The organism is Streptosporangium sp. NPDC001559, from assembly GCF_042893955.1.
Lineage (GTDB): Bacteria > Actinomycetota > Actinomycetes > Streptosporangiales > Streptosporangiaceae > Streptosporangium.
Map to the genome: position 1 here is coordinate 304,375 of NZ_JBIAVG010000004.1, position 55,331 is coordinate 359,705.

Annotated in this window: 52 protein-coding genes, 1 tRNA gene and 2 CRISPR repeat arrays (1 of these 55 running past the window's edge); of the genes, 19 read left to right on the top strand and 34 right to left on the bottom strand. The window is 71.0% G+C overall.

Features of this window, described 5'->3' with window-relative positions:
• The 4 genes in view from cas7e to cas3 are tightly spaced (at most 2 nt apart) and all read right to left on the bottom strand, a layout consistent with a single transcriptional unit that may run on beyond the window.
• Positions 1–486: the 5' end (the start) of a type I-E CRISPR-associated protein Cas7/Cse4/CasC gene (cas7e, locus tag ACFYY8_RS11435; RefSeq protein ID WP_390039641.1), read on the bottom strand. 705 nt of this gene lie to the left of the window's left edge; only the first 486 of its 1,191 coding nucleotides appear in the window; its start codon is at positions 484–486; its stop codon lies off the left edge, out of view.
• The gene (gene casB, locus ACFYY8_RS11440) at positions 483–1,112 is read right to left on the bottom strand and encodes a type I-E CRISPR-associated protein Cse2/CasB (RefSeq protein WP_390039643.1); all 630 of its coding nucleotides are present in this window, start codon (positions 1,110–1,112) and stop codon (positions 483–485) included. Before casB ends, cas7e begins: the two co-directional genes overlap by 4 nt.
• Positions 1,113–1,114: 2 nt before the next feature.
• The gene (gene casA, locus ACFYY8_RS11445; protein WP_390039645.1) at positions 1,115–2,815 is read right to left on the bottom strand and encodes a type I-E CRISPR-associated protein Cse1/CasA; all 1,701 of its coding nucleotides are present in this window, start codon (positions 2,813–2,815) and stop codon (positions 1,115–1,117) included.
• The gene (gene cas3, locus ACFYY8_RS11450; RefSeq protein ID WP_390039647.1) at positions 2,805–5,675 is read right to left on the bottom strand and encodes a CRISPR-associated helicase Cas3'; all 2,871 of its coding nucleotides are present in this window, start codon (positions 5,673–5,675) and stop codon (positions 2,805–2,807) included. The genes casA and cas3 overlap by 11 nt, the downstream gene beginning before the upstream one ends.
• A gap of 219 nt (positions 5,676–5,894) precedes the next feature.
• Positions 5,895–6,533: direct repeats of the CRISPR family, unit length 29 nt; unit sequence GGGACCATCCCCGCGTGCGCGGGGAGCAC.
• Between the two features lie 310 nt (positions 6,534–6,843).
• A CRISPR array of direct repeats spans positions 6,844–7,666; the repeat unit is 29 nt; unit sequence GTGCTCCCCGCGCACGCGGGGATGGTCCC.
• A 118-nt stretch (positions 7,667–7,784) separates the two neighbouring features.
• Here cas3 and ACFYY8_RS11455 point away from each other — a divergent pair.
• Positions 7,785–8,408, top strand: coding sequence for a TetR/AcrR family transcriptional regulator (locus ACFYY8_RS11455; protein ID WP_390039650.1), 624 nt, complete (start codon positions 7,785–7,787; stop codon positions 8,406–8,408).
• Between the two features lie 2 nt (positions 8,409–8,410).
• Positions 8,411–8,794, top strand: a complete 384-nt coding sequence (locus ACFYY8_RS11460; RefSeq protein ID WP_390039653.1) for a hypothetical protein — start codon at positions 8,411–8,413, stop codon at positions 8,792–8,794.
• 7 nt (positions 8,795–8,801) lie between these two features.
• On the opposite strand, the gene ACFYY8_RS11465 is transcribed toward ACFYY8_RS11460, so the two are convergent.
• Positions 8,802–10,265, bottom strand: coding sequence for an alpha/beta fold hydrolase (locus ACFYY8_RS11465; protein WP_390039655.1), 1,464 nt, complete (start codon positions 10,263–10,265; stop codon positions 8,802–8,804).
• 216 nt (positions 10,266–10,481) lie between these two features.
• On the opposite strand from ACFYY8_RS11465, the gene ACFYY8_RS11470 reads away from it, so the two are divergent.
• The 3 genes from ACFYY8_RS11470 (at position 10,482) to ACFYY8_RS11480 (ending at position 12,516) form a co-directional block, all read left to right on the top strand.
• Entirely contained in the window at positions 10,482–11,102 is a 621-nt protein-coding gene (locus ACFYY8_RS11470) for a DJ-1/PfpI family protein (RefSeq protein WP_390039657.1), read from the top strand.
• Positions 11,103–11,347: 245 nt separating this feature from the next.
• A complete protein-coding gene (locus tag ACFYY8_RS11475) occupies positions 11,348–12,394 on the top strand; it encodes a hypothetical protein (protein WP_390039659.1) in 1,047 nt (348 codons plus the stop codon).
• Positions 12,367–12,516, top strand: a complete 150-nt coding sequence (locus tag ACFYY8_RS11480; protein WP_390039661.1) for a hypothetical protein — start codon at positions 12,367–12,369, stop codon at positions 12,514–12,516. The genes ACFYY8_RS11475 and ACFYY8_RS11480 overlap by 28 nt, the downstream gene beginning before the upstream one ends.
• Here the strand turns inward: ACFYY8_RS11480 and ACFYY8_RS11485 are convergent.
• Entirely contained in the window at positions 12,483–13,190 is a 708-nt protein-coding gene (locus ACFYY8_RS11485) for an SDR family NAD(P)-dependent oxidoreductase (protein ID WP_390039663.1), read from the bottom strand. The genes ACFYY8_RS11480 and ACFYY8_RS11485 overlap by 34 nt on opposite strands.
• Positions 13,191–13,359: 169 nt before the next feature.
• On the opposite strand from ACFYY8_RS11485, the gene ACFYY8_RS11490 reads away from it, so the two are divergent.
• Positions 13,360–13,719, top strand: a complete 360-nt coding sequence (locus ACFYY8_RS11490) for an STAS domain-containing protein (protein WP_390039665.1) — start codon at positions 13,360–13,362, stop codon at positions 13,717–13,719.
• On the opposite strand, the gene ACFYY8_RS11495 is transcribed toward ACFYY8_RS11490, so the two are convergent.
• From ACFYY8_RS11495 to ACFYY8_RS11525, 7 genes are all read right to left on the bottom strand, one after another.
• A complete protein-coding gene (locus ACFYY8_RS11495) occupies positions 13,716–14,687 on the bottom strand; it encodes an anti-sigma factor RsbA family regulatory protein (RefSeq protein WP_390039667.1) in 972 nt (323 codons plus the stop codon). The two genes, ACFYY8_RS11490 and ACFYY8_RS11495, sit on opposite strands and share 4 nt — an antisense overlap.
• On the bottom strand, positions 14,684–15,505 hold the full coding sequence (locus ACFYY8_RS11500) for an MEDS domain-containing protein (protein ID WP_390039669.1): 822 nt from the start codon (positions 15,503–15,505) through the stop codon (positions 14,684–14,686). Before ACFYY8_RS11500 ends, ACFYY8_RS11495 begins: the two co-directional genes overlap by 4 nt.
• A gap of 232 nt (positions 15,506–15,737) precedes the next feature.
• Positions 15,738–16,376 (bottom strand): lipoyl(octanoyl) transferase LipB, encoded by a 639-nt coding sequence (lipB, locus tag ACFYY8_RS11505; RefSeq protein ID WP_390039671.1) that lies wholly within the window; start codon positions 16,374–16,376, stop codon positions 15,738–15,740.
• A 16-nt stretch (positions 16,377–16,392) separates the two neighbouring features.
• Positions 16,393–16,578 (bottom strand): PspC domain-containing protein, encoded by a 186-nt coding sequence (locus tag ACFYY8_RS11510; RefSeq protein WP_352010746.1) that lies wholly within the window; start codon positions 16,576–16,578, stop codon positions 16,393–16,395.
• Positions 16,579–16,868: 290 nt separating this feature from the next.
• Positions 16,869–17,843, bottom strand: a complete 975-nt coding sequence (locus ACFYY8_RS11515) for an alpha/beta hydrolase (RefSeq protein ID WP_390039674.1) — start codon at positions 17,841–17,843, stop codon at positions 16,869–16,871.
• Between the two features lie 185 nt (positions 17,844–18,028).
• Positions 18,029–19,132, bottom strand: coding sequence for a hypothetical protein (locus tag ACFYY8_RS11520; RefSeq protein ID WP_390039676.1), 1,104 nt, complete (start codon positions 19,130–19,132; stop codon positions 18,029–18,031).
• Entirely contained in the window at positions 19,129–19,620 is a 492-nt protein-coding gene (locus ACFYY8_RS11525) for a SigE family RNA polymerase sigma factor (RefSeq protein WP_390039678.1), read from the bottom strand. Before ACFYY8_RS11525 ends, ACFYY8_RS11520 begins: the two co-directional genes overlap by 4 nt.
• A gap of 149 nt (positions 19,621–19,769) precedes the next feature.
• On the opposite strand from ACFYY8_RS11525, the gene ACFYY8_RS11530 reads away from it, so the two are divergent.
• The 5 genes from ACFYY8_RS11530 to ACFYY8_RS11550 all read left to right on the top strand — a co-directional run bounded on the left by ACFYY8_RS11530 (position 19,770) and on the right by ACFYY8_RS11550 (position 25,899).
• Positions 19,770–20,609 (top strand): undecaprenyl-diphosphate phosphatase, encoded by an 840-nt coding sequence (locus ACFYY8_RS11530; protein ID WP_390039680.1) that lies wholly within the window; start codon positions 19,770–19,772, stop codon positions 20,607–20,609.
• 84 nt (positions 20,610–20,693) lie between these two features.
• Positions 20,694–23,192, top strand: a complete 2,499-nt coding sequence (gene hrpB / locus ACFYY8_RS11535) for an ATP-dependent helicase HrpB (RefSeq protein WP_390039682.1) — start codon at positions 20,694–20,696, stop codon at positions 23,190–23,192.
• A gap of 205 nt (positions 23,193–23,397) precedes the next feature.
• On the top strand, positions 23,398–24,249 hold the full coding sequence (locus ACFYY8_RS11540; RefSeq protein WP_390039684.1) for an SPFH domain-containing protein: 852 nt from the start codon (positions 23,398–23,400) through the stop codon (positions 24,247–24,249).
• Entirely contained in the window at positions 24,242–24,439 is a 198-nt protein-coding gene (locus ACFYY8_RS11545) for a hypothetical protein (protein WP_352010753.1), read from the top strand. Before ACFYY8_RS11540 ends, ACFYY8_RS11545 begins: the two co-directional genes overlap by 8 nt.
• Positions 24,440–24,486: 47 nt before the next feature.
• Positions 24,487–25,899, top strand: a complete 1,413-nt coding sequence (locus tag ACFYY8_RS11550; RefSeq protein ID WP_390039686.1) for an amidase — start codon at positions 24,487–24,489, stop codon at positions 25,897–25,899.
• A 45-nt stretch (positions 25,900–25,944) separates the two neighbouring features.
• Here the strand turns inward: ACFYY8_RS11550 and ACFYY8_RS11555 are convergent, their stop codons facing one another.
• The 5 genes from ACFYY8_RS11555 to ACFYY8_RS11575 form a co-directional block, all read right to left on the bottom strand.
• Complete coding sequence (locus ACFYY8_RS11555; protein ID WP_390039688.1) at positions 25,945–26,817, bottom strand: aldehyde dehydrogenase family protein; 873 nt, start codon at positions 26,815–26,817, stop codon at positions 25,945–25,947.
• Positions 26,810–27,007, bottom strand: a complete 198-nt coding sequence (locus tag ACFYY8_RS11560; RefSeq protein ID WP_362912722.1) for a hypothetical protein — start codon at positions 27,005–27,007, stop codon at positions 26,810–26,812. Before ACFYY8_RS11560 ends, ACFYY8_RS11555 begins: the two co-directional genes overlap by 8 nt.
• Complete coding sequence (locus ACFYY8_RS11565; RefSeq protein ID WP_390039691.1) at positions 27,000–28,427, bottom strand: aldehyde dehydrogenase family protein; 1,428 nt, start codon at positions 28,425–28,427, stop codon at positions 27,000–27,002. Before ACFYY8_RS11565 ends, ACFYY8_RS11560 begins: the two co-directional genes overlap by 8 nt.
• A gap of 3 nt (positions 28,428–28,430) precedes the next feature.
• Positions 28,431–29,369 carry a deoxyribose-phosphate aldolase gene (deoC, locus tag ACFYY8_RS11570; protein WP_390039693.1) on the bottom strand — a complete coding sequence of 313 codons (939 nt, stop codon included), beginning with the start codon at positions 29,367–29,369 and terminating at the stop codon, positions 28,431–28,433.
• 167 nt (positions 29,370–29,536) lie between these two features.
• Positions 29,537–31,075 (bottom strand): M4 family metallopeptidase, encoded by a 1,539-nt coding sequence (locus ACFYY8_RS11575; RefSeq protein ID WP_390039695.1) that lies wholly within the window; start codon positions 31,073–31,075, stop codon positions 29,537–29,539.
• 230 nt (positions 31,076–31,305) lie between these two features.
• Between ACFYY8_RS11575 and ACFYY8_RS11580 the strand changes: the two genes are divergently transcribed.
• The 4 genes from ACFYY8_RS11580 to ACFYY8_RS11595 all read left to right on the top strand — a co-directional run bounded on the left by ACFYY8_RS11580 (position 31,306) and on the right by ACFYY8_RS11595 (position 36,507).
• Positions 31,306–32,448 carry an FAD-dependent monooxygenase gene (locus ACFYY8_RS11580; RefSeq protein WP_390039697.1) on the top strand — a complete coding sequence of 381 codons (1,143 nt, stop codon included), beginning with the start codon at positions 31,306–31,308 and terminating at the stop codon, positions 32,446–32,448.
• Between the two features lie 188 nt (positions 32,449–32,636).
• Positions 32,637–32,810, top strand: a complete 174-nt coding sequence (locus ACFYY8_RS11585) for a hypothetical protein (protein WP_390039699.1) — start codon at positions 32,637–32,639, stop codon at positions 32,808–32,810.
• A gap of 116 nt (positions 32,811–32,926) precedes the next feature.
• A complete protein-coding gene (locus tag ACFYY8_RS11590; RefSeq protein WP_390039701.1) occupies positions 32,927–35,821 on the top strand; it encodes an AAA family ATPase in 2,895 nt (964 codons plus the stop codon).
• Positions 35,822–35,868: 47 nt separating this feature from the next.
• The gene (locus ACFYY8_RS11595; protein ID WP_390039703.1) at positions 35,869–36,507 is read left to right on the top strand and encodes a helix-turn-helix domain-containing protein; all 639 of its coding nucleotides are present in this window, start codon (positions 35,869–35,871) and stop codon (positions 36,505–36,507) included.
• Positions 36,508–36,514: 7 nt separating this feature from the next.
• On the opposite strand, the gene ACFYY8_RS11600 is transcribed toward ACFYY8_RS11595, so the two are convergent.
• Both ACFYY8_RS11600 and ACFYY8_RS11605 read right to left on the bottom strand, forming a co-directional pair.
• Positions 36,515–37,762, bottom strand: coding sequence for an MFS transporter (locus tag ACFYY8_RS11600; protein WP_390039705.1), 1,248 nt, complete (start codon positions 37,760–37,762; stop codon positions 36,515–36,517).
• 109 nt (positions 37,763–37,871) lie between these two features.
• Positions 37,872–38,276, bottom strand: coding sequence for a RidA family protein (locus ACFYY8_RS11605; RefSeq protein ID WP_390039707.1), 405 nt, complete (start codon positions 38,274–38,276; stop codon positions 37,872–37,874).
• A gap of 172 nt (positions 38,277–38,448) precedes the next feature.
• On the opposite strand from ACFYY8_RS11605, the gene ACFYY8_RS11610 reads away from it, so the two are divergent.
• Positions 38,449–39,063 carry a hypothetical protein gene (locus ACFYY8_RS11610; RefSeq protein ID WP_390039709.1) on the top strand — a complete coding sequence of 205 codons (615 nt, stop codon included), beginning with the start codon at positions 38,449–38,451 and terminating at the stop codon, positions 39,061–39,063.
• A 169-nt stretch (positions 39,064–39,232) separates the two neighbouring features.
• Positions 39,233–39,859 (top strand): hypothetical protein, encoded by a 627-nt coding sequence (locus ACFYY8_RS11615; RefSeq protein ID WP_390039711.1) that lies wholly within the window; start codon positions 39,233–39,235, stop codon positions 39,857–39,859.
• Between the two features lie 141 nt (positions 39,860–40,000).
• On the opposite strand, the gene ACFYY8_RS11620 is transcribed toward ACFYY8_RS11615, so the two are convergent.
• Together ACFYY8_RS11620 and ACFYY8_RS11625 are read right to left on the bottom strand one after the other, a co-directional pair.
• Complete coding sequence (locus ACFYY8_RS11620) at positions 40,001–40,441, bottom strand: MarR family winged helix-turn-helix transcriptional regulator (RefSeq protein WP_390039713.1); 441 nt, start codon at positions 40,439–40,441, stop codon at positions 40,001–40,003.
• 3 nt (positions 40,442–40,444) lie between these two features.
• The gene (locus ACFYY8_RS11625) at positions 40,445–40,864 is read right to left on the bottom strand and encodes an SRPBCC family protein (RefSeq protein ID WP_390039715.1); all 420 of its coding nucleotides are present in this window, start codon (positions 40,862–40,864) and stop codon (positions 40,445–40,447) included.
• A 169-nt stretch (positions 40,865–41,033) separates the two neighbouring features.
• Here ACFYY8_RS11625 and ACFYY8_RS11630 point away from each other — a divergent pair, with 169 nt between their 5' ends.
• Complete coding sequence (locus tag ACFYY8_RS11630) at positions 41,034–42,716, top strand: hypothetical protein (protein ID WP_390039717.1); 1,683 nt, start codon at positions 41,034–41,036, stop codon at positions 42,714–42,716.
• A gap of 21 nt (positions 42,717–42,737) precedes the next feature.
• Here the strand turns inward: ACFYY8_RS11630 and ACFYY8_RS11635 are convergent, their stop codons facing one another.
• From ACFYY8_RS11635 to ACFYY8_RS11655, 5 genes are read right to left on the bottom strand one after another with little or no spacing between them, the layout of a single operon-like run.
• Entirely contained in the window at positions 42,738–44,504 is a 1,767-nt protein-coding gene (locus tag ACFYY8_RS11635) for an ABC transporter ATP-binding protein (protein ID WP_390039719.1), read from the bottom strand.
• A gap of 1 nt (position 44,505) precedes the next feature.
• The gene (locus ACFYY8_RS11640) at positions 44,506–45,393 is read right to left on the bottom strand and encodes an ABC transporter permease (RefSeq protein WP_390039721.1); all 888 of its coding nucleotides are present in this window, start codon (positions 45,391–45,393) and stop codon (positions 44,506–44,508) included.
• A complete protein-coding gene (locus ACFYY8_RS11645) occupies positions 45,390–46,469 on the bottom strand; it encodes an ABC transporter permease (protein WP_390039724.1) in 1,080 nt (359 codons plus the stop codon). Before ACFYY8_RS11645 ends, ACFYY8_RS11640 begins: the two co-directional genes overlap by 4 nt.
• Positions 46,469–48,385 carry an alpha/beta hydrolase family protein gene (locus ACFYY8_RS11650; protein WP_390039726.1) on the bottom strand — a complete coding sequence of 639 codons (1,917 nt, stop codon included), beginning with the start codon at positions 48,383–48,385 and terminating at the stop codon, positions 46,469–46,471. The genes ACFYY8_RS11645 and ACFYY8_RS11650 overlap by 1 nt, the downstream gene beginning before the upstream one ends.
• Entirely contained in the window at positions 48,382–50,007 is a 1,626-nt protein-coding gene (locus ACFYY8_RS11655) for an ABC transporter substrate-binding protein (protein ID WP_390039728.1), read from the bottom strand. Before ACFYY8_RS11655 ends, ACFYY8_RS11650 begins: the two co-directional genes overlap by 4 nt.
• Positions 50,008–50,133: 126 nt before the next feature.
• Between ACFYY8_RS11655 and ACFYY8_RS11660 the strand changes: the two genes are divergently transcribed.
• Positions 50,134–50,400 carry a glutaredoxin domain-containing protein gene (locus ACFYY8_RS11660; RefSeq protein WP_362780639.1) on the top strand — a complete coding sequence of 89 codons (267 nt, stop codon included), beginning with the start codon at positions 50,134–50,136 and terminating at the stop codon, positions 50,398–50,400.
• 70 nt (positions 50,401–50,470) lie between these two features.
• Here the strand turns inward: ACFYY8_RS11660 and ACFYY8_RS11665 are convergent, their stop codons facing one another.
• The 7 genes from ACFYY8_RS11665 to ACFYY8_RS11695 all read right to left on the bottom strand — a co-directional run bounded on the left by ACFYY8_RS11665 (position 50,471) and on the right by ACFYY8_RS11695 (position 55,189).
• On the bottom strand, positions 50,471–51,040 hold the full coding sequence (locus ACFYY8_RS11665; RefSeq protein ID WP_352010777.1) for a TMEM165/GDT1 family protein: 570 nt from the start codon (positions 51,038–51,040) through the stop codon (positions 50,471–50,473).
• 236 nt (positions 51,041–51,276) lie between these two features.
• Positions 51,277–52,326 (bottom strand): UDP-N-acetylmuramate dehydrogenase, encoded by a 1,050-nt coding sequence (locus tag ACFYY8_RS11670; RefSeq protein WP_390039731.1) that lies wholly within the window; start codon positions 52,324–52,326, stop codon positions 51,277–51,279.
• A 54-nt stretch (positions 52,327–52,380) separates the two neighbouring features.
• The gene (locus ACFYY8_RS11675) at positions 52,381–53,670 is read right to left on the bottom strand and encodes a hypothetical protein (RefSeq protein WP_390039732.1); all 1,290 of its coding nucleotides are present in this window, start codon (positions 53,668–53,670) and stop codon (positions 52,381–52,383) included.
• 102 nt (positions 53,671–53,772) lie between these two features.
• Entirely contained in the window at positions 53,773–54,201 is a 429-nt protein-coding gene (locus ACFYY8_RS11680; RefSeq protein ID WP_352010780.1) for a MaoC family dehydratase, read from the bottom strand.
• Entirely contained in the window at positions 54,201–54,647 is a 447-nt protein-coding gene (locus ACFYY8_RS11685) for a MaoC family dehydratase N-terminal domain-containing protein (RefSeq protein ID WP_352010781.1), read from the bottom strand. Before ACFYY8_RS11685 ends, ACFYY8_RS11680 begins: the two co-directional genes overlap by 1 nt.
• A 230-nt stretch (positions 54,648–54,877) precedes the next feature.
• Positions 54,878–55,042 carry a 50S ribosomal protein L33 gene (gene rpmG, locus ACFYY8_RS11690; protein ID WP_036325591.1) on the bottom strand — a complete coding sequence of 55 codons (165 nt, stop codon included), beginning with the start codon at positions 55,040–55,042 and terminating at the stop codon, positions 54,878–54,880.
• Positions 55,043–55,115: 73 nt separating this feature from the next.
• Positions 55,116–55,189, bottom strand: a tRNA-Met gene (locus tag ACFYY8_RS11695).
• Positions 55,190–55,331 lie beyond the last annotated feature (142 nt).

The following is a 55,331-nucleotide window of genomic DNA, read 5'->3' on the forward strand; positions in this document are numbered from 1 at the left end:
GGCCAGCTCCTTGGTGGCCTTGTCCTTGAAGTAGTCCTTGCCCGCCCCGTGCCCCTTGGCCGCGATCTCGGCCAGTCCGTCGAGCTGGTGCGCGCTGAGGAACAGCAGATACTTCGCCTCGGGCGCGACCGCGGCCTCCTGCCCCTCCTTGGCCTTGCGCTTGGGGGTCTCGACCTTGCTGCCGGTGGCGAGCTGGACCGTCTGCGCGGCCAGGTTCCACGCCTCCGCCTCCGCGATCGTCCCGTCGAGCCGCCCGATCCGTACGGCCAGCAGCTCGGCGATCCTGCGGGTACGGACTCCCAGCTCGGAGGGGTCGAGCAGGTTGTGGAACTCCTGCCGGGTCGCGCGCTTCCACGCCTGGCTGGAGACCCGGGCACGACGCACCCCGCCGTAGACGGCGGTCTTGGGGGTGCCGGTGTCGTCGCGGTTCAGGCAGCTCGGCGGAACGGTCTGCAACACGTGGAAGTCGAGGATGGTGCGGGTCATCGGGGGTCCTTGTCGGTGGAACCGGCGTCGCCGGAGTCGGTGGAACGGTATGCGTGGAAGCTGCGCCCCCACCTGGCACGGACCTGACGCATCCCCTCCGGGGTCTGGGCCAGGTAGAGCTGCTCGGACAGCAGGGCGTAGTCGAGCGGGATCGACTCCCTGCGCAGCAGCGAGACGATCTGACGCAGCCTTTCGGCCAGCGCCGCACGAGTCTCGGCGGCTCCGACACGCCTGAAGTGCTTCAGGATCGGCTCGTCGAGGTCACCGGGCGGCATCAACCGCCGTACGGCGGCGCCCAGCTCGGCCCCGCGCCGATGCATGCCCTGATCCGAACGTGACTGCTGGTGCAGGGCGTAGAGGGTGACCGCCAGGAAGAGCGCGGCCTCCGCCCTGATCTCCTCGGCCTCGGAGAGCCCTCCCCCGTCGTAGAGCCCTTCGGCACCGGTCAGCCCGACCAGGTCGTGCGCCTCTTCGGGAAGCTTTCCCGCGCCACCTCTGAGCTGGGCCAGAGCCGCGACGGCCCAGCTCTCGTCGTTGAGGTAGCCCCGCTGCAACGCGCCGACACGGGCACCGACGGCCTCGCTGACCCGTTTCGCCACGGGCTGCCGGATCGTTGGGGTGGTCATGCTCATGCCTCCGTATCCGGCGACTCGCCGCCATCCGGGGAATCGTCGGTTTCGTCGTCTGGGGAACCACCGGCCGGACGGCCCGTGCCGGGCAACGCCTTGCGCAGTCGGGTGCGGAACAGCAGGTCGGCCTGTGAGCTGTTCAGCCAGACCTGCTTGCCGTTCCACGTCTCGATGCGCCCCTGCCAGGCGTCCGCCCCCGCCTGTTTGACCAGGTCCTCGCCCAGGTTCCCGACGCACCGGTGCGCCTCGTCCTGCCAGGCCGCGCGGGGATCCGCAGGAGCGTCCTCGGAGCCGAGTGTGGTGAGCCAGTCGCGGAACACCCCGTAGAGAGTGGCGAAACCGAGGTTCCTGGCCGCGGCTTTGGGAGCCTCCACGTCGGCCCCTGCCGCCCTGGCGAGGTCGGCGGCCAGGTCACCCAGCAGGGCCACGGCCCTCTCCGCGTCGGCCACCGCGTCGATCGCCGTCTGGCCGAGCCTCCGGTCGTCCTGCCTCAGCAGGACGATCCGCATCGCCACGGCGTCGTCCACGATCTCGTCGATGACGGACTGCTGCGTGCCGTACACCACGCCGAACAGCCGGGCGCGGATCAGCAGGTCGGCGGGCAGGTCACCCTCGACGGTGAGGCGGGCGACCCAGTCGAGAACGCGCGGCCGGACGATGGCCGCCGCCTCGCCCCGCTGCTCGCCTCCCTCGGCGCGACCGGCGATCAGTGCCCCGAGCCCTCGCCACGCGCTGCGGCTGGGGTCGTGCTCACGAGGGAGATACACCTGCGCCTGACCCAGCTTCTTCTCCTGTGCCGGGCTGCGCCGCCAGCCCGTCATCGGCTCACGGGTGTGTTTGTTGTGCGGGGTGAGCGGATCTCCATAGGTCAGGACGATGCCGTACACGCCGTCGGTGTCGAAGGCGAGCCTGACCCGCCTGGACTGCCAGGTGTACAGGTCACGCGGCCCGTTGGGGCGGGTGCTCAACTCCAGGGGTTTGAGCTGACCCGGCTTCGACGGGTCACGCCGCCAGGCGGGCAGGTCGTCGTGTGCGTCGATCCGCAGACCGGGGGTGTCGAAGGCGACCAGGTTGAGCAGCAGCGTCTTCGCGAGGCTGTCCTCCTCGGCCAGGACACCGCCAAGGGCGCCCGCCCAGGCGACGCCTTGAGGGTAGGTCTTGCCGCCCTTGACCCGGTCGTCACCCTTGACACCGGTCTTGATGCCGGAGGTGTCAAAGGCATGGGCGTGCACCAGCCATCGGGCGGCCTCGGCGAAGCCGAGCCGATCGACACCCCTGGCCCGCATGGTGAAGAAGGGCCTGCCGTTGGGAACGTCGGCGACCAACCGGTCCAGCGCGCCGACCTCCCCGGAAACGGCGCTCAGCCCCGCCGTCTGGAAGAACGGCCGCTCCGGGTGGAGAAGGTCGAACCTGTCGCGGTGCTCGTCCAGATATTTCGTGATCCGATCGACGGGCAGGCCGTTGTCCCACAGCTCCTGCCAGTCTTCGATCTCCTTCGGACCGTCGATCGCGTCGTGCAGGATCGCCAGCAGCAGCCGCAGCAGCGCGAACTCCTGCGTCGACACGTCTCCCACGATCCGCTGCAGGTCGGCGGCCTGCACGAAGACGTCCCGCAGGGAAAGCTCGTCCGCACTGCCGTCGCGGCGCCGTACGGGCAGCCACCGCTCACGGGTCAGGTCGAAGGACAGGTCACTCGGCACGGGTCACCTTCAGGCCGTCGTCGGGGGTGTAGTGCAGGTCGTAGCCGGCCAGCCTGGCCCGGCCCTCCTCGTCGAGCACGAGCAGCAGCTCCCCGGCCAGCCAGGGGCTCTCCTTCGACTGCCAGGCCGGGAGGTAACTGGCCTCAAGCTCCTCGATCGCCTGGTCGATCACCCCGGGATACGAGAAGTGATGCGGCAGCCGCAGGCCGCACGAGGCGACGACGCGGGCGAGGCTCGGCTCGGGCGCCGTGTCCACCGGGAGTTCGAGCCCTCCCTGGTCCTTGTCCAGCCACGGCAGCGTGACCAGGGAGCCGTCCGCCCGGCGCTGGACCACCAGCACCTCCACGGAGTCGTGACCATCCCTGACCTGCGCCCGGCCCCTGGGACTGTCGTCCGCGTCGCCGACCCCCGCCTCGATCCAGCCGAGCAGCGACCGCCCCTCCCTGCCCACCCCCGCGAGCTGGAAACTCTGCGCCTTGTCGTGTTGTCCGTTCCGGCACACGTCGTGCTCCTCGCGGGCACGGGCCAGGGCCTCCTGCCAGCCGTCCGGGCCGACCGGCTCCGTGCCGTATGCCCGCTGCACGAGCGGGCTGATGTCCTGCGGCAGCCGTACGGCGTGGCCCGTCGGGGCCGTCCCGGTGAGGTACGGCTCAAGCACGGCGGCCGACCGCAGCAGCGCGTACGACCCGTAGACGGCTCGCGATCCCTTCACCGGATCGATCGGCGTCGCCGTCCAGTCGACACCGGCCACCAGGCAGCGGGCCGTACGCAACAGCTCGGGACGGTCGTCACGCACATGCCGGTGCAGGCGGCCCATACGCTGCAACAACAGGTCGATGGGGCACAGGTCGGTCACCAGCAGGTCGAAGTCGATGTCGAGGGACTGTTCGGCGACCTGGCTGGCGACCACGATGTGTGGGCCGCCGACGGGTCTGCGCCCCTCGCTGCGCCCAGGAGGGCCAAAACGGTCCAGCAGGCCGGCGTCCTTGGCGGCCCGGTCCAGGTCGACGAACCGGGCGTGCGCCACGGTGACGTTCTCCGCGCCGAACTCCTCCCGCAGGCAGCCAGCCGTCTCCAGCACCCGGTCAACGGTGTTGCGCACCACCAGCGCGCAGCCGCCCTGGGCCAGCTCCTTCGCGAGCCGCTCACGCAGTTCGTCGAGATCGTCGTCCAGCCGTTCGAGCAGAACCTCGGTCTCCCGGCCCGACGCCGCGACGGGCTCGCACGCGGGCTCGCCTCCCGGCTGGACCGTCGTCAGCAGCGGGTAGCCCTCCGCGACCTCCAGCTTCGCGAAGCTCTCGCTGCCCTTCGCCGCCCCGGCATACGCCTCGGCCAGCTCACGCCGCCGCGCGGCCGGGAGCGTCGCCGACAGCACGACGACCGGCACCCGGTAGGCGCCCAGCCACGTCAGCACCCGGTCGAGGTAGGAGTTCATGTAGGCGTCGTAGGCGTGGGCCTCGTCGATCACCACGACCTTGCCCGCCAGGGCCAGATGACGCAGCGCGAGGTGACGGCTCTTCAGCCCCATGAAGAGCAGCTGATCGATCGTCCCGGTGACGAATGACGCGAGCATCCCCTTCTTGGCGCCCCTCAGCCACCGGTGCGCGACCAGAACAGTGGAACGTTCCCCACGCCGCCGCTCGCCGTCCTGATCGATCGCACGCATCCCGCGCTTACCCGCCCGCATCAGGTCGGCGTAATCCTCGTTCAGCGCCGCCTTGGAGTGTGCCAGCAGCACCGAGCGCCGCTCGCCGGGAAGCCTGCGCAGCCACTTCAACAGCCGGGGGAACATGGCACTGCCCGTCGCCATGGTCGGCAGCGCGACGAAGCAGCCGCCCGCGCCCGACCTGGCCGCGAAGATCTCGGCGACCGCCAGCGCGGCCTCGGTCTTCCCCTCCCCCATCGGGGCCTCGATCACCATCAGACCGGGCACGTCCATCTCCCGGGCGAGCCGTACGGCCTGCTCCTGAACAGGGCGAATCTTCGCCCCGACGGGGAACTCGAACCGGGAGGCGAAAAGGTCGGCCGCCTCCCCGACGGGCTCCGCCGCCCGCCAGGGCGCGGGAAGATCCAGCCCACGCCACGCCGCCGCGACCCGCTCCTCGTCGCTCTGGTCGGCCGCGTCGGGGAAGTAGGGGAACAGGTCGGAGTTACTGGCGATCCAGTCGGCCACGATGACCAGCCCGGTCAGCAGCACCTGCGCCGGCTGGGTGAGTTTGACCTCCCGCCACGCCGTGAGCCGGTCCTCGACCTCGCACGCCCGCGCGCACCGGTCGAGGATCTCCCACTGCACGTCCCGCCACCGGTTCGCACAGCTCGGAGTACGTAACAGCTCGGGACGGTCATTCAGGTTCTTGACGTCCAAGCTGGTGGGCGGGACGCCGTGGTGCCCACCCGCGACGATCCCGAACGGCAGGGTCGTCGTCTTCGCCCAGCCGTACCGCTCGATCAGCCATTCCTGGAGCAGCACCAGCCCGGCCAGGCCGTGCGGGGCGAGACGACGGTCGGTCAGCCGCTCACGCACGGGCATCTCCAGCCCGGCCTCGCGCATCTTGTCGGCGAGCGACTCGACCTGGCAGGCGAAGGCCGGGGTGGCCTTGCCGATGTCATGGGTGGTCGCCAGCCAGATCGCCAGCCTGCGCGCGTCGGCCTCCCCCTCGGGGAGCGCCTCGGCGATCAGCCTGCGGACCTGCGCGGGAAGCCAGTGATCCCACAGCAACCCGGCGACCGCACCGCTGTCCGCCATGTGCCGCCACAACGGAAGCCACCCGTTGGCATCATGATCATGCTTGGCCCACACCTTACGACCGGCCTCGGAAAGCCCCCGGACGAAGGGGTTGTTCGACCCTGTGTTCGACACGGGAGTTAATTAAGCACACGTCCGCCGAACGTGTCTCGAAAATTTCGAATTTCCCCTGCCCCTAATATCCGGAGGGGAAAGATCACCCTATTGAGTATGAATTGCTCCCATTTGCCTCCTATATATCCCACTAAAGAGCTTCACCCTAGAAAATTACAGATGCCAGAATCCCCGCACGAGGGAGCACCAGGCGCCCCACGAGGAGGGGACCCTGGAGCGAGGACCATCCCCGCATGCGCGGGGAGCCCACGGCCAGCGGACTGACCATCAGCCCACCAGAGGGACCATCCCCGCGTGCGCGGGGAGCACGGTCACGGGGTTGGCCATGGGGGTCTCCTTCGGGGACCATCCCCGCGTGCGCGGGGAGCACCCTTGCAGGGGCCGATCCAATCTTTGTGATTCGGGACCATCCCCGCGTGCGCGGGGAGCACAAACGCGCAGGGCGTCCCCCGCAGGACCCGATGGGACCATCCCCGCGTGCGCGGGGAGCACTGTTGTCTAGATGCCAACACGCCCGTGTGTGGGGGACCATCCCCGCGTGCGCGGGGAGCACTCCGACGGTGACCCCGTGCGCCCCCTCCCTTTTGGACCATCCCCGCGTGCGCGGGGAGCACTACGCTACGCCCTCCGGGCATAGCGGTCCCTGGGGACCATCCCCGCGTGCGCGGGGAGCACATACCGGACCACCTCCTTGGGGGTCGTCAGATGGGACCATCCCCGCGTGCGCGGGGAGCACGTATCGACCGTCAGCGTCTGCCCCGCCAGCACGGGACCATCCCCGCGTGCGCGGGGAGCACGCCGGGACCGGGTTGGCTGCGCCCGTGCTCGTGGGACCATCCCCGCGTGCGCGGGGAGCACCCTCGGCGACCTGCGGGTTTATCGGCAGCAAGGGCGGAAATTCATCACTTCCATCAACTTGGACATATCAGACACACCATGAAGTTCGCCAAGACAACGTTAGCTAAAGGCTAACGTGCGAGACGGCACAAAAGGCTCTCCAATCCACAAGCACGCCCCGAGACAGGAACCCACTACGCACCAGAAAGCCATGCCGCCGCCCTTGCTTTCAAAGCCCTACACCCCATCAGGCAATATGCTCGAAATGTCCAACTCAGCGAAAGTAATGATTTTCAGCCCTCACGGCCGACAAACCCGCAGGTCGCCGAGGGTGCTCCCCGCGCACGCGGGGATGGTCCCCCCGCCATGGGGCGGAGACGCCGGGAGGCCGCGTGCTCCCCGCGCACGCGGGGATGGTCCCGGCTCAACCGCCAGAAGACCCCCCCCGGCCCCCGTGCTCCCCGCGCACGCGGGGATGGTCCCCGGGCTCATCCGGTTGATCTCGATCCCGTGAGGTGCTCCCCGCGCACGCGGGGATGGTCCTCTGCGGATCACGGTGACTCCTCGGTCAGGCGGGTGCTCCCCGCGCACGCGGGGATGGTCCCCCAGATACGCACTCCACGGAGGAGGCCGTTGCGTGCTCCCCGCGCACGCGGGGATGGTCCCCTGGGGTGCCGCTCGACGGGGAGCATCCAGGTGTGCTCCCCGCGCACGCGGGGATGGTCCCCACCACCTGCACCTCGCAGAGATTACAGACAGGTGCTCCCCGCGCACGCGGGGATGGTCCCGGGTGGGATCACGTCGGCCTCCTGCCCGCACCGTGCTCCCCGCGCACGCGGGGATGGTCCCGGCCGCACCGACGCCGCGATGGCGTCCGTCTCGTGCTCCCCGCGCACGCGGGGATGGTCCCAGTCGGCCCCTGACGTCCCAGAAGGGAGACACGTGCTCCCCGCGCACGCGGGGATGGTCCCTTCCGCACCTGGCCAACTTCCTGCGCCGCCACGTGCTCCCCGCGCACGCGGGGATGGTCCCTAGGGCGCGTACCTCGGGTGGGAGGTCGGTGAGTGCTCCCCGCACACGCAGGGATGGTCCCGGCTTCTTGAGCGGGTCGATGCGCAGGATCGTGTGCTCCCCGCGCACGCGGGGATGATCCAGCGGCCCTAGAAGGACGGTTCGTATGAACATCTGGCTGGGTGTGCCCGATGGTCTTCGGTGGAGGCTCCCCGCCCGAACCGCGTTGGTTTTTTCGACCGTGTGGTCTAACTTTGGACCATGAGGTCGAAAGAATCGGGGAGCCCTTCTCGTACGCGGCGGGCCCGGCGGGAGGATCTGATCGCCGCAGCCGTCCGGGTGATCAGCCAGGACGGTTATCCGGCCGCCTCGTTGGAGCGGATCGCGCGGGAGGCGGGGACCAGCAAGGGCACCGCGCTGTACCACTTCGCCTCGAAGGAGGAGCTCTACCAGGCGGTCGTCACGACGCTGTTCGAGGACGGGGCGGCGTTCATGGCGGAGCGGCTACGGGCCGCGGAGACCCCGACCGAGAAGCTCCGCACCTACATCGAGACCAACCTGCGCTTCATCACGCTCAACCCCGCGCACGTCGGCGCGACCCAGCGGATCATTGAGAACTCCGACGCCGTCCAGGTCGTCCAGCTTGAGGACGCCGCCGCCCCGCTTCGGCGGCTGCTGGAGTCCGGCCAGGCCAGTGGCGAGTTCGTCGCGTTCGACGCCGAGATCACCGCCCTGTCGGTCCGCGCCGTCATCGACGGGGCGGCGTTCTACTTCCTCGCGCATCCCGAGCTGGACCTCGATCGCTACATCAGCGAGATCGTCGCGCTCTTCCTGCGGTCCGTCCGGCCGGTTCCGGCCTCTCCCACCGCCGATTCGGAGAAATGACCATGCCTGTCTCCCCGTTACGCACGGCCAAGTTCCTTGTCGTCGCCTACGTCGCACTGAGTGTGCTTACCGTCGCGGCGATCGCCGTCCTCTCCTCCGTGGCCCCGTCCCTCGTCACGCCGCAGGCGTGGGTGCGCGGTGTCATCGTGGCGGCGACGTCGGTTCTCACCTTCGTGTTCGCCCGTCGCGCCCAGCAGGGGGGTGGCCGGGCGCTCCTGCGCCTGCGGATCGTGCTCGTCGTGATCCTCGTCGCGTTGGGCGGGGTCGTGCTGTTCCTGGCGCTGCCGACCTGGATGGTCGTGGAGCAGGGCGTGTGCGGGGTGTTGCTGCTGGTGGCGGCGGTGCTCGCGTTCCGCGCCTCCCCGGTTCCGGCGAACGGACCGTGAAAGGAGGTCAGCAGACCGTGTTCCGCGGGGGCGTCCTGCGGTCTGTGAGGTAGCGGTCGATGTGGTCGCGGGCGCAGGGGTTGAAGGGGTAGAGCGTGTGCCCCGGTCCCTCGTGGCGGATGGTGACGCTGCCCGGCACCTGCCGTACGACCCGGGCGGTCGCGGCGGACTCCACCCACGCGCCCGCGCCCAGCAGCGGCGGCAGACCACTCGGCAGGTGCTTCGGCGGGTTGGTCGTTTCCACCGGCCAGCCGACGCAGGCCAGCGCACCCGTCGCGAGGGTGAAGGCGGCCCCGGTGTCCGGTGCGAACCGGCGTAGCCTGGTCAGCGCCGCCGCCGTCTCCGCGCGGTCGCGGAAGCGCGGCCAGTCGAGGCATTCGGTGACGGGGGTCGTGAGGTCCGGATAGCGGGCACCCCGCGACGGGGCGAAGCCCGAGGCGTCTCCCCTGAGAGCGTCCTGGACGGCCTTGCCGAGGGCGGGCCACTGCGCCTCCCCCGCCCTGGCGAGGCCGAGCGCGAAACTCCGCAGGTCCTGGGCGTCGTAGGACGCCTCGACCCGGCGGGCCGCGATCGGCGCGCGCTCCGCCTTCGCGAGCAGTCTGCGCCAGTCGCGGGCCGCGTCGCCCAGGGGGCAGGTGTCCTTGTCGTCGCACCAGTCGAAGAAGCGCCGCATCGCCGCCTGGTTGTCGCGGGCGGATTCGCCGACCTCCTTCAGCCAGTCGGCTTCGCTGTGGTTCACGGTGCCGTCGAGCACCATCGTGCGTACCCGGGCGGGGAAGAGGCGGGCGTAGGCCTGGGCGTACAGGCCGGCGTAGGAGGCGCCGTAGAAGTTGAGTCCCGCCTCGCCGAGGGCCTGCCTGATCGCCTCCATGTCACGGGCGTGGTCGGCCGAGCTCATGTGGGCGAAGAACTCCGGGTCGCCGTGGCGGCAGGCCTGGGCGTATCCACGGTTGGTGTCGGAGAGCCTGCCGAAGTCGGCGTCGTCGGCCGGGAACTCCGGGTAGGGAACGCGGGTCCAGACGCACGGCAGGCCGTCGCTCCGGCCGCCGAACTGCTCGCCGTACCCCCGGGTGTCCCAGGTGACGACGTTCATGCGGGTACGCAGGTTCGCCCAGATCTCCGCGTGGGCCTGGGTCGTGGCGATGCCGGGGCCGCCGGGCCCACCGTACGCGATGAGGACCGAGCCCTCGGCGGTGCCGGTCGCGGGCAGGCGGCCGAGCCGTAGCGTGATCTTGCGCCCGTCGGGTTTGTCCCAGTCGAGAGGGACCGCGAGGTCGGCGCACTCCAGTTCGCTCTTCTCACCGGGGCAGGGCCGCCATTCAAGAGCGGCCCCACGCGCCGAGGCCGCCGTCGGGAGCGGCTCTGAAAGCGCCGCCGAGCCCACCGCCGGAAGCCCCGTCGAAGCCGCCGCGGGAAGTGCCGTGGCGATCGTCAGCGCGACCGTGGCGCCGGACATCCATCGTGTGATCATGCCGCCCCACGCTAGGGACGCCGTCCCACCCGGTCTGCCCGAGAAAGTGGACGTCTCCGCTAACGAAAGTTGACACTCCGGCCCTGTCATACCGCGCTTGGATTCCGGCCCGGCCCGCGCTCCCTTTCCCGCCGTACCGCGAAAAAACGATTTTTTACGGCTGCGCCGCCCGGCCCCGGGGAAATCCCCGAGCGGGTGATGGCTATGCTGCGGCGCATGGACATCGTGATCCCGCTTTTCGACGGCTTCGAGCCTCTCGACGCGATTGGACCGTATGAAATCCTCGCTTATGTGCCGGGCGCGACCGTGCGGTTCGTCACGGCGGAACCCGGGATGGTGCGGGACGTGCTGGGATCCCTCCCGGTGCACGTCCCGACCGGATACGCCGAGGTCGAGCGCTGCGACGTCCTGCTGGTCCCGGGCGGGGGCAGCTTCCAAGTCATGGTGGCCGACGCCGCCTTCCTCGACTGGGTGCGCCGGATCCACGCCGGGACCCGCTTCACCACCTCGGTCTGCACCGGCGCCCTGGTGCTCGGCGCGGCGGGCCTGCTCAACGGCCTGACCGCCACCACCCACTGGGCGGCGACCGCCGCCCTGGAGTCGTACGGCGCGACCTACACCTCCGAGCGGGTGGTCAGGCAGGGCCGGGTGATCACCTCAGCCGGGGTCTCCTCCGGCATCGACATGGCCGTACGGCTGGCCGCTCTGCTCTCCGACGAGGTGACCGCCCAGGCGATCCAGCTCTACACCGAGTACGACCCGCAGCCGCCCTTCGACACCGGTTCTGTGGCCAAGGCCCCGGCCGAGGTCCTCGAACGGGCCCGCACCCTGCGCTGACCTCTCCCTGTTTCCCGGCCCGGAAAACGTTCCCCGGGCCGGGGGAACCTTCCTTGGTCCTGAAGAAAACCCGAAGAACACCCGAAGAACACGGAAGAACGCGGAAGGGCGCCGGAAAAGCGCCGGGACAAATCCACCGTTTCGGCTTCTCGATGGATTTTCATTGATCCGGGGTGCAACTTTTCGTTTTCCTGACACGTCTATTCCGGGTGACGAAGGTATTCCGGGGGACGAAAGGAAAAGCGATGACGCCTTCCCGTGGACTCGCTCTGTTCGCTCTCACCACCGCGACAGCGGTTCCCGTCTTGACAGCGGCCCCCGTCGTCACGGCGGCTCCTGTCATGGCGTCGGCCGAGGCGACGGCGGGGGCCGTGTCCGGCGACTCGATCCGGTACGCGTGGGTCAGGGGCTGCGCGAGGAGAAATCTGACGGTGCCCTGTGGCGCGGTGACGCTGACGCTGCGCGACGGCAGGACGGTCACGCTGGCCGACGCGCGGGTCCATCCCCGCCGGGCGGACGGCAAGGTCGACAGGAACGACGCCGCTCCCCTGGCGGTCAGCGGCGACGGCCGGTACGTGAGTTACCTCAGGGGCGACCGGCTCGTCATCCGCGACGTGGACCGGGGGACGGTCCGCCCGCTGCCCGGCGGGGCCGACGTCCTGCCCAGGGGGGTCGGCCAGGACGACGTGGACGCCACGCTCTCCTCCGGCGGAACACTCGCCGTGATCGACTACGGCGGCAAGGCACCGGCCCTGATCGTCAACCTCGGCAACGGCCGGACGACCAGGGTGGCGGCGAAGACCTCCGTACTGACCATGAGCCCTGACGGACGGCACCTGCTCACGAGGCGGGACACCGAGGGCAACACCGCCGACCTCACGGTCCTCGACGCGAACGGCGGAAAGGTCAGGACCCAGAGCGTGCCCCTGGCCCTGTTCGAGGGCGCCCATGTCGCGCTGGCCGACGACGCGAACACGCTCGCGATCCTCGACACGATCATTCCGATCAAGCCCGGACTGCGCGTCTACGACATGGCGGCCGGACCCTTCGTGACGAAGGTTCCGTTCGGCTCCGCCCGTACCCTCCGCCTCCCCAAGGGGGAGAGGCCGCAGCGCCTCTCCTGGGACACGAACGGGACGCTGACGCTCTGGACGGGCCGGGGTGACAAGAGAGACGGCTCGTTCGTCTCGTTCGTGAAGCGCGCGGTCGACCCCGGGACCGCCACCACCAGGAGGCTCGACTCCTTCACCGTCAAGAAGTCCTCGTGGACCTGGCACCTGCCCGGCGAGTGACCGGAGGCGGAACCGTACGGCAGGCCGGTGACCGGGGCATCCCCGAGACCCCGGTCACCGGCCTGCCGTACGTGACACCGGAAGCGCGTCACCAGGGCAGGGGGCCGTCGCTGTCGAAGTAGCCGCCGGTCGGTCCCTCGGGACCCACCTGGGCCATGCGGACGATGATCTCGGCCCCCTCCTCGACGGTCTGGTGGCCGGTGTGCCCGTTCAGGTCGGTCGCGGTGTAGCCCGGTTCGACCGCGTTGACGCGCATCCAGGGGAACGCCTTCGCGAACTGCACAGTGATCATGTTGACCGCGGCCTTCGAGGCCGGGTAGGCGAGTCCCGGGTAGGCGTACAGCGGTGTGCCCGGGGTGGCGACGCCGGTCAGCGAGGCCAGACCGCTGCTGACGTTGACCACGACCGGGGCGGACGAACGCCGCAGTGACGGCAGGAACGCGTGGGTCACCCGCACCACGCCGAAGACGTTCGTCTCGAACACCGTCCGTGTCATGTCGCCGGTGGTGTCCGCGACGCCGACCACGCCGCCGTCCGGCAGCCGCCCTTCGACACCGGCGTTGTTGACCAGTACGTCCAGCCCGCCCTCGGCCTCGACGACCTTCGCCGCGGCCGTGACGGACGCCTCGTCGGTGACGTCGACGAGAACCGTCCGCGCGCCCAGTTCCTCCGCGGCCCGGCGTCCGCGTCCGGCGTCCCGGCTGCCGATGTAGACGGTGTGACCTGCCGCGACGAGCCGGCGTGCGGTCTCCAGGCCGAGTCCCTTGTTCGCTCCGGTGATCAGCGTTGTCGTCATGCCCCCATGCTCCGGCCGTGCCGTACGGTCGACCAGTGGACTCGTCGTCCAGGGACCGCCGATCCCGGGAAGTCGGGCTTGGGCGGGGTCTGTGGAGGCGGTGGTTCCGAATACCTGGTAGGACAGGGGGAACGTCCGCCTGTGAACAGCGGGCCTAAGAGGAGTTCCGATGTCACCGGAGAGCACGAGCGCACTGTCCGTATCGTCGGGCTCCCACGGAGACGCCGTGGTGGTCCGCGTGGTCGGCGATCTCGACTACGACTACGCGCCGGTGTTCCGGCGGCAAATCGCCGATCTCTGGGGCACGTCTCCCGTCCCCTGTCTCGTCATCGATCTCAGCGGGCTCACCTTCTGCGACTCGACCGGGCTGGCCGAGCTGTTGTGGGTGCTCCAGCGCAGCAGGGAGGCGAAGACCCGGCTCGTCCTGGCCGGCGCGAACCGTACCCTGCGCCACATGCTGGCCATCACGGGGCTGCTGACGTTCTTCGAGCTGGCCGACTCGGTCGAGGACGCCCTGGAGCGGCGCTAAGGGAGCGCCCCGGGAAGAACACCGGGGAGGGTGACGTGCAGGCGGATGATCGTGCCCGTCTCCGGGGCCGAGCGGATCTGCACCAGGTCGCAGATCTGGTGCACCAGCCACATGCCCCGGCCGCGCAGCGAACGCGGGGAGGGCGCCATGCGGCCGATCATGGGGTCGCTCATCACCCCCGCGTCACGGAACTCGCAGATCAGCGAGCCCTGCTGCACCCATGTGCGCAGAGTCCCGTGGCCGCCGCCGTGCGCGATGCTGTTGCCCGCGACCTCGGTCACCGCGACGAGGGTCTCCCGCAGCCGGTCTCCCGTCAGCCCGTGCGGCGCGGCGCAGGCGATCACCTTCTCCCTGACGGCCGCGAGGTCCCCCCTGGCGTAGGGGAACTCCTCGTACGGGTCGCAGGCGGGTTCGAGCTCCGCCCAGGAGAACGGTTCCCTGACGTAGTCGGAGGAGGGCCGGGAACCGTCGTCCGTCAGCGTGTACGGATGGCAGCGGCTGATCGCCCGCATCGTCTCGGGGTCGATCGTGGCGGTGTCGTAGGGGCACAGCAGCCACCAGGCGGGGGAACCGGTGAAGGCGAGGTTCAGCAGCCACTCGTGGTAGCGGAGTTCCTCGATCTCCGCCCCGCCCCGGGCGTGCCAGTCGGTCTCGCCGATGCCGCGCACCGGTCTGCCCTCCGCCGTCCGTTCGCCGATCCAGCGCTGCCAGGCGGGGATGAGCCTGGCGGGGTTGCGGCCTAGCGCCTCGGTGTCCATGAACACCACGCCGGGGTCGGTGCCGGGCAGTTCCTCGCGCAGCATCCGTTCGCGGTCCTCGGGTACGGAGATCAGGACGATCTCCCCCGCCGCCAGGGCGTCGTCGATGAAGGAACGGACCCCGGCGAGGAACTGCTCCTCCCCGGAGTAGGTGTAGAGCTCGTGGCGCAGGCCCGCCATGTCCATCACACCGGTGGTCTCGGTAGTCATGGCGTCAGCTCCACGCGTATCTCGCAGTTGCCGTAGCCGAGCATCTCCCAGCACGACCTCACTGTCGGGTTCGCGCCCTCGATCGTGATCCGGTGTACCGAGGTGTCGGCGGCGGCCTCGACGAGCGCGCGCATTCCGGCGGCGTCCATCAGCTCCAGCTCGTCGAGGTGGAGCCGTAACGTCGGTGAGAGCGCCGTCGCGGCGGCCAGGGCGGCACCGAACGCCGCGGCTCCGTCGGAGTCGACGACTCCGCACACGGCCCAGTCTCCGGGCCCCGAACTGAACATCCGAAACGACGGTCCTGCGCGTCCGGTACCCAGTTCGCGGGGATGCACACACGCCACATGGTCAAGGGTCGCGGCGCCGAAGCTGTCGTGGCCGTAGGCGCAGACCATGATGGCCTCGTGGTCGGCCACCAGCCGGTCGAGGCGCAGTTCGTGGTCGATCAGCGCCTCGATCCCGGTCTCGGGTGGGATGAGCTGATCCATCACGGCCAGCACACGCAGGGCTCGATATCCCTGTCGTCCCGCCATGTCGGCCTCACGCCGTACGAGACCGAGCATCGGGCCGAGGTCGGGGGTCGGGCCGTCGCCCAGGACGGAGCGGGGGTCGACGAGGGTGGCGTCCCTGGGGACCTCCGCGGAGGCGATGGGGTCGAGGGGTGAGCCGACGATGACGACCTTGTCGCCGAACAGCTCGCCGTCGGCCAGGAAGGCCGAGGTCACGGCCGCGTATCCCTGGTGGGGCTCGACGATCCAGCACACGTGCTCGCCGACGTCGACCAGGTCGAGTGTCGGCGTAGTGCCTGACTTCCGCACCGCGAACCACCCCGCTCTCGCCGCGTCACCCCGGCGTAGCCTACTGCGCCCGGATCAGCCGACTGCCCCCCGAAGCCCGCCGGAACCGTACGGCCAGGCGACCGCCCCGAAGCCCCGTGAGCCGTACGGCCAGGTGGCCGTCCCGAAGCCGGGTGGCCGTAACGGGCCAGGCGGTCGTTCCGACGCCCGGTGGGCCGTACGGCCAGGCGGTCGTGAAGGCCGGGAGAAGGGGTCAGCTCGCCTCGAAGGCCGTCGCGACCGCGGCCCTGACCCGGTCCATGACGCCCGTCGTCGAGGTGATCTCCCTGTCCAGGGAGGTCATGTCCACCTCGGGCATGCCGCAGGCCACCGCCCAGCCCCACGGGGTCAGGTCGCCGTCGACGTTGAGGGCGAAGCCGTGGCTGGTCACGCCACGGCTCTGCCGCATGCCGATCGAGACGATCTTCCGCCCGGTTCGCTTCGTCCAGACGCCGGTGAGCAGCGGCGAGCCGGGCGGGGTTTCGCGGCGCTCGGCCGGGACGTCGAGCGCGTCGAGCGCCCGCACCAGCCTGAGCTCCACCTCACGGACGTAGTCGACGATCCCCTCGTCGCCCAGCTTGACGATCAGGTAGCCGACGAGCTGTCCGGGACCGTGGTAGGTGAGCTGGCCGCCTCTGCCCGTGTTGACGACGGGAATGCCGTGGGAGGGGTCGGGCAGGTGCTGCTGCAGGGTTCGTCTGCCCGCGGTGTAGACCTGCGGGTGGCTGAGCAACCAGAGCGTGTCGGAGCGCTCGTCGCGCTGCCGCTGACCGACCAGGTCGGTCATCCGCTCCATCGCCTTCTCGTAGTCGACCAGGTCGTCCTGCAGCAGTGTCAGCGGCCGTTCCCTCATGCCCCCAGATTAGTTGTCAGTAGCGAGTCGCCGGTGCCTTGGGGAGGAAGATCCACATCAGGACGTAGGCGACCCACATGGGGCCGGGCAGCAGGGAGAGCAGCAGCCAGAGGATCCGTACGACGGTGGGTGACCAGCCGAGGCTCTCCGCGATGCCGCCGCAGACTCCAGCGATGATCTTGTGGTTTCTCGAACGGTGCACTTCTTCTCCCCGTGTCGTGGTCTGTTCGTCTGGTTCAACGAGTGGCGGGAGAACCCCCGTTCCCTCGCCGACCCTGAGAAAACCCTGACAGGGTTCGACGGACCGGCGCCCCGGACGCACCGGCGTCCCCGGCGAACCGGCGGCCAGACAGGCCGACGCCCCGGACGAAACCGACGCCCCGGACGAACCGGCGGCCCAGACGGGCCGACGGCCCAGAAGGAGCGGCGACGTGAACGGGCCGCGACCCAGGCGGGTCACGGCCCGCGTGGATCACGGCCCAGACGGGAACCTCAGCGGCCGAGGATCCTGCGTACCCAGGTGTCGCGGGTCCGCAGCGCGTCACGGCCGAGCCGGCTGTCCGGGAAGTACATCTCGAAGCCGTGGAAGCCGCCGTTCCACACGTGCAGTTCGGCCTCGCCGCCCGCCGCCCAGATACGGCTGGCGTACTCGACCGACTCGTCGCGGAACAGCTCGGCCGACCCCAGCTCGATGTACGCCGGGGGCAGGCCGGACAGGTCCGTCGCCCTGGCGGGAGCGGCGTACGGCGAGACGTCGGGACCGCCGACCCCGTCGCCGAGGACCGACTTCCAGGCGAAGAGGTTGGCGGCCCTGTCCCAGGTGCCGATCCCGTCGTACTGGTGGGTCGAGACGGACTGGTTGCGGTCGTCGAGCATGGGGACCAGCAGCAGCTGTCCGGCCAGCTTGGGACCCTTGCGGTCGCGGGCCATCAGCGACATGGCGGCGGCCAGGTTGCCTCCGGCGCTGCCGCCCATGACGATCAGGCGCTCCGGGTCGTAGCCGAGTTCCTCGGCGTGGTCGGCCGTCCAGAGCAGGCCGGCGTAGCAGTCCTCGGCGGGTCCGGTGCCGGGGTTCTCCGGGGCGAGGCGGTACTCGACGTTGACCACGACGAAGCCGAACTCGACCACCATGTCGACCAGGCGAGGGGTGTCCATGTGCCGGTCGCCCATGACCAGGCCGCCACCGTGCATGTTGTACAGGCCCGGCGCGCCCGGCACGCGCTCCTTGGGCCGCAGGATGGTGACGGCCAGGTCGGGGGCTCCCTGCCTGCCCGGGATCGTGCGTTCCTCGGCCTCGACGGGCCGGTCGCCGATGACCACCGCGGCGGGCTGGGCCATGGCCTCAAGTCCGGCCCGGGAGGCGGCCAGCGTCTCGGCGCTCAACGGCTGGGGCGGGCTGTCGCCGCGCATCGCGGCGAGCAGTTCCCCGAGCTCGGGGTCGAAGGGGACGGGGGAGGCAGTCGTCATGGGGGACCTCTGTCGTCGTGGAACGGCTGGCAGGGACAGCCTAGGTCGCCCTTTTCTCCCTCTTCACCTGGCCCCTCTTCGATATACGATTTTTATATACGATTTCCTGCTCCGGCTCCTGTCCGCTCTTGGAAGGCGGACAGGGGCCGGAGCGCCCGGCCGTCGAACGCCTACTTCGACGTCGGCTAGTCCAGCTGCTGCAGAGCGACGTGCCAGGACCCCGCCTCGGGCCTGAGCCCGGACAGCAGGCGGTCGGCCTCCTTCGAGGCGGCCTGCGGGTCGGAGCCGAAGTCACCCCCGCGCGGCAGCCGGTCGCGCCGTACGACGGCGACCGTGACCTCCGCCGAACCGTTGCCGAAGAACTCCCACATGACGGGCTTGGCGCCGCAGGGTGCGGACCTGACGAGGGCCCCGGTCCTGTCGGCCTTGTCCGCCCAGATGAGGGCGTGCAGATTCTCTCCCTGGCAGCGGACGTACACCCGGCCCTTGCCCTCCACCGTGCCCTGGAAGGCGTGCTTCTCGTTGATCTGGGTGAGGTGACCGCCCGTGACCTGGTGGCTGTTGGGCAGGCCCCCGAGGTTGAACTCGCCCTGGGTCGCGAGGCGGGCTCCGGTGTCCAGGCAGATGTCCGGCGAGCAGGAGGCGGTGGAGACCCCCTGGTCGTGGATCGCGATCTCCCACAGGGCGGGGCCACGAACGGCGTCCGCGAGCGCCCGGTCGTACCCCTTGGGAGACCGCTCCTCGGGGGACGGATCCTTGGGGGTGTCCTCGATCGTGGTGGGGACGGTGAACACCTCGACCGTGACGGGGGCCCCGGCGGTGAGCCCGTCGAGGCTGCCGAACACCGTCCACTCCTGTCCCCGCTCGTTCTCCCCGCAGGTGCCCGCGTCCACCCGGTCGCCGTAGCGCACGAACACCCGGCTCGCGTGGGCGCAGTTGACGCGGTAGGAGGTCTTTTCGCTCTTCGGGACGAACGAGAGCCGCTCCGCCTTCCCCGTCTCCTCCGAGCGGACGCCCGCCAGCCGTACTCCCTCTTCGCCCACCCGTTCGATCGGTTCGCCCACCTGGGCCATGATGCTGCCGCCGCCCCGCGTGCCGCCGGACAGCAGGGTCGGCGTCAGGACGAGCGCGGCGGCGGTCACGGCGGCGACCGTTCCCACCGCGGCCCACCTGCGCCGTCTGATCCTCCTGCCCTCGGTGAGGATCTCCTCAAGCCGGGCGCCGCCCCCGTGGCCGCCCGTGCTGCGTTCGGCGAGCAGTTCCCTCAGATCGTGCTCGGTGTGGCTCATCGCTGTGCTCCCGTCATCGTCTGAACCCCCTGGTCGACCCGCAGCCGGGCGAGTGCCCTGCCGAGCTGGCTCTTGACCGCCCCGACCGAGCAGCCGAGCACGCCGGCGACCTGGGCCAGGGTCATCTCCTCGAAGTAGTGCAGGACGACCACGGCGCGCTGACGCCCCGACAGCGTGCCGATCGCCGTCCACAGCGCGTCCCGGTCGCCGATCTCCCGGGTGAAGTCCCGTCCGTCGTCCCGGTCGGGCATCACCTCCGTCGGGACCTCGCCCCGCCAGCGTCGCCGCCACCAGGAGGCGTGGGTGTTGGCGATGATCCGGTACACGTACGGATCGGGGTCGCCGTCGATCCGGCGCCAGGCGAGCCATGCCCTGGCCAGCGCCGTCTGCACCAGGTCCTCGGCGATCGCCCAGTCTCTGGTGAGGAGGTACGCCGTTCTTCGCAACCGTTCATGACGTTGCGCGACGTACTCCGTGAACTCGGTCATCTTGTCCTCCAGAGTGACGTCCTCGTGGAGGACTACCGGTTGGCCCACGGATTCGGATGACACCGGTGTATCGGCCGAATGACCGGGTCACGTCAGGCGTCCGGCTCCGCTAGCCTCGCCTACGTCACGCACGTACTTCGGGACGGAAGGTGCCCAAGTTGATCGGCTGGTTCGAAGCGGTGGTCCTCGGCCTCGTTCAGGGGTTGACGGAGTTTCTGCCGATCTCCTCAAGCGCCCACATCAGAGTCGTCTCCGCGTTGTTCGGCTGGACCGATCCCGGCGCGGCGTTCACCGCCGTGATCCAGATCGGTACCGAGGCGGCGGTCGTCATCTACTTCCGCAAGGAGATCTGGGAGATCATCTCCACCTGGGTCAGGTCCCTGTGGACGCCTGACCTGCGCTCCCACCACGCCGCCAGGATGGGCTGGTACATCATCGTCGGCACGCTGCCGATCGTCGTGCTCGGCCTGCTGTTCAAGGACAGCATCGAGACCGTCTTCCGCGACCTGCGGCTGATCGCCACGACCCTGATCGTCTTCGCCGTGATCCTCTGGTTCGCCGACCGTACGGCCCGCAACAAGCTGACCCTGCAGCGCCACCTCAGCTTCCCGCACGCCCTGATCTACGGCTTCGCCCAGTCGCTGGCCCTCATCCCGGGCGTCTCCCGCTCCGGCGGCACGGTCAGCGCGGGTCTGCTGCTCGACTACCGCAGGGAGGAGGCCGCGAAGTACTCCTTCCTGCTGGCCATCCCCGCGGTGCTCGGCGCGGGTGTGCTGGAGCTGTTCCAGATCGGTGAGGCCGACAGCCCCGACTGGGGGCCGACGATCCTGGCCACCGTGATCTCGTTCGTCGTCGGCTACGCGGCGGTCTCGTGGTTCCTGAAGTACATCAGCACCCACAAGTTCACCGGCTTCGTGATCTACCGGATCATCCTGGGCCTGGTCATCATCGCCCTGGTGAGCACGGGCGTCCTCGACCCCATGTCCTGAGGCCCCGTGAGAACCCCGGCAGAGCCCTTCGTGAGGTTCCCTGCGGAGCCTCACGAGAGCCTCGTGAGATCCCGGTAGTTCCCCGTGCGTCCCGACTGGTCCGCCCTTCCCGTCCGGTACGCCCTGCCCGAGCTGTCCGCCGCCCTCGACGAGTACGGCACGGCCGTGCTGACCGCGCCGCCGGGGACCGGGAAGACCACGCTCGTCCCGCTCGCGCTGGCCGGGCTGGTCGGTGACCCGCCGGTCCGGCGGTTCGTCGCGGCGGAGCCGCGCAGGGTGATCGTGGCGGAGCCGCGCAGGATGGCGGTGCGGGCCGCGGCGCGGCGGATGGCGTGGCTGCTCGGGTCCGAGGTCGGCGGACGGGTCGGCTTCGCCGTACGAGGGGAGCGGCGGGCGGGGCCTGAGACGGTCGTCGAGGTCGTCACCACGGGTGTGCTGCTGCGGCGGCTCCAGCGTGACCCCGAGCTCGGCGGTGTGGACGTGGTGATGCTCGACGAGTGTCACGAACGCCACCTGGACGCCGACACCGCCCTGGCCTTCCTGCTGGACGTCAGGGCCGCGCTCAGGCCCGACCTGCGGATCGTGGCGGCCTCGGCGACGGCGGACGCGGCTCCCCTGGCGGCGCTGCTCGGCCAGGACGGGCCGCCCGCGCCGGTCGTGCGGGCCGAGGGCGTCGCGCACCCGGTCACCCCGGTCTGGGCGCCCGCCCCCGCCACGGTCGCTCCCCCACACGGCCTGCGGGTCGATCCGGCCTTCCTGGCCCATGTCGCCGCCGTCGTACGGCGGGCGCTGGCCGAGCACGAGGGGGACGTGCTGTGTTTCCTGCCGGGGGTCGGTGAGATCTCCAGGGTGGCCGCGCACCCCCTCGGGGACGTCGAGGTGCTCCAGGTACACGGCCAGGCCCCGGCCCGGGTCCAGGAGGCCGTACTCGCGCCGGGCACGCGCAGGCGGGTGGTGCTGGCCACCTCGGTCGCCGAGTCGAGTCTGACCGTTCCCGGGGTCCGGATCGTCGTGGACTCCGGGCTGGCCAGGGAGCCGAGGACCGACCACGCCAGGGGGCTCGGCTCGCTGACCACCGTGCGGCTCTCCCGGGCCTCGGCGACCCAGCGCGCGGGCCGGGCGGGTCGCGAGGCGCCGGGGGTGGTCTACCGGTGCTGGTCGCAGGTCGAGCACGAACGGCTGCCCGAACACTCCGCCCCCGAGATCGCATTGGCCGATCTGACGGGCTTCGCCCTTCAGGCGGCCTGCTGGGGGGACCCCGCCGCGAGCGGTCTGGCGCTGCTGGATCCCCCTCCTGCCGCCGCGATGGAGGCGGCCCGCCGTACCCTGCACGCGCTCGGCGCCCTCGACTCCCCCGGGGGGCGTGTCACGCCGAGGGGCCGGGAGATGGCCGGGGTCGGGGTCCATCCCCGCCTGGCCAGGGCCCTGCTGGACATGGGGCCGGAGGCGGCCGAGGTGGTGGCGTTGCTTTCTGAGCGGCTGCCGGGGGACGCGGGGGACGACCTGGTGGCGTTCTGGCGTGCCGTACGGCGGGGCGGGGACGGTTTCGCCGCCCGCTGGCGCCAGGAGGCGCGGCGGCTGGCCCGTGACGCGGGTCGCGCCTCCCCTTCGGGCATGGGGGACGACGCGGTGGCCGGGCTGGTGGTGGCGCTGGCCTATCCGGAGCGGGTGGCCAGGCGCCGGGGCGGCTCCTACCTGATGGCCTCGGGGACGGCCGCCGAGCTGCCCCCCGGGTCGCGGCTGGGGAGCGCGCCGTGGCTCGCGGTCGCGGTCGCCGACCGGCCCGCCGGATCGGCCGCCGCCCGGGTCAGACAGGCCGTGGTGATCGACGAGGAGACCGCCAGGCTGGCCGCCGCCTCCCTGTACGACCGTGCGGAGGAGGTGGTGTGGCGGGTCCCGCCGGGTGAGCGGCGCGGTGACGTCTCGGCCCGCCGGGTCGAACGCCTGGGCGCCGTCGAGCTGTCCTCGGTCCCGTTGCCCGAGGCCGACGTCAGGCCCGCCCTTCTGGACGGCCTGCGCGCCGAGGGCCTGTCGATCCTGCGCTGGACCTCCGAGGCCGTCGCCCTGCGGGAGCGGCTGGCCTTCTGCCACCGGGCGCTGGGTGAGCCGTGGCCCGCGGTGGACGACGACGCCCTGCTCGACGCGGTCGATCTGTGGCTTGAGCCCGAACTGTCGCGGGCCCGTCGCAGGGCCGACCTCGAACGGCTGGACGTGGCGGGCTCCCTGGGCCGGCTGGTTCCGTGGAGCGCGCGCCTCGACGAGACCGCCCCCGAGCGGATCGAGGTGCCCAGCGGATCGCGGATCAGGATCGACTACTCGGGTGAGCGGCCGGTGCTGGCCGTCAAGCTCCAGGAGTTGTTCGGCTGGGACGAGGCGCCCAGGATCGCGGGGATCGCGCCGGTCGTCCACCTGCTCTCCCCCGCCGGGCGGCCCGCCGCGGTCACCGACGACCTGGCCTCGTTCTGGCGCGGCGACGGCTACCGCTCGGTCAGGGCGGAGCTGCGCGGGCGCTATCCCCGGCATCCGTGGCCCGAGGACCCGCTGTCCGCGACGGCCACCCGCCGCACCAACCCCCGGCGCTGACCCCTCACCGCCGTCCCGCCACAGACCATCACCTCGGGCCCTCACCGCGAGCCCTCCACCACGGATCCTCCACCGCGAACCCTCAGCGCCGGGCGAAGAGCCCCAGGCCGCCCGCATCGTCACTGAGCGTGCCGAATTCCCGGTTCCCACATCGGCGATCACGCGCTATCTTGGTGATATCACTTCGATAGCAAAGGTGGAGCACATGGAACGACGTGCCTTCCGGATCAACGGTTTCGCCGTTCTCCTCGGACTTCTGGTCCTCCTCGCCGTCCTGGCCGGGGTCGCGTTCTCCGGCGGCGACGTCGTCAAGATCGCGGCCGGGGTCGTGGCGGTGCTGGCCCTGGTCGTCCTGGGCAGCGGCTTCGTCGTGGTCAACCCCAACGAGGCCCAGGTCGTGCAGTTCCTCGGCCGCTACGTCGGCTCGGTCAACGACGCGGGCCTGCAGTGGGTGCTTCCCTTCACCACCAGGCGCCGCATCACCCTGCGGGTGCGTAACTTCGAGACGGCCAAGCTCAAGGTGAACGACGCCGACGGCAGCCCCGTCGAGATCGCGGCCGTCGTCGTCTACCGGGTGACCGACACCGCCAAGGCGGCCTTCTCCGTGGACGACTACGAGGAGTACATCGCGATCCAGTCGGAGGCGGCCGTGCGGCACCTGGCCACCAGCCACCCCTACGACTCCCACGAGGGCAGCGGCACCAGCCTGCGCGACGGCGCCGAGGTGGCCGCCGAGCTGACCACCGAACTGGTCGACCGCACCGAACTGGCCGGGGTCGAGGTGCTTGAGGCCCGCATCACCCACCTGGCCTACGCCCCCGAGATCGCCCAGGCCATGCTGGTCCGCCAGCAGGCCGCCCAGGTGGTCGCCGCTCGCACGCACATCGTCTCCGGCGCCGTTGGTATGGTCCAGCTTGCACTCAACCGGCTGGCCGAGGAGGGCGTGGTGGAGCTCGACGAGGAGCGAAAGGCCCAGATGGTGTCCAACCTCCTGGTCGTCCTGTGCGGCGACCGGGCTACCCAGCCGGTGGTCAACGCCGGCAGCCTGTATGCCTGAGCGAAAAAAAGTCCTGCTCAGACTCGATCCGGCCGTCTACGAGGCGATCGCCAAGTGGGCGGCCGACGATCTGCGGAGCGTCAACGCCCAACTGGAGTACGCGCTGCGCCTGGCGCTCAAGGGGGCGGGCCGCGATCTGCGGCGCGCCGGGGCGGATAACGCCGATGAGCCGGACAAGTCATCTGATTGAGATGTGATGCGCTTCCCCTGGCGCACTTGCCGGATAACACTCGGTTCATGTCCTGGGTGGGAAGGTCCGCAGCCGAGATAGCCGAGGCCGTACGCCGGGGGGAGGTCACCGCCCCCTCGGTCGTCGAGGACCACCTCCGGGTGATCGCCGAACGCGACGGACGGATCGGGGCCTTCCGCAGGGTCCGCACGGAACGGGCGCTCGCCGAGGCGCGGGCCCTGCAGGAACGCGAGGACCTGGCCACGCTGCCGCTCGCGGGCGTGCCCGTCGCGATCAAGGACGTCGTCGCGGTCAGGGGCGAGTCCATGCGGAACGGCTCCGCGGCCACCTCCTCCGTCGCGGCGGCCGAGGACCACCCGGTGGTGGCCAGGCTCAGGGCGGCGGGAGCGGTGGTCGTCGGGATCACCAACGTGCCCGAACTGTGCCTGGCCGGTTTCTGCGACAGCGTCTACGCCGTCACCCGCAACCCGTGGGACTCCCGGCGCACCCCCGGAGGCTCCTCCGGCGGCAGCGCCGCGGCGGTCGCCGCCGGGATGGTCCCGCTGGCCCACGGAACCGACGGCCTCGGCTCCCTGCGCGTCCCCGCCGCCTGCTGCGGGATCGTCGCCATCAAGCCCGGCCAGAAGGTCGTCCCACCCCCCGAGCACGACTGGTACGGCATGGCGGAGAACGGCCCGCTGGCCACGACCGTGACCGACCTGGCCCTGGCGCTGGCGGTGATGGCGGGCGACATGTCCCTGGCCCTGCCCACCACCTCCCCCCGCCCGTCCGGTGACGACGGGGCGCTGTGGAGCGACGGAGGACGTGGCGCGCCGATCCCGCCGCGCCCCTCGGGGCTGCGGATCGGGGTGGCCCGCCTGCCGGTGCCGCCGGGCTTCGCGATCGACTCCGAACTACAGCGGGCGGTCGTCGACGCGGGCCACACCCTGGCCGCCGCCGGGCACACCGTGGTCGAGCACGAGACACGGCTGCCGAGCTGGCTGGGCAGCGCCACGATCGCCGCCTGGTTCGCCTGCGCCCTGCGCGAGACCCGGGGACTCGACTCCCGCAGGCTTGAGCGCCGTACCCGGGCACTGGCCAGGGCGGGCAGGCTGCTGGCCAGGATCGGCAAGGACGGTTCGCGGGGCAGGGAACGCTGGCGCGCCCGGGGCGCCGACCACTGGTTCGGCAAGGCCGACGTGCTCATCACCCCGACGCTCGCCGCCTCCCCTCCCCCCGCGGAACGCTGGGGCCGCCGGGGGCTGCTGGACAACACCCGCGTCAACCTGACCTACGCCCCGGCGACCGGCGCCTGGAACATGGCCGGCTGGCCCGCCATGAGCGTGCCGTACGGCTGGCACTCGACGGGCATGCCCATCGGCGTGCAGCTCGTCGCCCCGCCGGGAGGCGAGGCTCGCCTGCTCGGCCTGGCCCAGCAACTGGAGGCCGCCCACCCCTGGCTCCGCCACGCTCCTTCGTGAGGTCCGCCGGTCCGTGACGGAGGGTTCCGCCACGGACCGGGACGGTCACACTCCGGTCGGGTGCCAGACCGTCTTGGTCTCCAGGAAGGTGGTCATCCGCCGGGTTCCGGGGTCGGCGTACCAGTCGGTTCCGGGCACCGGGCGCAGGACCCGCTTGAGGTTCTCCGCCGCCGCCTCCTCGCACGTGACCGCCAGCTCCGCCTCCGCGACGCCGGTGAGGTCGAGGGCGTTGACGTCCATATGCGAGGCCAGCCAGGGCGCGATCTCCGCCGTCGAGCCGGTCAGCACGTTCACCACCCCGCCGGGCAGGTCGGAGGTGGCCAGCACCTCCGCCAGCGTCACGGCGGGCAGCGGCGCCCGCTCCCCGGCGACCACGACGCAGGTGTTGCCGGTGACGATCACCGGGGCGACGACCGAGACGAGGCCGAGCAGCGGGTCCTCGGGCGCGACGACCGCGACGATCCCGGTCGGCTCGGGCGTCGAGAGGTTGAAGTACGGCCCCGCGACCGGGTTGGCCGCCCCCGCCACCGCGGTGATCTTGTCGGACCATCCGGCGTACCAGACCAGCCGGTCGACGGCCGCGTCCACGTTCCTGCCCGCCTCGGCCCGGCCCGCGCCCGCCGCGACCAGCTCCGCGACGAACTGCGCCCGGCGCCCTTCGAGCATCTCGGCCACCCGGTACAGGATCTGACCCCTGTTGTACGGCGTCGCGCCCGACCAGCCGGGGAAGGCCTTGCGGGCCGCGGAGACCGCGTCCCGGGCGTCCTTGCGGGACGCCTTCGAGGCGTTGGCCAGGAAGTCGCCCTTGGAGGAGGTCACCGGATAGGACCTTCCGCTCTCCGAGCGCGGGAACGCCCCGCCGATGTACAGCTTGTAGGTCTTGCGTACGGCCAGCCGTACGGGATCGGTCTTACTCATCGCCCCGCCCTCTCCACGTGCTCTCCTGCTGCGAGAGCCGGGCGGGCACGAAGACCTGACCGCAGCGGCTCACCCCGCACCGGTGGGCGAACCAGCCGCGCAGCGCGGGACGGCCCGCCCTGGCGAAGCCGTGTCCCCTGGTCGCCTGGCCACGGCGGCGACGGCGCCTGGACTCACGGTGGTCACACATCGAGATACGCCTCCAGCCCGTGTCGTCCGCCCTCTCTGCCGTATCCCGACTCCTTGTAGCCGCCGAACGGCGAGGTCGGGTCGAACCGGTTGAAGGTGTTGGCCCACACGACGCCGGCGCGCAGCCGGTCCGCCATCCACAGGATGCGTGAGCCCTTCTCGGTCCACACCCCCGCGGACAGGCCGTAGGGGGTGTTGTTCGCCTTCTCCACGGCCTCGGCGGGCGTACGGAAGGTCAGCACGGACAGCACAGGCCCGAAGACCTCCTCTCGCGCGATCCGGTGCGACTGCGCCACCCCGGTGAAGATCGTCGGCGGGAACCAGAAACCCCGTTCCGGCAGCGGGCACACCGGGGACCAGCGCTCGGCCCCCTCGGCCTCCCCCGCGTCGGACAGCTCACGGATCCTGGCGAGCTGGGCGGCGGAGTTGATCGCGCCGATGTCGGTGTTCTTGTCCAGCGGGTCGCCCAGGCGCAGTGTGCTCAGACGCCGCTTCAGCGCCGTGAGCAGTTCCTCGGCGACCGACTCCTGGACCAGCAGGCGGGAGCCCGCGCAGCACACGTGCCCCTGGTTGAAGAAGATGCCGTTGACGACGCCCTCGACGGCCTGGTCCAGCGCGGCGTCGTCGAAGACGATGTTGGCGGCCTTGCCTCCGAGCTCAAGGGTGAGCCGTTTGCCGGAGCTCGCGGCGGACCTGGCGATGCGGCGCCCCACCTCGGTCGAGCCGGTGAAGGCGATCTTGTTCACGTCGGGGTGGTCGACCAGGGCCGCGCCGGTCTCGCCCGCGCCGGTCACGATGTTGACCACGCCCGGCGGCAGGTCGGCCTGCTGGCAGATCTCGGCGAACAGCAGCGCGGTCAGCGGGGTCGTCTCCGCGGGCTTCAGCACGACCGTGTTCCCGCAGGCCAGCGCGGGGGCGATCTTCCAGGCCAGCATGAGCAGCGGGAAGTTCCACGGGATGATCTGGCCCGCGACGCCCAGCGGCCTGGGGTCGGGACCGTAGCCCGCGTGCCCGAGCTTGTCGGCCCAGCCCGCGTAGTAGAAGAAGTGCGCCGCCACCAGCGGCAGGTCCACGTCACGGGACTCGCGGATCGGCTTGCCGTTGTCCAGCGTCTCCAGTACGGCCAGCTCACGCGAGCGTTCCTGGATGATGCGGGCGATCCTGAACAGATACTTGGCCCGCTCCGAGCCGGGCATCGCCGACCAGACGCCGAAGGCCTTGCGTGCGGCTCCGACCGCCCTGTCCACGTCGGCCTCGGTGGCCCACACGACCTCGGACAGGACCTCTTCCGAGGCGGGGTTGACGGTCTTGTGCGCGGTGCCGCCCTGGGAGTCGACCCACTCGCCGCCGACGAACAGCCGGTAGGAGGGCCTGATGTCGACGACGGCGCGGGACTCGGGGGCCGGTGCGTATTCGAACATCGATCAGTCCAGGGTGAAGTAGTCGGGACCGGCGTAGCGGCCTGTGGCCAGCTTCTGACGCTGCATCAGCAGGTCGTTGAGCACGCTTGAGGCGCCGAGCCGGAACCAGTCGGGGTCGAGCCAGCCGTCGCCGACGGTCTCGTTGACGAGCACCAGCATCTTGATCGCGTCCTTGGTGGTCTTGATGCCGCCCGCGGGCTTCACCCCGACCTTGCGGCCTGTGACGGCCAGGAAGTCGCGGACCGCCTCAAGCATCACCAGCGTCACCGGCAGGGTCGCGGCGGGTTGCACCTTGCCCGTCGAGGTCTTGACGAAGTCGCCTCCGGCCAGCATGGCCAGCCAGGCCGCGCGCCGTACGTTGTCGTAGGTCACCAGCTCGCCGGTCTCCAGGATCACCTTCAGGTGCGCCGTACCGCACGCCGCCTTGACCGCGGCTATCTCCTCGAAGACCTTGAGGTAGTCGCCGGACAGGAAGGCGCCTCTGTCGATCACCATGTCGATCTCGTCGGCGCCCGCCGCGACCGCGAAGGCCGTCTCGGCGACCTTGACGTCCAGGGAGGAACGGCCGCTGGGGAAGGCGGTGGCGACGCTGGCGACCCGTACCCCGGAACCGGCGAGCGCCTCGACCGCGCGGGGGACGAGGTCGGGGTAGACGCACACCGCGGCCACCTTCGGCACCGAGGGGTCACCGGGATCGGGGCGGACCGCTTTGGCGCACATCGCGCGCACCTTGCCCGGCGTGTCGGCCCCTTCGAGGGTGGTCAGGTCCACCATGCGGATGGCGAGGTCGATGGCCAGCGCCTTGGACGTGGTCTTGATCGATCGGGTGCCGAGCATCGCGGCTCGCTGGTCGGCGCCCACACGGTCGACACCGGGTAGGCCGTGGAGGAGGTTTCGCAACGCGACGTTGGACGAGGCCACGTCGGCGAGCGAAGGAGTCATAGTCGACACCTCTCCAGCATGCCGACTGGTGTCTTCAGTTCCAAACCGGGTGTCGGCCAGTCCCGGCACCGGTTTTCGTCAACATTCGCCGATTCCTTCGGGAAATCGGATGGATCTTCCCCTTGGGAGGGCGGGCGGGGCCGAAAAAACCCTGCCCGCCCCGGGGGTCAGCAGGTGGCCTCACCGGGCTGCGGGCCGACGTTGACGGCGGTCCACGCCGCCTTGGTCGCGGTCACCTCCGCGCAGCTGAAGAGCATCTTGGCCGCGTGGACGGTGGCCAGCCTGCTCCTGCCGTGCGTCCAGACGGAGGTCCTGAGCTGCAGCCCCGAGTAGAAGATCTGCCCGGCCTTGATGATCCCGATTCCGGTCAGCGTGGAGGGACCCCCGCAGACCGGGCTCGCGGGCTTGCCCACCGGGTTGGTGCCCTCGGCCAGCAGGTAGAACCAGTGGTTCTGCGGTCCCGCCGCCCTGTGCGGATCGATGCCCGAGGGCACCGGGTAACAGTTCGGGTCGCCCGCGAGGGACGGGTTGAACATGTAACGGATCGGGCCGGTGCCGACCATGTTCACCTCCTCGCCGACCAGGTAGTCCGGCTCGTCCAGGGCGACCGGGTGGTTGACGTAGTGCTCGTTCAGCGCGCCGAAGATGTCCCCGGCCGACTCGGCCAGCGCCCGCCCTTCCGGCCCTTCCGTCTGTCCGCCGACTCCCGAGGTGTCGAAGACGGCGTGACCGTACTCGTGGGCGACCATGTCCAGCGAGACGAGTTGCTCGCGGTTCGCCTGGTTGTGGCCGAAATAGACTGAGCTACCGTTCCACTGGTTGTCGACCGCGCTCAACCCGACCCGTGCCGGATAGCCGCCTCCCACGCCGTTGATCCCCTTGCGTTTCATCCACAGGGCGAGCATGTCCGAGAACTTCTGCGCCCCGAACATGACGTCGACGCAGGCCGTCTCCAGGTTGGTGCCCTGCCCGTTGCCCCAGTTGTCGATCGACTTGGTGTAGGGGCCGCCCGACATGCCTCCGCACTGCAGGCTGGGAAGGCTCGGGTCGATCATGGAGTAGTGCCCCGAGGTCCGGATGGTCACCGGGTTGCCGTTGAAGCGGCTGTTGCCGAGGCCGTGGGCGATCTGGTCGACGGACTCGACGACGGTCCCGTCGAGGGCGTCCACGAAGACGCGCCGCGAGACGGGAGCCGCCTCCGTCCCTCCGGTGACGACGACCTCCCAGGTCAGCCTGGGGTGGTCGGTCGTCGCATGGATCAGCAGCCTGGGCGTGCCGGCCCTCTCCCCTGTCCCCGCGGTCTCGCCGAGGGCCTTGGCGGCGGCCTCCGCCGCGCTCACCCGTGGCGTCACGCCCGCCGCGCCGAGGTTCAGCGTGGCCTGCTGGCCGGTGACGACGGCGTTGACCACGGTGCCCGTCTTGTCGGTGGCGACGATCACCTCACCGCCGTGCACCGGCAGCCCGTGGTGGGTGCGCCGGTAGAGCAGGTAACGCAGGCCGCCCGGCCCCGAGGTCATCGTGGGAGGGGTGAGGGCGTCTCCCGGCGCGAGACGGAGTTCCCCCGCGTGCTCGCGGATGCTCCTGTCCGCTCCGGCGATCGCGCGCTGGTCCGGTGTTTCCGGGGAGGCTCCGGCGCTTCCCGTCAGTCCGGACACCCCCATCACGGCCACGGCCACGACGGCGCTCAACTTCGTTCTGGGGTTCATCCTTAAGACTCCTTCGGTCAGGAGCCACAGCCGGCCGGGCTGCCTCAAACATGACACCGGAAACGACCCGGAAGAACCCTATAAACATCCATATTTCCAACGTATGGATGCTTTCTTCAGGACAGCTCGCCCTTGATCGGGAATCCCGGAACGGCGATGCTGACAGCGGCCCAGAAAACCCCACGAACGGCTGGTCAAGCGGAGAAACTTCATCCGGTTAGTGAGGCGCCATGACCGAGCGGACAGTCCTGATCTCCGGAGCCGGGGTCGGCGGGCCGACGGCGGCCTACTGGCTGGCCAGGTACGGCTTCCAGGTCACCGTCGTCGAACGCGCGGGAACGCCGCGCTCCAGCGGGAACCCGGTGGACGTCAGGGGCCCCGCCGTACGCGTCGCGGAACGGATGGGCGTCCTGTCCCGGCTGCGCGAGGCCGCGACCGGCACGACGGGCCTCACCTTCGTCGACGCGGCGGGCAGGCGGGTCGGCCGGATGGACATGCGGGCCTTCCAGCAGCCGGACGAGGTCGAGGTACCGCGCGGCGACCTCGCGGCGATCCTGTACGCGGCGAGCCGCGACCACGCCGAGTTCCTCTTCGACGACTCCGTCGCGACCCTCGACCGCGACGGGCACGGGGTCGAGGTCACCTTCGAGCGCGCCGGACCCCGCCGCTTCGACGTGGTGATCGGCGCCGACGGCCTGCACTCGCTGACCCGTCGGCTGACGTTCGGTACGGGGAACGGGCTCATGCGCCACATGGGCCTCTACGTCGCGACACTGCCGTTCCCCGGCCGGTCCGGGCCTGACCGGGACATCCTCATGCACAACGTCCCCGGTAAGGCGGTCGCCGTCAGCTCCACGCCCAGTGGCGCGTTCTTCCTGTACCGCAGCCCGGCGGAACCCGGCTTCGACCACCGCGACGTCGAGCAGCACAAACGGCTGCTGACACGCGCGTACGCGGACGTCTCCTGGCGTGTGCCCGAACTCCTGGAGCGGGTGCGCGTCGCCGACGACCTCTACTTCGACTCGGTGAGCCGGGTGAGCCTGCCGCGCTGGTGGAACGGCCGGATCGTCCTCCTCGGCGACGCCGCGTCCTGCGTCTCACTCTTCGGCGACGGCTCCACCATGGCCATGGCCGGGGCGTTCACCCTCGCCGAGAAACTGGCCGCGAGTCCGGACGACCCCCAGGCGGCCTTCCGCCGGTACGAGGCCGCCCACCGGCGCCTGGTCGAGCCCAGGCAGCGGAGCATCGGGCAGGCGTCGGCGCTCATGGTGCCCGCGACGCGGGGCGGCATCCTGGCACGGAACCTCGCCACCCGCCTGTGGCCCGCCGTGGCCGCCGCCGCCCGGCTGCGGCGCGCCTTCCGCGCGAAGTAGGCCTCCCCGGGGCTTACCCGTGGAACGGGCCTAAGGCGGCCCCGCCCCGGCCTAGGTATGCCCCGGACCGCCGGGGCCGTGGAGATAAGGCATCCGTCCGATGCGGCGACGGGGGCCTTAGGAGGAATCTCGAAGGTGTAAGGAAATCGCACCACCGGGGGCAGTCGCCCCGTGAGGAGGAAGCCGAAATGGCTCCCGAGTTCCACCACCAGCTGATCGAGCAGCGCGCCGCCGACCTTCGCAGAGAGGCCGTCGAATACCGCCGTGCCCGTGAGGCCACCCAGCGGCAGGAGGCGGAGCAGAAGCGACAGTCCTCCGGTGAGCGCCGCAGGGGTCTGTTCCGCAAGCCCGCTTCCGCATGACCACGTCACGAGGGCCCGGCCATCAGTATCCGCCCGGCCGGGCCCTCCACCCCCCGTAGGTCGTCACCTCTTCCGCCGAGAGATAAATGGGAAGAAGAGTTCGTATAAGGCATGACATGCTGGAAGACATGGTGGGTCGGGCGGCAAGCCCCGTCTTCGTAGGGCGGGAGATGGAACTCGCCGCTTTGTCCGAGTCGTTCGAGCAGGCCCGGAGCACCGCGGCCGCGACGGTGCTGCTCGGGGGCGAGGCGGGGGTCGGCAAGTCACGGTTGATCGGGTTCTTCGCCGAGCGCGCCGCGAGCCGGGGGGCTCACGTGCTCATCGGCGGCTGCGTCGAACTGTCGACGGAGGGCCTGGCCTACGCGCCGTTCACCGCGGCGATCCGCCAGCTCGTGCGTGAGACGAGTGCCGAGGAGGTCGCGGCGCTGCTGCCGGTCGGCGGGGCGCGCGACCTCGCCAGACTGCTGCCCGAGTTCGGCGAGCCGAGCGGTGAGGTCGAGACCGACACCGCGAGGGGGCGGCTCTTCGAGCAGATCCTCACCCTTCTCGAGCGGCTGGCCGAGCGCAACCCGGTGATCCTGGTCATCGAGGACATCCACTGGGCCGACCGGTCGAGCCGTGACCTGATCGCCTTCCTCAGCCGGAACCTCCGTACCGCCCCGGTCCTGATGGTCATGACCTACCGCTCGGACGAGTTGCACCGCCAGCACCCGCTCCGTCCCGTCCTGGCCGAGCTTGGCCGGGTCGAGGGGGTCGCCAGGCTGGAGCTGCCCAGGCTCACCCGTGACGAGGTCGCCGCCCAGATGGCCGGCATCCTCGGCACGACCCCCGAGTTCTCCCAGGTCGGGCAGGTCTTCGAACGCAGTGAGGGCATCCCCCTGTTCGTCGAGGCGCTGCTCGAATGCGGCGTCGACTCCTCCTACCCCGACTCCCTGCACGACCTGATCCTCGGCGCCGTCGAACAGCTGCCCGACGAGACCCAGCGGCTGCTGCGCATCGCCGCCGCGGGTGGCATCCGGGTCGGCCACGACCTGCTGGCCGCCGTCAGCGGCCTGTCCGACGTCGATCTTGAGGACACCCTGCGGCCCGCCATCGCGGCCAACGTGCTCCAGGTCGCCGACGGCCGCGCCTACGCCTTCCGGCACGCCCTCATCCGCGAAGCCGTACACGACGAGCTGCTGCCCGGCGAGCACGTACGGCTGCACGCCCGCTTCGCCGAGGAGATCGGCAGGGACCGCACCCTGGTCCCCATGGGCCGGGCCGCCATCGAGATCGCCCACCACTGGTACTCCGCCCGTGACGACCTGTGGGCCCTCATCTCGGCCTGGGAGGCCGCGGCCAAGGCGTCCAGGACCTTCGCCTACAACGAGAAGATGCAGCTGCTCGAACGGGTGCTCACGCTGTGGAACAAGGTCCCCGACGCCTCCTCGCGCATCGGCGTCGACCACACGACGGTCCTCGAAGAGGCCTCTGAGGCCGCCCACTCCTGCGGTGAGATCGACCGCGGCATGAAGTTCGTCAAGGCCGCGCTGGACGAACTCGACGAGCAGACCCAGCCAGGCCGGGTCGCCGAGCTTCTCGTACGGCTGGCCCAGTTCAAGATGTCGAAGCGCAGGCCGGGAGCTCTCGACCACTTCCGCTACGCGGCGCGCCTGGTCCCCGACCCGAGTCCGGAACGCGCCGTGGTGCTGTCCAAGCTGGGGTCCTACCTGATCTTCAGCGGTGAGGTGACGGAGGGGACCGCGCTCACCGAGGAGGCGCTGCGCATCGCCCGCGAGCACAACGACGAGTGCCTCGAAGCCGACCTGCTGCTCAACCTGGCCCTCGGCCCCTCCATCGAAGGCCGTCTTGAGGAGACGGTCGCCATCAATGAGACCGCCCAGGCCATCGGCCTGCGCAAGGCCTCCGGCCGTATCGTCCTGCGGGCGCTCAGCAACACCGTGGACGCCCTCAACAACATGGGCCGCTCCGCCGAGGCGGTCGAGCTGGCGCTCGAAGGCGAGCAACTGGCCAGGAAGTACGGCCGTTACCGCGTCTCGGGGACGTTCCTGGCCAACAACCGGGCCGAGGCCCTTGAGTCGCTCGGCCGGTTCGAGGAGGCCGCCCAGCTCGCCGAGCAGGCGCTCACCATGGACCCCACCCTGCGCACGCGCCACCATCTGCGCCGCATCAGGGCCGACGTGGCGGTCGCCCGGGGTGAGGTCGAGGTGGTCAGGTCCGTGCTGAACGAGGTCGAGGCGTTCACCGTCCTGGACGAGTTCACCCAGGAGCGTTCGGCCAACTCCCGGCTCAGGATCGGCCTGCACCTGCTGGACGGCGAACCCCTGGCCGCGCTCGACGTCGCCGAACGGGTGGTCGGGGAGGCGCAGATCACCAGCAAGCCCATGCTCGGCTGGCGGGTGCTCTCCCTGCTGGCCGCGGTCGCCGAGGCCGCCGGGCCTCTCGCTCCTGAGCGCGCGGCGGCGCTGCGCGCCCAGGTCCAGGGGGTCGGGGCCACGATGGGCGTGCACAGCCCGGTCGCCGAGGCCTACCGGCTCAGCGTCAACGGTGACCACGACGCCGCCGCCATCGCCTGGGAACGGCTCGACCGGCCCCACCCCCGTGCCAAGTCGCTGCTCCACGCGGGGCGAGCGGCGGCGGGCGCGGGTGATCGTGAGGGCGCCGCCGTACGGCTGCGCACGGCGCACCCCATCGCCGTCGCACTGTCGGCCCGGCCCCTGCAGGCGGAGATCGAGGCGCTGGCCCGCAGGATCGGGGTGTCCCTCACCGGGGAAGGCGTCCCGGCCGCGAAGGCGCCGGCAGCGGCTCCCGCGACGGCGCCGCTGACCCCTCGCGAGCAGGAGGTGCTCCGGCTGGTCGCCCAGGGGCGGTCGAACCGCGACATCGCGGCCGAGCTGTTCATCTCGGCCAAGACCGTCAGCGTGCACGTCTCCAACATCCTGGCCAAGCTCGGCGTCTCCACCAGGGGCGAGGCCGCCGCCGCGGCCCACCGCCTCGCCCTCATCGGTTGACGTCCTGCATCATGTGATGCGTACGGGCAGCCATGTGAGGGGGAGCCATGCGGAGCGAGAACGGCGCCGCCTTCGACGTGACCGGCTCTCTCGCGGACTCCTTCGCGGCTCCCGTCGTACGTGACGCCCCCGCCGAGGCGGCCGGGGTGCGTGACGCGATCGCCGCCAACCTGCGCCGTGTCCGCCTGGCACGCGGTCTCAGCGTCCGTGAGCTGGCCGAACTGACCGGGGTGAGCAAGGCCTTGATCTCCCAGGTCGAGCGGGGAGTCGCCAACCCCACGGTCGAGGTGCTCTCCCGGCTGGCCACCGCCCTCGAACTGACCTTCGGCGAGCTGACCCGCATCAACCTGGTGGGGCCCGAGGTCATCCGGCGTGGTGAGAACGTCCCCCTGCTGGTCGGTGACAGCGCGGTCCGCACCCTGTTCGCCGCCCCCGACCGCCGCCGTTTCGAACTGGCCGAGGGCGACATCCCGGCCGGAACCCGCAGCGCCAAGAGCTCACACGGCCGGGGGTCGGTCGAGCACGCCTACGTGGTCTCCGGGGAGGTGACGGTCGAGACGGCGGAGTGGTCGGTCATCCTGGCCGCGGGAGACGCCCTGCGGTTCGCCTCCGAGTCCGACCACCTCTACATCACCGGTGCCCTCCCCTGCCGCGTCCTGACCCTGATCTCCTTCTCCGAGGACTGAGCCCGGTTCAGCGGGTCTCCTGTGGGGGACCTGTCCTGAGCAGGGGAACGGCGAGCAGGGCGATGGTCAGGATCGTGGCCAGCCCGGCCGCCAGTATGGGGACCCGCAACGTGGTGGCGGCGGCCAGCACTCCCGCCAGCCCGCTGCCCACGGGCATGAGGCCCCAGGCCATCATCCGGTAGGCGCCCGAGACGCGGCCCATCGCGCCCGGCGGGGTGAGGCGCTGGCGGCGCGTCGCGGAGAGCACGTTCCACAGCCCTACGCCCGCGCCCATCATCGCCACACCCGTCCAGGCCGCGGCGACGGTGCCCACCAGGCCGACCAGCGTGATCCCGCCGCCGGACACGACCATCCCCGTGATCATCACCGGGCCGTCGGAGACCCGCCTGGCCAGGCGCGGGGCGAGCCAGGTTCCCGCCAGGGTGGCGACGCCGAACGCCATGACCAGCGACCCGACCGTACGGGGGCCCATGCCCAGGCTGTCGACGGCGTAGAGCGGCAGCAGGGTGTCGAAGGCGGTCGAGGCGACACCGGCGACCATCACCATGGCGGCGAGCGTGCGCAGACCGGGGTGTCCCAGCAGGAGACGGATGCTTTCCCCGACCCCCGCCATCAGCCGGGTACCCGTCGCCTTGGCGTCGGCCGGGAAGGCGGGGAGGGTGGCCACGAGCAGCGCGGCCGCCACGAAGCTGAGACCGTCGATGGTGAAGGCCCACACGGGGTTGACGGCGATCACCAGGCCACCGGCGAGGGGACCGATGACGGTCATGGCCACCGTGTTGACAGCGTAGAAGCGGGAGTTCGCCTCCTGGAGGTCCTCCGGTCCTGCCAGACGCACCATCATGACCTGGGAGGCGGGGTCGGCGAAGGCCTCGGCGAGCGTCAGCAGGAAGGCGAAGACGCACAGCAACGCCACCGAGTCCGCGCCCGCCGCCATGGCCGCCACCAGCACGGCCGTCAGTACGGCCCGTACCCCGTGCGCGGCGACCAGCACGGTCCGCGGCGGCGACCGGTCCACGACGGCCCCGGCGGGCAACGCGCCCAGCAGCCACGGCAACGTCTCCGCGAAGGCCACCGCGCTCGTCGCCAGCGGATCCCTGCTGCGCAGCGCGACATAGAGAGGAAGGGCCAGAAACCGCACCCCGTCCCCGCACAACGAGATCGTCCACGACCACCAGAGCCGCCGGAACCGCGGAGTCCGCACACCCACCGGCGAATTTCCCTCGGTGGCGCCGTCGGTCCGGGCGTCCGCCATCGTCCACCTCCGTGTCATGGAAACTGAACGAGGCGGTCCCGATGCTACCGAAAAACAATCTTCTTACTAAGGGGTTTTCTTCTTCCGGAGACGGCTTACCGCGATTTCCCTACGATTCTGAAATCGCGGCCACGGCTTCGATCTCGATGAGGATGTCAGGCCGGAACAGGCCCGCGACCTGGACGAGAGAGCTCGTCGGAGGACGCTCCAGGTTGATGAACTCGTCCCGCACGACCCGCACGGTCGCCAGCGCCGAGGTGTCCACCACGAAGATCGTCAACTTGAAGACGTCGTCCCAGGTCGCCCCACCGGCTTCGAGCGCGGCTCCCACGTTCCGCATGACCTGGCGGGTCTGCGCCTCCCAGTCACCGGCCGTCGCGACCGTCCCATCGGCGTCGATCGGGACCTGCCCCGAGGTCCACACGATCCTGCTACCAGGGGGAATGCTCGCCACGTGGCTGTAACCGTTGGTCGGCGGCAGGGTCGAGGGCGTTCCGAACTCGATGGATGTCATGGTCCCGTTCCTTGTGCTGTGTCACCCGTAACACCCGAAACTCTGCCAGGTCCTCCCGTTCACACGACCACGGGGTCGGGGCGTGAGGATCTCCGGATCCGCCGGCCCAGGATTGGAGAAGCGGAATTCTTTCCGTCCGGCCGTGGAAATGGGGTTTGTGTAGCGTGGCCATATGGATTTCTTCACCGCGCCGCCGCCTCCCGAGCGGAAACCGATGAGGCGGGAAAAGAGACCACCCTGGCTCGGCCCTCCCGAGGATTTCGTCGGCGCCGTCGTCCCCGTCGACCGGACACTCTTCCGCACGAAGACACTGGCCATCGTGCTCACCGACGCCGTCGTCTTTCCCGAAGGGGTGAGGCTCAACGTGCGAATGGCGTTCCGCAGACTGGAGGGAGTCAACGACGACACCTGGTGGGACCACCACGACCGGTTGCTCGATTTCCACGGCCATCGCGACGCTCGTCTCCCGGATGAGAACATGCGGCTCGGTATCCGTTTCTCCGACGGGTCGAAGGTCACGACCGTGGACGGCACGCTGGACACCGAGGAATGGCCTCCGCCTCGTCCGGACGGCCCGGTCCTGCACTGCCGGCTCCCGGGCAACAGGTCGGGGGGCGACGACTTCGCCACCGGGCACTGGCCGTTGTGGTTGTGGCCGTTGCCGCCGTCGGAGCCGTTCGAGGTCGCCGTCGAGTGGCCCGCCTTCGAGGTGCCGCTGACGTTCACCGAGATCGACGGCGCGACGCTCGTCGCCGCCGCGAAGCGCGCGCACTCCTACTGGCCCTGACCCTCCCCTGGCCGGTGAACCGCGCGGGTGCGCCAGCCATACAGAAGAGGATTTTTCTGGATAAATCCGTCTATATGGGTGCGGCATATCGATCAGGACACCGCACTTATGGGCTGCCATGTGGTGAAAAAACACCCGGACAGACCGTGAGGTTGCGTACTTTGACCGCATGGATTTCTTCACCCCCCCTCCACGACTCGGCCGGGACCTGGCCTCGGAGGAGAGAGATCAGCCCCCGTGGGCAGGCCCCCCGAAGGATCTGCTCGGCGGCACCGTGGCCGTCGAGCAGACGTTGTTCCAGAGCGACTCGATCACGATCGTCCTCGCCAGCGCCGTCGCGTTCCCCGAGAACGTGAAGTTCCACGTACGGCTGGCGGCACGACGGCTCCTCGACGAGGACGAGGACAGCTGGTGGGAACGGCGTGGCCTGATGTTCGAGGGACGCCGCAACCGGACCCGCCCCAGCCGCCTCCTTGAGGACGAGGTCCTGCGCTTCGGCGTGCGCCTGCCCGACGGCTCCAAGGCGACGACCGTGGACGGCAGGACGACCTCCGACGAGTGGCCGCCGCCGCGCCCCAAGGGGCCCGTCCTGCGTCAGGGCAACGGAGGCGGCGGAGGCGGCGGGGGCCGCCTGGCCACCGGCCACTGGAACCTGTGGATGTGGCCGCTGCCGCCGCCGGAGCCGTTCGAGTTCGTGGTCCAGTGGCCCGCGTTCGACGTGCCGCTGACCTTCACCAAGATCGACGGCGAGGCCCTCACCACCGCCGCGGAACGGGCCCGCTCCTACTGGTCCTGACCACCCGTCACGCGGGCCCGGCCGCCTCCGGCGCCCCCACGACCACCGGTCACCCGGCGAAGACCACAGAGAAGAACGAGAACGCCGCCGGTCCCAGGAAACACACGGCCAGGACCGGCGGCTCCCTCGACCCGGCCCGGCTCAGGGGTCGGCGAGAGGGCGGTCGGCGAGAGGGCGCATCAGGGCCTGCAGGGTGGAGAGGTCGGGAGTGGCTCCGAAGAAGGCGGCGTCGACGGCCTCCACGACGCCGATGGCCCGTCGTGCCAGTTCGGCACCCTCGTCGGTGGTCCTCAGCAGCTTGGCCCGGGTGTCCGCGGGATCGACCTCCCGCCTGAGGAGGCCCTTGTCCTCCAGCCTGCGCAGCACCTGCGAGGTCATCTTCACATCGGTGCCCGCGCGCCTGGCCAGGCTGAGCTGGTTGGGACTCTCGCCGTGGGAGTTCATCCACCAGGTGGTCGCCAGCAGCACGAACTGCACGTGGGTGAGGTCCAGCGGGGCGAGGGCGGCGACGATCTCCCGCTGCCAGCGCAGCGTGACGTGCCACAGCAGGAACCCCGGGCTCTCGTCCGGATGGGCGACCACGGCCTAACCCTCCTCCGCCCGCTTCACCAGCGCGGCCACCACGTCGGGGAAGTCCGCGGTGATCGCCGGACCGAGCCGAGGCCCGACCTCGTCCGCGGCGTGTCCGGTGATCTCCGTACGGTAGGTCACCCGGGTCCGTCCCGGGTCAAGCCTCTCCAGCCGGTGCACGGTGCGCACGACGAACTCACCGGCGTCCATCTCGTCGGTGAACACCTCACCCGGCACGATCTCCACCAGGCGCATCTCGATGGGGCCCTCCCCCGGCGGGGTCATCCTGAACGCCGTGCCCACGGCGAACGGGCCGTCGACCTCGATCTTCTCGATCCCGTCGTTCCACTGCGGCCACGTCCCCATGTCGGACCAGTGACGCCACAGCGTCTCAGGAGCGGCGGTGGTCTCGACGCCGTACTCGTACTCCCACATGGGTCTCCCTCTCTGTATTTAGGATGCGCGCAGACTATCTTCGCAGAGATTACCCCGTCAAACCCTCCCGAACCCGTCAGGCGAGCCAGGCGACCTACGGTTTCCAGGGGGCGGGGCGGACACAACATCGAGATGATCTCCGCCCATCGGCGACTGGGACAATTCCCCCATGACGCCAGAACCGACACAAGATATGCGAAGCAGGGGTGAGGAGCTCGTCGCCGCCGCGCGGGCAGGCGACCGGGAAAGGGCGCGCCGTCTCGCCGACGCCCTGCTCAGGAGCGGGCACGTCGACGAGAGCATCCCGTACTGGGAGCGGGCGGCGGAGGCCGGGGACGCGTTCTCCGCCTTCACCCTCGCCCGCTACCGCAAGATTCGCGGAGACCGGGCGTCCGCCGAACGGCTCTACCGAGGCGCCGCCGAGACCGACGCGGGCTGCGCGTACGGGCTCGGTGTCCTCCTCGGGGAGAACGGTGACCCCGAGGCCACCCGCTGGTTCCGGCGTGGATGGGAGATGGGCGACCTGTCCTGCAAGATCGAGCTGGGCAGGCTCCTCGCCCGTGAGGGCAAGCCCGACGAGGCGGCGGAGTTCCTGATGCGCGACGTCGACCTCGGTGACATCGCCGTCTTCCGCTGGGTGAAGCTCTTCGAGGGTGTACGCGGTGACTTCGACCAGGTGGCCCACGACCTCGCGTCGGCGGAGGAGGACGGCGACGCGGAGGCGGCGAACGAGGCACTGTACCCGCTGTCCGACATGAAACGCCACTTCCAGGACTACCCGGGCCTGCTCACCGAGGCCGAGGGCTACTACCGCAGGGCCGCCGCCCTCGGCAGCGCGGTCGCGCTCGTCAACCACGCGATCCGCATCGAGGAGGTACGGACGCCGGATCGCTGGCCCGAAGCCCGCGAGCTCCTCCTACGCGCCCACGAACAGGGCTATGACGGCGCCACCTATGTGCTCGGCGTCCTCCACGAACAGCGCGGAGACCTGTCGGAGGCCGAGCGCTGGTACGCGGACTCGGCCGCCGCGGGCCACGAGTCCGCCCAGTGGAACCTCGGCAACCTGTGCAGGCGGCAGCGCAGACTCGACGAGGCCGAGCTGTGGTTCCGCAGGGCCGAGGAGAACGGCGAGGACGTGGCGGACATGCTCGCCATGGTGGCCTCGCTGCGCGAGGAGGACGACGTCCCGCCGGATCGGGACCTGCGCCGCCTGCCCGAGCTGCGCGAGCGCGCCGAGGCGGGTGACGTGCGCGCCGGATACGCCTACGGGCGGATGCTGTACGACTGGGGCGGGGCCTCCGCCCGCCACATGGCCGCCTGGTTCCTGCCCGCCGCGGAGGCGGGCGAGGCGGAGGCCGCTTTCCGGCTCGGTGAGCTCCACAACGAGCTGCGCGAACCCGAGGCGCGCGACCACTGGCACCGCCGCGCCGCCGAACTCGGCCACCACCAGGCCTGTTTCGCCATGGGCCTGCTCTCCGACCACCACAAGGACTGGCAGGAGTCCGAACGCTGGTACCTGCGTTCGGCCGAGAGCGGCGGGGGCCTGGCCGCGATGTTCGCGGGCAAGCTGAAGGCCCAGCGCGGCGCGTACGCCGAGGCGGAGCCGCTGCTGCGGCACGCCTGGGAGAGTGGGCGCGAGCATCCGTACGGCATCGAGGCCGCCGGCTACTACGGGATGGTGCTGCGTCGCCTTGGCCGGTCCGCGGAGGCGGTGCCGCTGCTGCGTGTCGCCGCCGAACGCTGGCGCGAGGTCAGGCGGCGCTACGACCCGGACGACCTGGAGCTGCTGACCAGGATGGTGGATCCGGCGAGGGAACTCGCCGAGGCGGAGGCCGCCCTGACCCCCGGGTGACCCGGGCGGGCCGCTTCGGCGTTAACCGAGCCAGCCCGGGGAGCCGTCGGGGACGCTGGCCAGCAGCGTCCGCGTGTAGGGGTGGGAGGGCGCGTCGAGGACCCGGTCGACGGGGCCCGTCTCCACGCACCGGCCCGCCTCAAGCACGTAGAGCCGGTCGGTGACCTGACGGACGACCGCCAGGTCGTGGGTGATGAACAGCATCGCCATGGAAAGCCGTTCCCGCAGCTCGGCCAGGAGGGCGAGGATCTGCGCCTGCACCGAGACGTCGAGCGCGGAGACCGGTTCGTCGCAGATCAGCAGCCGGGGCTCGCCCGCCACCGCGCGGGCGATCGCGACCCGCTGGCGTTCGCCGCCGGACAGCCCGGCGGGACGCGTCCCGGCCATGTCGCGGCTCAGGCCGACCGATTCGAGCAGCCGGGCGACGTCTCCAGGAGAGGCCGGGCGGCCGTCGGCGCGCAGAGACTCGGCCAGGGTCGCCCCGATCGTGCGGGCGGGGTTGAGCGTGGAATAGGGGTCCTGGAAGATCATCTGCGCGGTGCGCCGGGCCTGGCGCACCGCCGTACGGCTCAGCCTGCCGTAGTCGGAGCAGTCGATCCCGTCGAGCAGGACCGTGCCCGCGTCGGGGCGTTCCAGCCCGGCGACGCAGCGGGCGAGCGTGGTCTTGCCCGACCCCGACTCTCCGACCACGCCGACCACCTCACCGGGCGCGACGGTGAGGCTCACCCCGTCGAGCGCGGGCCGGGCGGTCCCGGCGAAGGATCTGCGCAGATCCCGCAGGTCGAGCACCGGGGCGGCCGTGACCGGCGCGGGGGGCACGACCCCCGGCGCGGGCGCGGGCCTGGCGGGGAGCTCGGCGGCGCGCAGGCAGGCCGACTCCCGGCCCGGCCGTACGACCTGCGGCTCGGGCCGTACGGCCAGGCACCCGGGCACGGCCAGGGAGCAACGGGCGGCGAAGGCGCACCGGTCGGCGACCGCGTCGTGGGCGGGCACGGAGCCGGGGACGGCCGGGATGACGGCCAGACGCCGGTCGGCGGGCGGCTCGGCCGCCAGCAGGGCCCGGGTGTAGGGGTGGAGCTGCTCGTCCCGTACGGCCGCCGCCCCACCGCTCTCCATGATCCGCCCGGCGTACATCACCATGACCCGGTCACAGGTGGAGAAGGCCAGCCGCAGGTCGTGGGTGATGAGCACGAACGCCATGCCCCGGTCCCGCTGGATGCGCCTGACCAGGGCGAGCACCTCACGCTGGGTGGTCGCGTCGAGCGCGGTCGTCGGCTCGTCGGCGACCAGCACGCGGGGCCCGCCCGCGAGTGCGGCGGCCAGGCCGACACGCTGCCGCATACCGCCGGACAGCTGGAACGGGTAGCGCCCGGCCACGTCCCCGGGCAGCCCGACCTCGGCCAGCAGCCTGGGCACCTCGGTCGCGGCGTCGGCCCCCTTCGGCAGCCCGTCGGCGATCTGCCTGCCCACCCGGCGCAGCGGGTTGAGCAGCGTGAACGGGTCCTGCATGAGGAGGGAGACCACACCGCCGCGCTGCCTGGCCCGGGTTCGGGGATCGTCGTCGACCCGCACGCCGTCGACGCTCACCCGGCCGGCGGCGTCGAGTCCCCTGGGCAGCAGGCCGAGCGTCGCCCTGACCGTGAGCGACTTACCCGAGCCTGACTCACCGACGATCGCGAGGGACTCCCCCGGCGCGACGTCGAAGGAGACCTCGGACAGCAGGGTCCTGCCGGTCGCGGGCTGCCGTACGGTCAGTCCCTCGACCGTGATCCCGCCCTCGTGCGTCATCTCAGCGTGCCCTTCCCCGCGCGTCCACGCGTTCGTAGAGCCAGTCACCCACGATGTTGAGCGCGGCGGCGACGGCGATGATCGCCAGGCCGGGGGCGATCACCGTCCAGGGGTTGGTCAGGAACTGGGTGCGGTTGTCGGAGAGCGTCCGCCCCCAGTCGGGTGAGCCCGCCGCGACGCCGAGACCGAGGAAGGACAGCGAGGCCAGCGAGACCAGGGCGTAGGCGAAGTTGAGGAACACGTTGGCCAGCGCGACGGGCGCGATGTTCGGCCACACGTGCCGTGTCATGATCCGCCAGGAGGAGAGGTTCTTCATCTGGGCGGCCTCGACGTAGGGACGGTGCCGCTGTTCGAGTACGGCTCCGCGCACCACCCGTGTGTCGGTCGGCGAGAACAGCACGACCAGTACGGCGATCGCCAGGCCGTACCCGCCGCCGAGCACGCCCGCCACGACGATGGCGACCAGCAGGGCGGGCAGCGAGAACACCAGGTCGGCCCAGCGCATGACCAGCGCGTCCACCCAGCCGCCGAGGTATCCGGCGGGCAGCCCGGCCAGGTTGCCGACGACCATGGAGCCGAGGGCCACGCACAGTGCCCCCGGCACGGCCGTACGGGCTCCGGCGACCAGCAGGTCCAGCACGTCGCGGCCCAGGTCGTCGGTGCCGAGCGGGTGGCCGGGGCCGGGGCCGCTGATGCCCAGCATCAGGTCCTGGGCGGTGGCGTCCGGCACGATCCAGGGGGAGAAGGCGGCGGCGACGGCCGCCAGGATCAGCACCAGGAGGGCGACGGCCACGCTCACCGGGGCGCGCAGCCACCCGGGCGGCACCGCGCCTCTCCTGCGGACTCCCGCGGCCTCCCGCGGACGACGGCCTGCGAGCGGGCGCCTCACGAGGCCCTCCCGCTGAGCCTGACCCTGGGGTCGGCCAGGGAGTAGCCGACGTCGACCAGGAGGTTGACGGCGGCGATGAGCAGGGTGAGCAGCAGCGCGAGCGCCTGGACCACGGGCACGTCCTTGAAGGTGACCGAGTCGACCAGCAGGGAGCCGAGGCCGGGCAGCGCGAAGGTCACCTCGACCAGTACGGTCCCGGCCAGCATGCCGGTCACGACCAGCCCGGCGGCGGTGAGGATCGGCACGAGCGAGTTGCGCAGCGCGTAGGCCAGGACCCCGGCGCCGCCCAGGCCGCGCGCCCTGGCGAAGACCACGTAGTCCTGGTCGAGTTCGCGGATGAGCGCGGCCCTGCTGAAGCGGACGAGCATGCCGACGGCGCCCACGGCCAGCGCGGCGGCGGGCAGCGTCAGGTGCCAGATCCGCTCGGCCAGGCCCTCGCCGGTGCCGTACACGGGGAACCAGCCGAGCCAGGCGGCGAAGACCACGAGCAGCAGCAGTCCCACGGCGAACGGCGGGGCGCTCAGCCCGACCACCCCGGCGGTGACCGTGAACCGGTCGGTCGCCCTGCCCCGCCGTACGGCTCCCGCGACGCCGAGGGGGACGCCGACGAGCACCGCGAGCAGCGTGCCGTACCCGGTGAGCGCCAGGGTGAGCGGCAGCCGTTCGCCGATCATGTCCGAGACCGGGGAGCCGGTCCTGATGGAGACGCCGAGGTCGCCGCGCAGGGCGCCGCCGAGCCAGGTGAGGTACCGCACCGGCAGCGGGTCGTCGAGGTGGTAGCGGGCCTGGATGGCGGCGATGGTCTCCGGCGTGGCGGGACGGGTGCCGAGCAGGGTCTGCTGGACCGAGCCCGGGGCGAGGTAGAGCAGGCCGAACACACCGACGGAGACCAGCGCGACGACGACGGCGGTCCCGGCCAGCCTGCGCGCCAGAAAGGCGGCCCAGCTCCGCCCGGCGCGCCGACCACGACGGCGACCGCCCCCGCGCGGGCCGTCTCCCGCGGCGCCCTCCCGGACGTCCCCGTGAGAGCCGTCGTCCCCATCCGGCGGGAGGCTGTCCCGGCTCCGCCCGTCCATCACAACACCCCGTTCTCCGTCAGCCAGGCGAGCACGCGGCCGGCCGCGTCGTGACGGTGTCCCGGCTCGGTCAGCTCGTGGCCCTCCCGAGGGTAGACGACCAGCTGAGTCCTCACTCCGGCCGCTGACCAGGCACGATAGAGCTGGTCCGCCTGCCCGGCGGGAGTGGTTCTGTCCTCGGCGCCGTGCAGGATCAGCGTCGGGGTGGTCACGGCCCCGGCGTGGCAGACCGGGGAACGCGCGGCGAGGAACTCCCTGCCCTCCGGGGTCGTCGCGTCGGCGCCCCGGTGGTACAGCGGGTCGTAGCCGCCCGCGAGGTTGCTCGCGGTGGTGAAGCTGAGCCAGTCGGCGACGCCGGACATCACGACCGCCGCCCTGAACCTCCTGGTTCGCGTCACCGCCCACGCGCTGAGATAGCCGCCGTAGCTGAGCCCGAGCACCGCCATCCGCCCGGGGTCGGCGATCCCGGCCGCCACGAGGTGGTCGGTCCCGGCGAGCACGTCCCCGAGGTCCTCCTCGCCGACGTGCCCGATGACCCGGCGGGCGTAGTCCTGCCCGCGTCCGCTGCTGCCCCGGGGGTTGGGCAGCAGTACGGCGGCGCCCGCGTGCGCCAGCGGCAGCGCGAGCTGGTTGGACTCGGCGGGGGCGAAGGCGCTCGACCACAGCCAGGTCGGCCCGCCGTGCGCGATCACCACCAGCGGCCTCGGCCCCGGCGCCTCCCCGGAGGTCAGCAGCAGCCCCTGGACCGTGAGCCCGTCAGGCCCGGTCCAGCTCACCTCCTCCTGCCGTACGGCCAGCCGCGCGAGGTCCGTGTTGAGGGCGGTGACCTGGTGCCACCTCCCCTCGGTGAGGACGGCGAGCGCGATCTCCGGGGGTCGCCCGGCCGTCTCCCAGACGGCGGCGACACGGGTGCCGGTGCGGTCCGGCGACAGCGACGGCTGACCGTCGCGCCCGCCGAGGGTGCCCCAGGCCGTCCAGCGGCTCAGCACCCGTCCTTCGGCGGTCATGGTGCCGCCGTGTGTGCCGGTTCCCGACCACCCGGTGAACCACAGGGTGCGCTCGTCGAGCCAGCCCAGGTCGGTGACGTCGTCCACGGCGGTCAGCCGGGTCACCGTACCGCTCTCCAGGTCGAGGTGGACGACCCGTCCCGAGACGATGGACAGCCCCTCGACCACGACGGCGGCGCGTCCGCCGGGGGCCAGCCTGGGACGGCTGAGCTGCCAGGAGGTGGTCAGCAGGGTCCGGGTCCCCCCGGTGGCCGGGTCGATCAGGACGAGGCCGGGCCGGTAGTACCCGCCGGGGGTCTCATCCGCCGAGGTCACGGCCAGGGCGAGGCCGTCGCGCCAGTCTGCCTCCCAGACGGTCAGGCCGGGGGTGGGGACGGGCCTCGGGGTCGGGTCCCCGATCGTGAGCAGGGCGAGCCGCCGCAGCCGTCCGCCCGGAGTCCTGACGAAGGGGTCGGAGGCCGGGTCGGCCACCCGGAGCCCGAGGTGGCTGCCGTCGCGTTCGCTTCCTGGGTCGGCGAGCCGTACGAGGACGGTGTCGTCGGCGTCGGCGACCAGGTCCTCGATCTCCCCGTCGACCCGGGCCCGCCAGACGGTGACGAGGTCGTCGCCCGCGCGGACCTCGACGTGGTCGAGGGCCTCCCCGTCGCCTGAGGCGAGCAGCAGCCGCCCGTCGGGCAGCCAGCGGGTCAGCGCGTGCCCGCGCCCCGCGATCTCGGGAACCGGGGTGGGGACGGCGTCCGCACGGGTGAGGTCGAGCACGTGGGCGACGGGTTCGGCCTCGGACGGGGGCAGGACGCAGGCGACGCGGGTGCCCTCGGGGTGCAGCGCGACGGCGTCGGGCACCCGGAGGGTCGCCAGGGCCGCGTGCGCCCGCAGCCCCGCGTCCTGCGAGAGGTCCACGACGGTCATGAGCGGGTGGTGAGCTTGGCGGCCCAGGGGCCGACGAAGAAGTAGGGGCCGAACTCCCCGGCGCCGATCTTCGGCCCGAACGCGGTGGCCGCCTCCCCCCACCACAGCGGCTGGTAGGGAACGTCGGCGGCGGCCCTGACCAGCGCGTCGCCCAGCAGCCTGCCCCTGGCCGCGTCGTCGGTGCTCTTCTTGGCGTCGTCGAGCAGCCCGGTCACGTCGGCGTTGGCGTACTCGGCGATGTTGGAGCCGTTCTCCCCGGCGTAGGCGCCGTTGAGCAGCTGCTGGACGTACTCGGAGGGGTCGCCGGTCGTGGCGAAGTACCACCCGAGGTAGACGCCGGAGTCGTGCTTGCCCAGCTCGGAGATCCACTGTTCGAGGGGGATCTCCTTGACCTCCAGCGTGATGCCGATGGTCTTGAGGTTCTCGGCGAGGGTGAGGGCCGCCCTGCCGAGCTGGGGGCCGCTGCCAGGGTAGGTCAGCACGTCGGAGAAGCCACCCGGCACCGAGGAGAGCGCCAGCTCCTCCTTGGCCTTGGCGAGGTCGAAGCCGTACTGCGGGATGCGCGCGTAGAGGTCCTTGACCTGGGCCTCGTCGAGCACGCCGCCCCACTGGGCCGGGTCGGGGACGGTCGTCGCGACCTGGCCGTGGCCGCGCAGCACGCTGCGCACGATGCCCTCGCGGTCCACGGCGTGGGCGACCGCCTTGCGGACGTGGATGTCGTTCCAGGGCTTCTTGGCGGTGTTGAAGGCCAGGGTGACCAGGGACCTGTCGCTGGCCGTGCGGACCTCGACGCCGGAGATCGCCTTCCACTGGTCGATCTGCTCGGCGGGGACGTTCAGCGCGACGTCGACCGAGCCGCCGCGCATGGCCAGCAGCCGGGTCGACTCCTCGGGGACGAAGTCCAGCCTGATCTGCCGGTAGGGGACCTTGCCGCCCCACCAGGCGTCGTTGCGCTCCAGCGTCACGTGCGAGTCGGGCGCGAACTCGGTCACCTTGTACGGCCCGGTGCCGAGGATCTTCCCGGCCGGGGTGCCGATGTTCTCGCCGGTCGTCTCGACGAACTTCCTGCTCGTGATCTGCAGGGTGCCCGGGGATGGGGTCCAGGCGAAGGAGGCGTCCGGCTCCTTCAGGGTGATCGTGACCGTGGAGCCGTCGGCCTTGATCTCCTCCACGTTGGCGTAGGCGTAGGCGTAGGCCGAGGTGGAGCCCTTCTTCGCGTGCAGGTCGAGGCTGGCCACGACGTCGTCGGCGGTCAGCGGCGTGCCGTCGGTGAAGGTCACCCCGGAGCGGATCCGGTAGACGTAGGTCTTCGGGTCCTTGCGCTCCCACGACTCGGCGAGGGCGGGCTGGAGACCGCCGTCCTGACCGACGCCGACGAGCGCCTCCTGGCAGAGGAGGGCGACGACGTAGTTCATGATGCCCGCCTCCTTACTCGCGTCGAGCGAGCCGATCGAGGAGGGCAGCGCGACCCTGAGCAGGTCGGTCTTCCCGGCGGCGGGAGCGGCGGCCGGTTCTGTCGAGCCGCAGGCGGCGAGACCGGGGATCGCGGCCAGGCCGCCCACGATGGCGAGAGACCTCAGGAGGGAACGCCGGGTGAGGGCGACGTCGGGGAGACCGGTCACGGAGACCTACTTTCTGCGACCAGCCAGCCTGTCTAGCTGCTGCGTCTACCATTACTATCCACTTGGCTCTGGAGAGTATTCGCCTGACGGCGCCCCGGTCAAACCCACCTTCCGAATGGGAAATACATGGACTCCCTCACCGTTTACAGCGCCCCCTGGTGCGGCCACTGCCAACGCCTGAAGTCCCAGCTCACCCGGGCCGGCATCCCCTTCACGGAGGTGGACGTCGACCACACCCCGGGGGCGATCGAGCGCATCACCGAGATCGGCGGCGGCTCCTGGCTCATCCCGACCGTGGTCATGCCCGACGGCACCGGCCTGGTCAACCCGAGCCTGCGGGAGATCCGCGAACGGCTCGGGCCGGCCGAAGGCGAGGCTCCGGCCGCCCGGTGAACCCCGGGAGGGAGATCCACGGGCGACCGCTCAGACGACGCGGGGTACCGGCCGCGCCGTGAGCCACGGCTCAGGCGAACAGCGGCTCGACCAGCAGCACGACGCCGAAGACGGCGAACGCCGCGGCGGCGCCGTACTTGATGACCTTCTCCGGCAGGTGCTTGCCGAGCATGCGGCCGACCAGGATGGCCAGCGCGTCCGCGGCGACCATGCCGACCGTCGAGCCGAGCCAGGTGCCGAACCAGCCGTACTGCGTGGCCAGCGTGATGGTGGCCAGCATGGTCTTGTCGCCGAGTTCGGCCAGGAAGAACGCCACGGTCACCGCCACGATCGCCGACCTGGTCGTACGGCTGGCCTTCTGCTCCTCCTCGTCGGTCAGCTCGTCCCCGCGCAGCGTCCACACGGCGAACCCCAGGAACGCCAGGCCCGCCACGATCGTGATGGCCGTGGTGGGGATCAGGTCACCGGCCAGCCTGCCCAGACCGACGCTGACGAGGTGGACGACCGCGGTGGCCAGGGTGATACCGGCCAGGACCGGCCACGGTTTGAACCTGGTCGCGAAGGTCATCGCCATGAGCTGACTCTTGTCGCCGAGTTCGGCGACGAAGATCACAGCGAGACTGATCCAGAATGCTTCCAACGAGCTGCCCTTCCGCGCGCGGCCGGGCCGGAAGGGGCACCCGGGGAGTCTCGGGCACGACTTCGGCCCGGCGGCATCGATGTATGCCTGCCAGGCCGAAGGTCTCGTCCGCCTCGGCGTCTCCGCCTCAAGGCCCGCGCGACCGGGCGCCGTGGCGCCAGTATGTCGATCACGCGATTGGGACTACTCCCCTTCGGGTGTTACCGCTCCACGATAACAGGCGCCCGCAAATGCCCTCACAGACCGGTTCCGACCATCACGGGCTCGTTGACCAGCGTGACCCCGAACTTCTCCAGCACGCCGTCACGCACCTCGCGGGCCAGGTCGAGCAGTTCCTCGGTGGTCGCCGACAGCTCGGGGTTGGTCATGGCCAGGGTGTGCTTGGTCGAGATGCGCGCCGGGCCGCGCCGGTAGCCCTTGGGGAAGCCCGCGTTCTCGATCAGCCAGGCCGCGGGGACCTTGACGGAGCCTCCGGGCACGTCCCAGCGGGGGAAACCGGGCACGCGCAGGTCGAGTTCGGCCGCCTCCGCCGCGCTGAGGACCGGGTTGGTGAAGAACGAGCCCGCGCTGTGGGTGTCCGGGTCCGCCGGGTCGAGCACCATGCCCTTGCCCGCGCGCAGGGCGAGCACGGCCTCACGGGCCCGCCCGAGCGGCACCCGCTCCCCCAGCTCGACGCCCAGCCTGAGTGCCAGCTCCTTGTAGGCGACCGGCCCGGACAGGTCGTCGGCGGTCAGCTCGTAGGTGACCGAGAGCACGACGTGCCTGCCGAGTTCCTCCTTGAACGCGCTGTCGCGGTAGGCGAAACCGCACTCCGCCGCGTCCATGTCCCTGACCTCGCCCGTCCCGCGGTCGTAGACCCGCACCCCGGTGATCGTCTGTGACACGTCCTGCCCGTAGGCTCCGACGTTCTGGATCGGCGTCGAACCGACCAGCCCGGGGATGCCGGACAGGCACTCCACCCCGGACCACCCCTCGGCGACGGTCAGGGCGACCAGGGCGTCCCAGTCCTCCCCCGCCTGCGCGGTGACCTTGACCCTCCCGCCCTCGGTCTCGGTCCGCACGCCCCTGGACGCCACCCGCACCACCAGGCCGTCGAAGCCCTCGTCGGCCACCACCAGGTTGCTGCCGCCGCCGAGCACGAGCACCGGCTCTCCCGCCGCGTCCGCCGCCGCGACCAGCTCGACGATCTCCTCCGCCGACCCGGCCTCGGCGAACGCCCTCGCGGCCCCGCCCAGCCCCAACGTCGTGTACGGCGCCAGCCGTACCCCTGCGACCCGCTCAGTCATGCGCTTCCCCACGCCCGGTGCGACAATCCGGCGACCAGCCTACGGGGAGCCGGGCTATGTGGAGCGGAGCAGGCCGAGCACCCGGTCGTAGGTCCTGCGCGACTCCCTGTCCCGGTAGGCGGGATCGACGTCGTGATAGCCGCGGTGCCGTTCCTGGTGGACGGGCAGGTCCCGGTCGAGGGCGACGACCGTGCCGGGCAGCAGCAGGGAGAACTCCAGGTCGGCGTTGCGGTAGTAACGCGCGTCACGGGAGAAACCACCCGCCGCGAGCGCGGCGTCACGCCGTACGGCGAACAGGTGGCCGAGCACCCCCTTGACCTCCCCGGGCCCCGCCTCGTGCCAGTCGTGGCCGTCCTCCCCCGGGTCGACGCCCTTCCAGCCGGCCGCGACCACGTCGTCCTCAAGCACCTTGACCAGGGGGGTGATCGCGTCGCCGTCCAGGATGGTGGAGGTCTCCATCACCACGTGCACGTCCGAGCCGTCGAGTCCCAGCAGTTTCGTACGGCTCTCGCCCCACCCCGCCGTGCCTCCCCGCCAGTGCGCGATCTCGGCCACGTGCCAGGCCTCGACCCGGTGGGGGTACTCCTCGACCAGTTCCTCAAGGACCTCGCCGGCCCCGTCGACGTTGCCCAGATCGAGGGCGATGATCCTGGCCTCGGTACGGGCGACCACGGCCCGGACGCACTCAAGCAGGTCCTCCGGCCAGCCGTCCACCACGAGCGCGACCGTCACGCTCGGCGGCGCGACCGGCTCCTCCGGCGCGACCGGGGTGACCTCCTCGTCCAGCCGGGAGACCGACAGGCTGGCGTCCCACAGCAGCTGGGATTCGATCATCCGCTCGGGGTCCCCGCGGTCCTCCCCGGTCCTGTCGCGGCCACCGGTCCCGGAGGCGTTCCCCGGCCCACGGTTCTTCCCGGCCCTGCCGGTGAGTTCGACGCCCTCGGGCTCCTGGGCGGGAGCGGCCTGAGTCCCGGCCACCCGCTCGGCCTCCAGGTCACCGAGCCGTTCCGGGCGGGCGCCGGGCGCTGCGGCCTCCCGCACCCTCTCGGCCTCTGAGGTCCCCTCCTCAAGCGGTACGGTGCCGGTCACCCGGCCCGCTTTTCCCGACTTCTCGGCATTTTCCTGATTTATCGGCTTTTTGGGTGCTGGTACGGCGCTGACCGTCGGCCACACCTCGAAGGACGGCCGGGGAACCAGGTCGAAACCCTCGCCGAGAACGCGGACGAGCCAGCCCTCGGCCTCGATCTCCCCGCGCAGCGTCTCCGCCCCCGCGAGATCGTCACCGGTCCTGGCCCTGACCCACCGCTCGGCGAGAGCGGTCACGTGAGGTGGTACTTCGCTCATTCCAGGACGCTACCCACGCACGGAAGGAGAAATCAGGCGAAACAAATCCCGCCGGGCACGGTGCTCCGTCCCCGGACCCCGGGGCCCGGGGGAGCCGTACCGTCAGGCCAGCTGGACCACCGCGCGGGCCTTGGAGAGCACCCGGGAGTCGGCGGAACGGGCGGTCAGCGCGACCACCACGCGCTTGTCCTCAAGCTTCTGCTCGATGAGGCCGCTCACCGTGATGACCGCCCCCTGCTCGTCGTCCGGGACGACCACCATGGAGGAGAAGCGCACGCCGTAGTCGACGACGGCACCGGGGTCGCCCGCCCAGTCGGTGACGAACCGGCCGCCCTGGGCCATGGTGAACATGCCGTGCGCGATGACGTCGGGCAGGCCGACGGCCTTGGCGAAGCGCTCGTTCCAGTGGATGGGGTTGAAGTCGCCGGAGGCCCCGGCGTACATCACCAGGTTGACGCGGCGGACCGGATAGTCGACGGCGGGGATCTCCTGCCCCGTCTCGACGTCGTCGTACTTGACCGTCGCGGCCATCAGCCCGCCCCTCCGCGCTCGACGATGGTGTTGTAGGTCGTGCAGACCGGCTCGCCCTCGACCGTGGAGACGTCGCTCCTGACGGTGATGAGCTCGTTGCGGCCCACGCTGCGGATGTCGGTCACCGTCGAGACGGTGACCAGCTCGTCACCGGCGTGGATCGGCCGCTGGTACTCGAAACGCTGCTCGCCGTGGACGACCATGGCGAAGTTGAGCCCCAGCTCAGGGTCGGCCAGGATCGAGCCGCCCGCCAGGCTGAACACGATGGGGAAGGTCGGCGGGGCGATCACGTCCGGGTGACCGACGGCCCGCGCGGCCTCGGCGTCCCGGTAGACCGGGTTGTCGTCCCCGATCGCCGCCGCGAACTCCCTGATCTTCACACGGCTGACCTCGTAGGGCGGAGAGGGCGTGGACGCCCGCCCGACGAAATCGCGGTTCAGAGCCATCGTGCTCCTTTACGGATATCGAGCTGGTTGGGGGCCGCCGGTACGGCCACCAGGAAACCGTAGCCCTCCCCGGCCCTCGCGCGGCTGTCGGTCATGGTCAACGCCCGGGCAGGAAAGCTGTGCGAACGCGACAAACCGGCGCCCTCGAAGAGGACGCCGGTTCGCGTTGAGTTTGCGGGTGCTACCGAGGCAGCCGTCTCCCGGACGAGATGCGGGAGTCCTCGCGAGAACTAGCGGGTCTCGCGGTGCGCCCGGTGCGTCTTGCAGTTGGGGCAGTACTTCTTCAGCTCAAGCCGATCCGGGTCGTTGCGCCGGTTCTTCCGCGTGATGTAGTTGCGGTGCTTGCACTCCTGGCAGGCCAGCGTGATCTTCGGCCTAACGTCGGTGGCAGCCACTTGGGAGTGCCTTTCTACGTTCGGGACTGGGACAACCCGCACCGGCACCCCGTAAGGGAGACCGGGAGGGTAGTAGCGGAGGCCGGACTTGAACCGGCGACACAACGATTATGAGCCGTTTGCTCTGCCTGACTGAGCTACTCCGCCTTGGAGCCATCTGAGTGACGGCCCCCGCAAGGATACCCGACCTGTGGACTGACTGCGTACTTGCGCAGGTCAGGGCCATCTTCCGGGTTTCCCCGGTTATGCCCCGTCCACTCGCCGGGTTCTTGAGCGTCTTGCGGTGGGC

What these genes read in the sequence shown, in the direction of transcription:
- casB (WP_390039643.1), bottom strand. Translation starts at nt 1,112, where the DNA reads ATGACCACCCCAACGATCCGGCAGCCCGTGGCGAAACGGGTCAGCGAG.
- ACFYY8_RS11455 (WP_390039650.1), top strand. Translation starts at nt 7,785, where the DNA reads ATGAGGTCGAAAGAATCGGGGAGCCCTTCTCGTACGCGGCGGGCCCGG.
- ACFYY8_RS11460 (WP_390039653.1), top strand. Translation starts at nt 8,411, where the DNA reads ATGCCTGTCTCCCCGTTACGCACGGCCAAGTTCCTTGTCGTCGCCTAC.
- ACFYY8_RS11465 (WP_390039655.1), bottom strand. Translation starts at nt 10,265, where the DNA reads ATGATCACACGATGGATGTCCGGCGCCACGGTCGCGCTGACGATCGCC.
- ACFYY8_RS11470 (WP_390039657.1), top strand. Translation starts at nt 10,482, where the DNA reads ATGGACATCGTGATCCCGCTTTTCGACGGCTTCGAGCCTCTCGACGCG.
- ACFYY8_RS11475 (WP_390039659.1), top strand. Translation starts at nt 11,348, where the DNA reads ATGACGCCTTCCCGTGGACTCGCTCTGTTCGCTCTCACCACCGCGACA.
- ACFYY8_RS11485 (WP_390039663.1), bottom strand. Translation starts at nt 13,190, where the DNA reads ATGACGACAACGCTGATCACCGGAGCGAACAAGGGACTCGGCCTGGAG.
- ACFYY8_RS11490 (WP_390039665.1), top strand. Translation starts at nt 13,360, where the DNA reads ATGTCACCGGAGAGCACGAGCGCACTGTCCGTATCGTCGGGCTCCCAC.
- ACFYY8_RS11495 (WP_390039667.1), bottom strand. Translation starts at nt 14,687, where the DNA reads ATGACTACCGAGACCACCGGTGTGATGGACATGGCGGGCCTGCGCCAC.
- lipB (WP_390039671.1), bottom strand. Translation starts at nt 16,376, where the DNA reads ATGAGGGAACGGCCGCTGACACTGCTGCAGGACGACCTGGTCGACTAC.
- ACFYY8_RS11515 (WP_390039674.1), bottom strand. Translation starts at nt 17,843, where the DNA reads ATGACGACTGCCTCCCCCGTCCCCTTCGACCCCGAGCTCGGGGAACTG.
- ACFYY8_RS11520 (WP_390039676.1), bottom strand. Translation starts at nt 19,132, where the DNA reads ATGAGCCACACCGAGCACGATCTGAGGGAACTGCTCGCCGAACGCAGC.
- ACFYY8_RS11525 (WP_390039678.1), bottom strand. Translation starts at nt 19,620, where the DNA reads ATGACCGAGTTCACGGAGTACGTCGCGCAACGTCATGAACGGTTGCGA.
- ACFYY8_RS11540 (WP_390039684.1), top strand. Translation starts at nt 23,398, where the DNA reads ATGGAACGACGTGCCTTCCGGATCAACGGTTTCGCCGTTCTCCTCGGA.
- ACFYY8_RS11545 (WP_352010753.1), top strand. Translation starts at nt 24,242, where the DNA reads ATGCCTGAGCGAAAAAAAGTCCTGCTCAGACTCGATCCGGCCGTCTAC.
- ACFYY8_RS11550 (WP_390039686.1), top strand. Translation starts at nt 24,487, where the DNA reads ATGTCCTGGGTGGGAAGGTCCGCAGCCGAGATAGCCGAGGCCGTACGC.
- ACFYY8_RS11555 (WP_390039688.1), bottom strand. Translation starts at nt 26,817, where the DNA reads ATGAGTAAGACCGATCCCGTACGGCTGGCCGTACGCAAGACCTACAAG.
- ACFYY8_RS11560 (WP_362912722.1), bottom strand. Translation starts at nt 27,007, where the DNA reads ATGTGTGACCACCGTGAGTCCAGGCGCCGTCGCCGCCGTGGCCAGGCG.
- ACFYY8_RS11565 (WP_390039691.1), bottom strand. Translation starts at nt 28,427, where the DNA reads ATGTTCGAATACGCACCGGCCCCCGAGTCCCGCGCCGTCGTCGACATC.
- deoC (WP_390039693.1), bottom strand. Translation starts at nt 29,369, where the DNA reads ATGACTCCTTCGCTCGCCGACGTGGCCTCGTCCAACGTCGCGTTGCGA.
- ACFYY8_RS11575 (WP_390039695.1), bottom strand. Translation starts at nt 31,075, where the DNA reads ATGAACCCCAGAACGAAGTTGAGCGCCGTCGTGGCCGTGGCCGTGATG.
- ACFYY8_RS11580 (WP_390039697.1), top strand. Translation starts at nt 31,306, where the DNA reads ATGACCGAGCGGACAGTCCTGATCTCCGGAGCCGGGGTCGGCGGGCCG.
- ACFYY8_RS11585 (WP_390039699.1), top strand. Translation starts at nt 32,637, where the DNA reads ATGGCTCCCGAGTTCCACCACCAGCTGATCGAGCAGCGCGCCGCCGAC.
- ACFYY8_RS11590 (WP_390039701.1), top strand. Translation starts at nt 32,927, where the DNA reads ATGCTGGAAGACATGGTGGGTCGGGCGGCAAGCCCCGTCTTCGTAGGG.
- ACFYY8_RS11595 (WP_390039703.1), top strand. Translation starts at nt 35,869, where the DNA reads ATGCGGAGCGAGAACGGCGCCGCCTTCGACGTGACCGGCTCTCTCGCG.
- ACFYY8_RS11600 (WP_390039705.1), bottom strand. Translation starts at nt 37,762, where the DNA reads ATGGCGGACGCCCGGACCGACGGCGCCACCGAGGGAAATTCGCCGGTG.
- ACFYY8_RS11605 (WP_390039707.1), bottom strand. Translation starts at nt 38,276, where the DNA reads ATGACATCCATCGAGTTCGGAACGCCCTCGACCCTGCCGCCGACCAAC.
- ACFYY8_RS11610 (WP_390039709.1), top strand. Translation starts at nt 38,449, where the DNA reads ATGGATTTCTTCACCGCGCCGCCGCCTCCCGAGCGGAAACCGATGAGG.
- ACFYY8_RS11615 (WP_390039711.1), top strand. Translation starts at nt 39,233, where the DNA reads ATGGATTTCTTCACCCCCCCTCCACGACTCGGCCGGGACCTGGCCTCG.
- ACFYY8_RS11625 (WP_390039715.1), bottom strand. Translation starts at nt 40,864, where the DNA reads ATGTGGGAGTACGAGTACGGCGTCGAGACCACCGCCGCTCCTGAGACG.
- ACFYY8_RS11630 (WP_390039717.1), top strand. Translation starts at nt 41,034, where the DNA reads ATGACGCCAGAACCGACACAAGATATGCGAAGCAGGGGTGAGGAGCTC.
- ACFYY8_RS11635 (WP_390039719.1), bottom strand. Translation starts at nt 44,504, where the DNA reads ATGACGCACGAGGGCGGGATCACGGTCGAGGGACTGACCGTACGGCAG.
- ACFYY8_RS11645 (WP_390039724.1), bottom strand. Translation starts at nt 46,469, where the DNA reads ATGGACGGGCGGAGCCGGGACAGCCTCCCGCCGGATGGGGACGACGGC.
- ACFYY8_RS11650 (WP_390039726.1), bottom strand. Translation starts at nt 48,385, where the DNA reads ATGACCGTCGTGGACCTCTCGCAGGACGCGGGGCTGCGGGCGCACGCG.
- ACFYY8_RS11660 (WP_362780639.1), top strand. Translation starts at nt 50,134, where the DNA reads ATGGACTCCCTCACCGTTTACAGCGCCCCCTGGTGCGGCCACTGCCAA.
- ACFYY8_RS11670 (WP_390039731.1), bottom strand. Translation starts at nt 52,326, where the DNA reads ATGACTGAGCGGGTCGCAGGGGTACGGCTGGCGCCGTACACGACGTTG.
- ACFYY8_RS11675 (WP_390039732.1), bottom strand. Translation starts at nt 53,670, where the DNA reads ATGAGCGAAGTACCACCTCACGTGACCGCTCTCGCCGAGCGGTGGGTC.
- ACFYY8_RS11680 (WP_352010780.1), bottom strand. Translation starts at nt 54,201, where the DNA reads ATGGCCGCGACGGTCAAGTACGACGACGTCGAGACGGGGCAGGAGATC.
- ACFYY8_RS11685 (WP_352010781.1), bottom strand. Translation starts at nt 54,647, where the DNA reads ATGGCTCTGAACCGCGATTTCGTCGGGCGGGCGTCCACGCCCTCTCCG.